General features: G+C 58.0%; 49 protein-coding genes and 1 pseudogene (2 of these 50 only partly in view). 32 read left to right on the top strand and 18 right to left on the bottom strand.

The window, feature by feature from the left end:
• The 4 genes from LJA86_RS12535 to LJA86_RS12520 all read right to left on the bottom strand — a co-directional run.
• Nucleotides 1-67, bottom strand: the 5' end (the start) of a protein-coding gene (locus tag LJA86_RS12535; protein WP_045908551.1) for a MurR/RpiR family transcriptional regulator. The gene continues 704 nt to the left of window position 1, outside the view; 67 of the gene's 771 nt are visible here — the first part of the coding sequence; the start codon lies at nt 65-67; its stop codon lies beyond the left edge, outside the window.
• Nucleotides 67-912, bottom strand: a complete 846-nt coding sequence (gene sseA / locus LJA86_RS12530; RefSeq protein WP_045908552.1) for a 3-mercaptopyruvate sulfurtransferase — start codon at nt 910-912, stop codon at nt 67-69. Before sseA ends, LJA86_RS12535 begins: the two co-directional genes overlap by 1 nt.
• A gap of 90 nt (nt 913-1,002) precedes the next feature.
• Complete coding sequence (locus LJA86_RS12525; protein WP_045908553.1) at nt 1,003-2,370, bottom strand: 6-phospho-alpha-glucosidase; 1,368 nt, start codon at nt 2,368-2,370, stop codon at nt 1,003-1,005.
• Nucleotides 2,371-2,382: 12 nt separating this feature from the next.
• Entirely contained in the window at nt 2,383-3,927 is a 1,545-nt protein-coding gene (locus LJA86_RS12520) for a PTS transporter subunit EIIC (RefSeq protein ID WP_229226237.1), read from the bottom strand.
• 288 nt (nt 3,928-4,215) lie between these two features.
• On the opposite strand from LJA86_RS12520, the gene LJA86_RS12515 reads away from it, so the two are divergent.
• The 13 genes from LJA86_RS12515 (at nt 4,216) to LJA86_RS12455 (ending at nt 23,848) form a co-directional block, all read left to right on the top strand.
• On the top strand, nt 4,216-9,168 hold the full coding sequence (locus LJA86_RS12515; RefSeq protein ID WP_196365176.1) for an alpha-2-macroglobulin family protein: 4,953 nt from the start codon (nt 4,216-4,218) through the stop codon (nt 9,166-9,168).
• Nucleotide 9,169: 1 nt separating this feature from the next.
• Nucleotides 9,170-11,494, top strand: a complete 2,325-nt coding sequence (gene pbpC / locus LJA86_RS12510) for a peptidoglycan glycosyltransferase PbpC (protein ID WP_229226236.1) — start codon at nt 9,170-9,172, stop codon at nt 11,492-11,494.
• Between the two features lie 156 nt (nt 11,495-11,650).
• Complete coding sequence (ndk, locus tag LJA86_RS12505) at nt 11,651-12,082, top strand: nucleoside-diphosphate kinase (RefSeq protein ID WP_003860625.1); 432 nt, start codon at nt 11,651-11,653, stop codon at nt 12,080-12,082.
• 169 nt (nt 12,083-12,251) lie between these two features.
• Nucleotides 12,252-13,418 carry a bifunctional tRNA (adenosine(37)-C2)-methyltransferase TrmG/ribosomal RNA large subunit methyltransferase RlmN gene (locus LJA86_RS12500; RefSeq protein ID WP_014171168.1) on the top strand — a complete coding sequence of 389 codons (1,167 nt, stop codon included), beginning with the start codon at nt 12,252-12,254 and terminating at the stop codon, nt 13,416-13,418.
• 293 nt (nt 13,419-13,711) lie between these two features.
• The gene (rodZ, locus tag LJA86_RS12495) at nt 13,712-14,728 is read left to right on the top strand and encodes a cytoskeleton protein RodZ (protein ID WP_223539389.1); all 1,017 of its coding nucleotides are present in this window, start codon (nt 13,712-13,714) and stop codon (nt 14,726-14,728) included.
• A gap of 26 nt (nt 14,729-14,754) precedes the next feature.
• On the top strand, nt 14,755-15,873 hold the full coding sequence (ispG, locus tag LJA86_RS12490) for a flavodoxin-dependent (E)-4-hydroxy-3-methylbut-2-enyl-diphosphate synthase (RefSeq protein ID WP_008502138.1): 1,119 nt from the start codon (nt 14,755-14,757) through the stop codon (nt 15,871-15,873).
• Between the two features lie 80 nt (nt 15,874-15,953).
• Nucleotides 15,954-17,228 carry a histidine--tRNA ligase gene (gene hisS, locus LJA86_RS12485; RefSeq protein WP_032622984.1) on the top strand — a complete coding sequence of 425 codons (1,275 nt, stop codon included), beginning with the start codon at nt 15,954-15,956 and terminating at the stop codon, nt 17,226-17,228.
• Nucleotides 17,229-17,241: 13 nt separating this feature from the next.
• A complete protein-coding gene (locus LJA86_RS12480) occupies nt 17,242-17,862 on the top strand; it encodes a YfgM family protein (RefSeq protein WP_008502136.1) in 621 nt (206 codons plus the stop codon).
• 10 nt (nt 17,863-17,872) lie between these two features.
• Entirely contained in the window at nt 17,873-19,051 is a 1,179-nt protein-coding gene (gene bamB / locus LJA86_RS12475) for an outer membrane protein assembly factor BamB (protein WP_008502135.1), read from the top strand.
• Between the two features lie 112 nt (nt 19,052-19,163).
• Nucleotides 19,164-20,639 (top strand): ribosome biogenesis GTPase Der, encoded by a 1,476-nt coding sequence (gene der, locus LJA86_RS12470; RefSeq protein WP_024908655.1) that lies wholly within the window; start codon nt 19,164-19,166, stop codon nt 20,637-20,639.
• Nucleotides 20,640-20,939: 300 nt separating this feature from the next.
• Nucleotides 20,940-22,484 (top strand): peptide MFS transporter, encoded by a 1,545-nt coding sequence (locus LJA86_RS12465; RefSeq protein WP_111967887.1) that lies wholly within the window; start codon nt 20,940-20,942, stop codon nt 22,482-22,484.
• Between the two features lie 58 nt (nt 22,485-22,542).
• A complete protein-coding gene (locus LJA86_RS12460; RefSeq protein WP_229226235.1) occupies nt 22,543-23,577 on the top strand; it encodes a Gfo/Idh/MocA family oxidoreductase in 1,035 nt (344 codons plus the stop codon).
• 49 nt (nt 23,578-23,626) lie between these two features.
• Entirely contained in the window at nt 23,627-23,848 is a 222-nt protein-coding gene (locus LJA86_RS12455) for a zinc ribbon domain-containing protein (RefSeq protein WP_023294288.1), read from the top strand.
• Here the strand turns inward: LJA86_RS12455 and LJA86_RS12450 are convergent.
• Genes LJA86_RS12450 through xseA form a run of 3 tightly spaced genes read right to left on the bottom strand, consistent with a single transcriptional unit; the run spans nt 23,845 to nt 26,647 of the window.
• Nucleotides 23,845-24,195, bottom strand: a complete 351-nt coding sequence (locus tag LJA86_RS12450) for a protealysin inhibitor emfourin (RefSeq protein WP_048226224.1) — start codon at nt 24,193-24,195, stop codon at nt 23,845-23,847. The two genes, LJA86_RS12455 and LJA86_RS12450, sit on opposite strands and share 4 nt — an antisense overlap.
• On the bottom strand, nt 24,196-25,215 hold the full coding sequence (locus LJA86_RS12445; RefSeq protein WP_045908560.1) for a M4 family metallopeptidase: 1,020 nt from the start codon (nt 25,213-25,215) through the stop codon (nt 24,196-24,198).
• 58 nt (nt 25,216-25,273) lie between these two features.
• Complete coding sequence (xseA, locus tag LJA86_RS12440) at nt 25,274-26,647, bottom strand: exodeoxyribonuclease VII large subunit (protein ID WP_229226234.1); 1,374 nt, start codon at nt 26,645-26,647, stop codon at nt 25,274-25,276.
• A 158-nt stretch (nt 26,648-26,805) separates the two neighbouring features.
• Between xseA and guaB the strand changes: the two genes are divergently transcribed.
• Nucleotides 26,806-28,272 carry an IMP dehydrogenase gene (gene guaB / locus LJA86_RS12435; protein ID WP_008502128.1) on the top strand — a complete coding sequence of 489 codons (1,467 nt, stop codon included), beginning with the start codon at nt 26,806-26,808 and terminating at the stop codon, nt 28,270-28,272.
• 67 nt (nt 28,273-28,339) lie between these two features.
• Nucleotides 28,340-29,917 (top strand): glutamine-hydrolyzing GMP synthase, encoded by a 1,578-nt coding sequence (guaA, locus tag LJA86_RS12430; RefSeq protein WP_008502126.1) that lies wholly within the window; start codon nt 28,340-28,342, stop codon nt 29,915-29,917.
• 146 nt (nt 29,918-30,063) lie between these two features.
• On the opposite strand, the gene LJA86_RS12425 is transcribed toward guaA, so the two are convergent.
• Nucleotides 30,064-30,282, bottom strand: a complete 219-nt coding sequence (locus LJA86_RS12425; protein WP_032648750.1) for a DUF7661 family protein — start codon at nt 30,280-30,282, stop codon at nt 30,064-30,066.
• A 238-nt stretch (nt 30,283-30,520) separates the two neighbouring features.
• Between LJA86_RS12425 and LJA86_RS12420 the strand changes: the two genes are divergently transcribed.
• On the top strand, nt 30,521-31,174 hold the full coding sequence (locus LJA86_RS12420; protein WP_032675326.1) for a LysE family translocator: 654 nt from the start codon (nt 30,521-30,523) through the stop codon (nt 31,172-31,174).
• A gap of 97 nt (nt 31,175-31,271) precedes the next feature.
• On the opposite strand, the gene LJA86_RS12415 is transcribed toward LJA86_RS12420, so the two are convergent.
• From LJA86_RS12415 to LJA86_RS12405, 3 genes are all read right to left on the bottom strand, one after another.
• Nucleotides 31,272-31,619: a low molecular weight protein tyrosine phosphatase family protein gene (locus LJA86_RS12415; protein ID WP_032651266.1), complete on the bottom strand. Its 348-nt coding sequence runs from the start codon at nt 31,617-31,619 to the stop codon at nt 31,272-31,274.
• Nucleotides 31,591-31,842, bottom strand: coding sequence for a hypothetical protein (locus LJA86_RS12410; protein WP_023292816.1), 252 nt, complete (start codon nt 31,840-31,842; stop codon nt 31,591-31,593). Before LJA86_RS12410 ends, LJA86_RS12415 begins: the two co-directional genes overlap by 29 nt.
• Before the next feature lie 460 nt (nt 31,843-32,302).
• Nucleotides 32,303-32,851 (bottom strand): hypothetical protein, encoded by a 549-nt coding sequence (locus LJA86_RS12405; protein ID WP_223539362.1) that lies wholly within the window; start codon nt 32,849-32,851, stop codon nt 32,303-32,305.
• 358 nt (nt 32,852-33,209) lie between these two features.
• On the opposite strand from LJA86_RS12405, the pseudogene LJA86_RS12400 reads away from it, so the two are divergent.
• Nucleotides 33,210-33,422: pseudogene (locus tag LJA86_RS12400) on the top strand (hypothetical protein).
• Between the two features lie 164 nt (nt 33,423-33,586).
• On the opposite strand, the gene LJA86_RS12395 reads toward LJA86_RS12400, so the two are convergent.
• Nucleotides 33,587-33,883, bottom strand: a complete 297-nt coding sequence (locus LJA86_RS12395; protein WP_223539361.1) for a barstar family protein — start codon at nt 33,881-33,883, stop codon at nt 33,587-33,589.
• Between the two features lie 361 nt (nt 33,884-34,244).
• On the opposite strand from LJA86_RS12395, the gene LJA86_RS12390 reads away from it, so the two are divergent.
• From LJA86_RS12390 to LJA86_RS12380, 3 genes are all read left to right on the top strand, one after another.
• Nucleotides 34,245-34,607: a YcgJ family protein gene (locus LJA86_RS12390; protein ID WP_023344670.1), complete on the top strand. Its 363-nt coding sequence runs from the start codon at nt 34,245-34,247 to the stop codon at nt 34,605-34,607.
• Nucleotides 34,608-34,824: 217 nt separating this feature from the next.
• Complete coding sequence (locus LJA86_RS12385; RefSeq protein ID WP_223539360.1) at nt 34,825-36,021, top strand: NAD(P)/FAD-dependent oxidoreductase; 1,197 nt, start codon at nt 34,825-34,827, stop codon at nt 36,019-36,021.
• Nucleotides 36,021-36,401, top strand: a complete 381-nt coding sequence (locus LJA86_RS12380) for a DUF1641 domain-containing protein (RefSeq protein ID WP_023617688.1) — start codon at nt 36,021-36,023, stop codon at nt 36,399-36,401. Before LJA86_RS12385 ends, LJA86_RS12380 begins: the two co-directional genes overlap by 1 nt.
• 82 nt (nt 36,402-36,483) lie before the next feature.
• Here the strand turns inward: LJA86_RS12380 and LJA86_RS12375 are convergent, their stop codons facing one another.
• Complete coding sequence (locus LJA86_RS12375; protein ID WP_023344667.1) at nt 36,484-37,317, bottom strand: MurR/RpiR family transcriptional regulator; 834 nt, start codon at nt 37,315-37,317, stop codon at nt 36,484-36,486.
• Nucleotides 37,318-37,609: 292 nt separating this feature from the next.
• Between LJA86_RS12375 and LJA86_RS12370 the strand changes: the two genes are divergently transcribed.
• The 10 genes from LJA86_RS12370 to iolB all read left to right on the top strand — a co-directional run bounded on the left by LJA86_RS12370 (nt 37,610) and on the right by iolB (nt 50,738).
• The gene (locus LJA86_RS12370; RefSeq protein WP_229226233.1) at nt 37,610-39,115 is read left to right on the top strand and encodes a CoA-acylating methylmalonate-semialdehyde dehydrogenase; all 1,506 of its coding nucleotides are present in this window, start codon (nt 37,610-37,612) and stop codon (nt 39,113-39,115) included.
• Nucleotides 39,116-39,126: 11 nt separating this feature from the next.
• On the top strand, nt 39,127-41,052 hold the full coding sequence (iolD, locus tag LJA86_RS12365) for a 3D-(3,5/4)-trihydroxycyclohexane-1,2-dione acylhydrolase (decyclizing) (protein ID WP_229226232.1): 1,926 nt from the start codon (nt 39,127-39,129) through the stop codon (nt 41,050-41,052).
• 301 nt (nt 41,053-41,353) lie between these two features.
• On the top strand, nt 41,354-42,340 hold the full coding sequence (iolG, locus tag LJA86_RS12360; protein WP_229226231.1) for an inositol 2-dehydrogenase: 987 nt from the start codon (nt 41,354-41,356) through the stop codon (nt 42,338-42,340).
• Between the two features lie 31 nt (nt 42,341-42,371).
• On the top strand, nt 42,372-43,301 hold the full coding sequence (locus LJA86_RS12355) for a sugar ABC transporter substrate-binding protein (protein ID WP_008502118.1): 930 nt from the start codon (nt 42,372-42,374) through the stop codon (nt 43,299-43,301).
• A gap of 54 nt (nt 43,302-43,355) precedes the next feature.
• Nucleotides 43,356-44,903, top strand: a complete 1,548-nt coding sequence (locus LJA86_RS12350; RefSeq protein ID WP_032675318.1) for a sugar ABC transporter ATP-binding protein — start codon at nt 43,356-43,358, stop codon at nt 44,901-44,903.
• A gap of 11 nt (nt 44,904-44,914) precedes the next feature.
• On the top strand, nt 44,915-45,943 hold the full coding sequence (locus tag LJA86_RS12345; protein WP_008502116.1) for an ABC transporter permease: 1,029 nt from the start codon (nt 44,915-44,917) through the stop codon (nt 45,941-45,943).
• An 8-nt stretch (nt 45,944-45,951) separates the two neighbouring features.
• Nucleotides 45,952-47,085 carry a Gfo/Idh/MocA family protein gene (locus LJA86_RS12340; RefSeq protein WP_111967898.1) on the top strand — a complete coding sequence of 378 codons (1,134 nt, stop codon included), beginning with the start codon at nt 45,952-45,954 and terminating at the stop codon, nt 47,083-47,085.
• Between the two features lie 12 nt (nt 47,086-47,097).
• A complete protein-coding gene (locus LJA86_RS12335) occupies nt 47,098-49,002 on the top strand; it encodes a bifunctional 5-dehydro-2-deoxygluconokinase/5-dehydro-2-deoxyphosphogluconate aldolase (protein ID WP_111967899.1) in 1,905 nt (634 codons plus the stop codon).
• A gap of 11 nt (nt 49,003-49,013) precedes the next feature.
• Entirely contained in the window at nt 49,014-49,904 is an 891-nt protein-coding gene (gene iolE / locus LJA86_RS12330; RefSeq protein WP_229226230.1) for a myo-inosose-2 dehydratase, read from the top strand.
• Nucleotides 49,905-49,913: 9 nt separating this feature from the next.
• On the top strand, nt 49,914-50,738 hold the full coding sequence (gene iolB / locus LJA86_RS12325) for a 5-deoxy-glucuronate isomerase (RefSeq protein ID WP_229226229.1): 825 nt from the start codon (nt 49,914-49,916) through the stop codon (nt 50,736-50,738).
• Between the two features lie 54 nt (nt 50,739-50,792).
• Here iolB and LJA86_RS12320 read toward each other — a convergent pair whose 3' ends face one another.
• Genes LJA86_RS12320 through LJA86_RS12310 form a run of 3 tightly spaced genes read right to left on the bottom strand, consistent with a single transcriptional unit; the run spans nt 50,793 to nt 53,296 of the window.
• On the bottom strand, nt 50,793-51,536 hold the full coding sequence (locus LJA86_RS12320) for an alpha/beta fold hydrolase (protein WP_229226228.1): 744 nt from the start codon (nt 51,534-51,536) through the stop codon (nt 50,793-50,795).
• An 11-nt stretch (nt 51,537-51,547) separates the two neighbouring features.
• Nucleotides 51,548-52,015, bottom strand: a complete 468-nt coding sequence (locus LJA86_RS12315) for a DUF6130 family protein (RefSeq protein WP_229226227.1) — start codon at nt 52,013-52,015, stop codon at nt 51,548-51,550.
• A 51-nt stretch (nt 52,016-52,066) separates the two neighbouring features.
• Nucleotides 52,067-53,296 carry an MFS transporter gene (locus LJA86_RS12310; RefSeq protein ID WP_229226226.1) on the bottom strand — a complete coding sequence of 410 codons (1,230 nt, stop codon included), beginning with the start codon at nt 53,294-53,296 and terminating at the stop codon, nt 52,067-52,069.
• 97 nt (nt 53,297-53,393) lie between these two features.
• Here LJA86_RS12310 and LJA86_RS12305 point away from each other — a divergent pair, with 97 nt between their 5' ends.
• Complete coding sequence (locus LJA86_RS12305) at nt 53,394-54,284, top strand: LysR family transcriptional regulator (RefSeq protein ID WP_229226225.1); 891 nt, start codon at nt 53,394-53,396, stop codon at nt 54,282-54,284.
• Here the strand turns inward: LJA86_RS12305 and LJA86_RS12300 are convergent.
• Nucleotides 54,281-54,469 (bottom strand): YfgG family protein, encoded by a 189-nt coding sequence (locus LJA86_RS12300; protein ID WP_021241815.1) that lies wholly within the window; start codon nt 54,467-54,469, stop codon nt 54,281-54,283. The genes LJA86_RS12305 and LJA86_RS12300 overlap by 4 nt on opposite strands.
• 351 nt (nt 54,470-54,820) lie before the next feature.
• Here LJA86_RS12300 and LJA86_RS12295 point away from each other — a divergent pair, with 351 nt between their 5' ends.
• The gene (locus LJA86_RS12295; protein WP_196365161.1) at nt 54,821-57,061 is read left to right on the top strand and encodes an EAL domain-containing protein; all 2,241 of its coding nucleotides are present in this window, start codon (nt 54,821-54,823) and stop codon (nt 57,059-57,061) included.
• A 4-nt stretch (nt 57,062-57,065) separates the two neighbouring features.
• On the opposite strand, the gene ppx is transcribed toward LJA86_RS12295, so the two are convergent.
• A protein-coding gene (ppx, locus tag LJA86_RS12290; RefSeq protein WP_008501646.1) for an exopolyphosphatase crosses the window boundary here: on the bottom strand, nt 57,066-57,671 show its 3' portion. 933 nt of this gene lie beyond the right edge of the window; only the last 606 of its 1,539 coding nucleotides appear in the window; its start codon lies off the right edge, out of view — the gene reads right to left on this strand; the stop codon is at nt 57,066-57,068.

Genomic DNA, 57,671 nt, shown 5'->3' with positions numbered 1-57,671 from the left:
GGACGCGATACTCCGCGCGGGTCAATGACGCTCCGCGCGTTAACAGCGTGGCCAGGCGGTTATCCATTATTTCGCGGGTTCGACAGGCAGATCGTCTCGCGCACCCCATTCGCTCCAGGCGCCGTCGTAGAGCGTGACGTCGCTTACGCCGAGCGTGGCGAGCGCCAGAATGACCACGCAGGCCGTTACGCCGGAACCGCAGCTGGCAATCACTGGACGATGTAAATCAACCCCTGCCCGGTCAAAAATGGCGCGCAGTTCGTCGGTAGTTTTCAGCTCGCCCTCAAATACCAGATCGCCCCACGGCACGTTCAGCGCGCCCGGAATATGTCCGCGCTTCAGCCCCGGACGCGGTTCATCCGCTTCGGCCTTGAAGCGAGGAGCAGGGCGGGCATCGACGATTTGCGCCGTTTTTTCATGGCTCACGACCAGCACGTCGGTCAGGCGTTTTACCACGTGGGTGTCAAAGGTCGCGTCGAATTCACCTTCCGGCAGCGTGACGTCACCCTGCTGAAGCGGCAGCTCGTCGCGCTTCCAGCCCGCCAGCCCGCCGGCAAGAATCGAGACTTTTTCCACGCCGAAGTTTTTCAGCATCCACCACGCGCGCGGCGCGGAGAAGAGGTTACCTTCATCATAGACAACGAGGTGTTTGTCTTTGCTGATGCCCAGCTCGCGCATCGCCACGGAAAACGCTTCCGGGCGCGGCAGCATGTGCGGCAGGGGAGAGGTGTGATCGGAGAGGGCTTCAATATCAAAAAATACCGCACCCGGCAGATGCCCGGCACGGTATTCACCGGGCACGTCACGATGCTCTTGTCCCGGAGGGGCCATACGCGCGTCGATAATCTGAACTTCCGGATCGTCGCCGTGCTCAATCAGCCAGTCGGCAGCGACAAAATATGAGGTGGACATGGTTTGCCTCCATTCTTTTCCGTAAAAAAGGATTGTCGGTGTTTTTTCTGACACCGACAAGCAAACCACGTTCAACTCGCGAGCAAGCCCCTATTTTTTCACCGGTTCACCGTCCTGCCAGGCTTTTTGCAGCGCTGGCCAGTAGTCGCGGTTGGCCTCAATCATCTCATCCAGAATGGCTTTTGCATGTTCCATGGTCGGCACGGTGCGGTTGAGGGTAAACGCCTGCAAGGCTTTCTCATAGCTGCCTTCGATAGTCGCCTCCACCAGCAGCTGTTCAGATGCGAGCTGCTGTTGCAAAAGCGTCTGATGGAACAGCGGCACCTGACCAATACGGATCGGTTCTGGGCCCTCGGAGGTGATATAAGCGGGAACTTCCACCACCGCATCGTACGGTAGGTTGGTAATCGCCCCGCGGTTTTCCACCATCACCAGATGGCGGCTTCGCAGGTTAAAGGCCAGCGAGCAGGCCACATCGACGATAAACTCGCCGTGGACGCCCACGTGGAAGGCATCCGGTAAAATTCCGGTGCGTTGATATTCTTCGGCGGCGGCGAACAGCTTTTTCTCGCGCCCGTCCATCACTTCATTCGCGCGGGTATAGTCCGGGTTCTGGTGCGCCACAATCTGGTTCGGCATCAGGTAATACTGCAGATACGGGTTCGGCAGATACTCGGGGAAATTGTCCATGATCGGCTTGATGTTGCGCCAGGTTTTCACCCAGGAGGGGTCAGAATGCTGCGGATCGGTTTTAGCCGCATCTTCCGTCAGCAGGCCAAACTTAGCGATATGCTTACGCAGCGCCGGGAGCTTGTCTTCGCCGTCCACCAGCACGCGGGTAAACCAGCCGAAGTGGTTCAGGCCGAAGTAGTCCACTTCCAGCTTGCGGCGATCGACACCCAGAATCGCCCCCATATTGCGCATGGCGGCCACCGGCATATCGCAGATGTTCAGCACCCGCGCATTTGGCCGCAGACGGCGCACGCCCTCCGCGACGATCGCCGCCGGGTTGGAGTAGTTCACGATCCAGGCTTTTTCATGCGCGTAGCGATCCACCAGATCGATAAGCTCCACCATCGGTAGGATCGTGCGCAGTCCGTACGCCAGGCCACCGGGTCCGCACGTTTCCTGACCCACCACGCCGTGACGCAGCGGGATCTTCTCATCCTGCTCGCGCATCTTATACTGACCGACGCGCATCTGGGCAAAGACGAAATGGGCGCCGCTGAAGGCCACTTCCGGGTCGCTGGTGACGGTAAATTTGATATGCTGACTGTGGTCGCGAATGACCTTCTCGACGACCGGCGCAATGGTGTTCTGACGCGCCTCGTCGATATCGTACAGGCGAATTTCGGCCAGCGGGAAATCCTGCAGGCGCACCATCAGGCTTTTCACAATGCCCGGCGTGTAGGTGCTGCCGCCGCCGGCAATCGACAGAATGAATGGGGGTGTAAACATCTTTAGCTCCTTTCAGAGAAACGTCTCAACGGCTTCTCGCATTTTTTTGACATGCAGCCCGTAGACCACCTGAACGTTGTTACCTTGTTTGATAATCCCTTTCGCGCCGGTCGCCTTCAGACGCGGCTCGTCGATAATGGCGACGTCCTTTACCGTGACGCGTAAGCGGGTGTAGCAGTTGTCCACCACTTCAATATTTTCCCGGCCGCCCAGCCCCACCACGATGGACTCGCCCAGACCGTCGTTATTGCCCTTCGCCTGGTACTCCTGCTTGCTGTAGAGGCGCGTCTCCTGGTCCTCATCTTCACGACCCGGCGTTTTCATGTTGAAGCGCAGGATCAGAAAGCGGAACACCACGAAGTAGAGAGCGAACATGATCAGTCCGACCAGGATGTACATCGGCCAGTTGGACTTGGCCGTGCCGAGCGGCAGGTTGTAGAGGATGAAGTCGATAATCCCGTTGGCGCCGATGGCGTGAACGCCCAGCAGGGAGAACAGCATCATGCCGATGCCGGTCAGCACCGCATGCACCACGAACAGCAGCGGGGCGACGAACAGGAAGGAGAATTCAATCGGCTCGGTGACGCCGACCAGCAGCGAGGTCAGCGCCGCCGGGATCAGAATCGCTTTCGCCGCCGCTTTACGCTCTGGCCTGGCGGTCATATACATCGCCAGCGCCGCGGCGGGCAGGCCAAACATCTTGCTGATGCCGCGGGCGTCCCACACCACGGTGCTGCTGAGCTGCTTCACGTCCGGGCAGGCCATCTCAGCGAAGTAGATGTTGCGCGCGCCCTGATACACCGTGCCGCAGACCTCCTGCGTGCCCCCGAGTTCGGTATAGAGGAACGGGGTATAGACCAGATGGTGCAGGCCAGTGGGGACCAGAATGCGTTCCAGGAAGCCGTAGATGGCCACGCCAAACGGTCCGGAGCCTTTGATGGCCAGCGCCAGGGCGCTAATGCCGTGCTGGGCAAACGGCCACAGTTCGCTCATCACCACGCCGAGCAGCATGGAGACTGGAAGCATTACAATGGCGACAAAACAGTGGCCGGAGTAAATCGCCATCGCGCCGTTAAACTGTACGCCGGAGTATTTGTTGTACAGATATCCGGAGAGCGCTCCGGTCAGGATCCCGGCGAAAACGCCCATCTCCAGCACCTGGACGCCCAGCACCATGGTCTGCCCGGCCGCCTTCATTTCGGCTGCAGGCGCCAGCGCGCCCTGCAGCTGCAGCGTGACGTTCATGGCGTTGATGAATACGACAAAGGTGACCAGGCCAATCAACGCGGCATAGCCTTTATCGCGCGTCGCCAGACCAATCGGAATACCAACGGCAAACACCAGTGCCAGGTTCACCAGCACCGACACGGCCGATTTCGCGATAAGCTGACCAAGATGCTGAATCAGCGGATGGCCAAGAAAGGGCAGGTATTCAGCGAGATTACCGTTACCCAGCACGTTACCAAAGGCGATAAACAGACCGACGATCGGTAAGATAAGCACCGGTCCGTACAATGATTTTCCGAAATTTTGTAGGGCATTCACGGCTCGTTTCATGGCTTTCTCTCTTATTGAACCGCGCACTCGGGGTGCGTCATGGCTATAAAATTAGCAGCCTTCATGGACGCTTATCCAGCTATCCTCTTGTTTTAAAAACAAATGACGTGAAAGGTAACATGTGACGTTTGGGGCTGTGATCGCGATTCCATCACGGCGTAGCGGCGTGTTGCCATTCTGCGAGGCGCTTTCCAGATTCTAAAATTGGACTTTTTGAATTAATGAAACTTGCGGATAATACTTATCCGGACGACGACCAACAGGCCCCCTCAGGGCCAGGGACAAAGGATGAAACCGTTTCGCTTAGCCGCGCTCTCCCTTGCGCTGCTTACCACGTTTACGCTTGTCGGCTGTGATAACAGCGACGATAAATCTCAGGCTGCGGCTCCCGCGGCATCCACCGCATCCACACCGAAAGCCGCGGAAAAGCCAAATGCTGAAACGCTGGCTAAGCTCGCCGCCCAGAGTCAGGGAAAAGCGCTGACCCTGCTGGATGCCTCTGAAGTTCAGCTCGACGGTGCCGCCACGCTGGTGCTGACATTCTCGGTTCCGCTGAATCCCGATCAGGATTTCGCGAAAACCGTGCATGTCGTGGACAAAAAAAGCGGCAAAGTTGACGGGGCGTGGGAACTTGCGCCTAACCTGAAAGAGCTTCGCCTGCGCCATCTGGAGCCCAACCGCAACCTGGTCGTCACCGTTGAACGGGGCCTGCAGGCGCTGAACAAGGCGACGTTCGGCATTGATTATGAGAAAGCCCTGACCACCCGGGACGTTGAACCCACCGTTGGTTTTGCCAGCCGCGGCTCGCTGCTGCCGGGGAAGGTGGTGGAAGGGTTGCCGGTAATGGCGCTCAACGTCAACAATGTTGACGTCAACTTCTACCGCGTGAAGCCGGAATCGCTGGCTTCCCTTGTCAGCCAGTGGGAGTACCGTAACTCGCTGACCAACTGGGAATCCGACAACCTGCTGAAGATGGCGGAGCTGGTTTATACCGGTCGATTCGATCTTAATCCGGCGCGCAACACGCGCGAAAAATTACTGTTGCCCCTGAAGGATATTAAACCGCTCCAGCAGTCTGGCGTTTATATCGCGGTCATGAACCAGGCCGGGCACTACAACTACAGCAACGCCGCGACGCTCTTTACCTTAAGCGATATTGGCCTGTCCGCTCACCGTTATCATAATCGCCTGGACATCTTCACCCAGAGTCTGGAGAACGGTGCGGCGCAGTCTGGCGTCACCGTCACCCTGTTGAACGATAAAGGGCAGACGCTTGCCGAAGCGAAAAGCGACGGCGATGGCCACGCAAAGCTTGAGACCGACAAAGAGGCCGCGCTGATCCTGGCCAGTAAAGACGGCCAGACCACGCTGCTTGACCTCAAGCTACCGGCTCTTGATCTGGCGGAGTTTGATATCGCCGGGAGTCCGGGCTACAGCAAGCAGTTCTTTATGTTTGGCCCACGCGATCTCTACCGCCCGGGCGAAACGGTGATCCTCAACGGCCTGCTGCGCGACAGTGACGGTAAGCCACTTCCCGATCAGCCCGTGAAGCTCGACGTGCTGCGACCGGATGGACAGGTCGCGCGTACGATCGTCGTCAAGCCGGAGAACGGACTCTATCGCTTCAACTATCCGCTGGACAGCGGGGCGCAGACCGGCATGTGGCATATCCGCGCCAACACGGGCGATAACCTGCAGCGTCTGTGGGACTTCCACGTTGAAGACTTCATGCCAGAGCGTATGGCGCTCAACCTGAGCGGACAAAAAACGCCGGTTTCACCGCAGGATAACGTCGACTTTAACGTGGTCGGCTATTACCTGTATGGCGCTCCGGCCAACGGTAACTCTCTGCAGGGCCAGCTCTTCCTGCGTCCGCTGCGTGACGCGGTGGCCGCGCTGCCGGGCTTCCAGTTTGGTGATATCGCCGAAGAGAACCTGAGCCGCAGCCTGGATGAAGTGCAGCTTACGCTGGACGAGCAGGGACGTGGGCAGGTTTCTACCGAAAGCCAGTGGAAAGAGGTGCACTCTCCGCTGCAGCTGATTCTGCAGGCCAGCCTGCTGGAGTCGGGCGGTCGTCCGGTGACGCGTCGTGCTGAGCAGGCGATCTGGCCGGCGGCTGAGCTGCCGGGTATTCGCCCTCAGTTCGCCAGTAAAGCCGTTTACGACTACCGCACCGATACGACCGTCAACCAACCGATTGTTGATGAGAACGGCAACGCCAGCTTCGACATCGTGTATGCCGATGCCAGCGGCGCGAAAAAGGCCGTTTCCGGGTTACAGGTTCGTCTGATTCGCGAGCGTCGGGACTACTTCTGGAACTGGTCTGAGAGCGAAGGCTGGCAGTCTCAGTTCGATCAGAAAGATCTGGTCGAAGGTGAGCAGGAGCTGACGCTTAAGGCCGATGAAACGGGTAAAGTCACCTTCCCGGTGGAATGGGGCTCTTATCGTCTGGAGGTGAAAGCGCCTGATGAGATGGTCAGCAGCGTGCGCTTCTGGGCGGGGTACAGCTGGCAGGATAACAGCGACGGCACCGGCGCTGCACGCCCTGACCGCGTGACCTTGAAACTGGATAAGCCAGCCTATCAGCCAGGCGACACCATCAACCTGCACATTGCCGCGCCAGCCGCAGGCAAGGGCTATGCGATGATCGAGTCCAGTGAAGGGCCGCTGTGGTGGAAAGAGATCGACGTACCGGCAAACGGACTGGATCTCGCTATCCCGGTCGACAAGGCCTGGAAGCGTCACGACCTCTACCTGAGTACACTGGTGGTACGTCCCGGAGATAAATCCAAATCCGCCACGCCGAAACGCGCGGTCGGCCTGCTGCATCTGCCGATGGGTGACGAAAATCGCCGCCTGAATATTGCGCTCGATAACCCGCAGAAAATGCGTCCAAACCAGACGCTCTCGGTGAAGGTGAAAGCCAGCGTGAAAGAGGGGGCCGTGCCGCAGAAGGTGAACGTCCTGGTATCGGCGGTGGACAGCGGCGTGCTGAATATTACCGATTACGTCACGCCGGATCCGTGGCAGGCTTTCTTTGGTCAGAAGCGTTACGGCGCGGATATCTACGATATTTACGGCCAGGTCATTGAAGGGCAGGGCCGTCTGGCCGCGCTGCGCTTTGGTGGCGATGGGGATGAACTGAAGCGCGGCGGCAAACCGCCGGTGAACCACGTCACCATCATTGCCCAGCAGGCACAGCCGGTTACGCTGGATGCCAACGGGGAAGGCACAATTACATTGCCGATTGGAGACTTCAACGGTGAGCTGCGTCTGATGGCGCAGGCCTGGACGGAAGAGGATTTCGGCAGCAGCGAAAGCAAGATTATCGTGGCCGCGCCGGTCATTACCGAGCTGAATACCCCGCGCTTCCTGGCAAGCGGAGATACCTCGCGGCTGACGCTGGATATCACTAACCTGACCGACCAGCCGCAAACGCTGAATATCGCCCTGAACGCGACAGGCAAACTGGCGCTGGAAGGCGCGCAGCCTCAGCCGGTTCAGCTGCCACCGGGCGCGCGCAGCACGCTGTTTATTCCGGTACGCGCGCTGGACGGTTATGGTGACGGTGAAGTGACCGCGCAGGTGACCGGCCTGCAGCTTCCGGACGAGACCTTCGCCCCGCAGCAGAAGAGCTGGAAAATCGGCGTGCGTCCGGCGTTCCCGGCGCAGACGGTCAATACCGGTGCCATGCTGAACCCTGGCGAATCCTGGACCGCACCGGCGCAGCACAGCAACGGTTTCTCTCCTGCCACCCTGCAGGGGCAACTGCTGCTGAGCGGCAAACCACCGCTCAACCTGGCGCGCTATATTCGCGAACTGCAGGCCTATCCGTATGGATGTCTGGAGCAGACCACCAGCGGTCTGTTCCCGTCGCTCTACACCAACGCGGCGCAGCTTACGGCGCTTGGCATCAAAGGTGATACGGACGATAAACGCCGTGCCGCCATTGATATCGGCATTTCCCGTCTGCTGCAGATGCAGCGTGAAGACGGTGGGTTCGCGCTGTGGGATAAAAACGGTCCGGAAGAGTACTGGCTGACGGCCTACGTGACCGACTTCCTGGTCCGTGCGGGCGAGCAGGGCTACAGCGTGCCTGCCGATGCGGTGAATAATGCCAATAGCCGGTTGCTGCGCTACCTGCAGGACCCGGGCATGATGTCTGTTCGCTACAGCGACGATACGCAGGCCAGCAAGTTCGCCGTGCAGGCCTATGCCGCGCTGGTGCTGGCACGTCAGCAAAAAGCGCCGCTGGGCGCGCTGCGTGAAATCTGGGATCGTCACGCTCAGGCGGCGTCCGGCCTGCCGCTGATGCAGTTGGGCATGGCGCTCAAGCTGATGGGCGATGCCCCGCGCAGCCAGCAGGCGCTGGATCTGGCGCTCAAAACACCGCGCAACGACAGCAAAACCTGGATGGCCGATTACGGTAGCCAGCTTCGCGATAACGCGCTGATGCTCTCTCTGCTGGAGGAGTACAAACTTCTGCCGGATGCGCAAAATACGCTGCTGAATGCCCTGTCTGAGCAGGCCTTCAGCCAGCGCTGGTTGTCCACTCAGGAGAGCAATGCGCTGTTCCTGGCCGGTCGTTCGCTGCAAACCTTGTCGGGTGCGTGGCAGGCGAAAACCTCCCTGTCAGATTCCGCATCAGGTGGCGATAAAGCGCAGGTACAAAACGTGAGCGGCGACCAGCTTGGCGCGCTGCAGGTGACCAATACCGGCACTTCACCGCTGTGGGTACGCCTTGATAGCACCGGTTATCCTGACTATGCTCCTCAGCCGAGCTCGAACGTGCTGCAGGTTGAACGCCATATTCTGGCAACGGACGGCAGCACGAAATCGCTCTCTTCGCTGAAGAGCGGCGAGCTGGTGCTGGTATGGCTGGAAGTCAAAGCCAGCCAGAACGTGCCGGACGCGCTGGTGGTTGATCTCCTCCCTGCGGGTCTGGAGCTGGAAAACCAGAACCTGGCAAGCAGCAGCGCCAGCCTGCAGGACAGCGGTAGCGAAGTGCAGAACCTGCTCAGCCAGATGCAGCAGGCGGACATTCAGCATATGGAATTCCGTGACGACCGCTTTGTGGCGGCCGTACCGGTAAATGAAGGTCAGCCGGTTACGCTGGTTTATCTGGCGCGCGCCGTGACGCCGGGAACCTACCAGGTGCCGGTTCCGATGGTCGAGTCTATGTATGTGCCGCAGTGGCGGGCAACGGGTGCGGCCAGTGGCCCGCTGATTGTTGTTCCGTAATATGCGAATGGCACGTTTGACACGCTCCCGCTGGCTGTGGCTGGCGGGAGCGCTTCTCGTTTTATGGGGGCTGATTGTCGCCGCCGACCGCCTGTGGCCGTTGCCGCTGAAAGAGGTTAACCCTGCCCGGGTGGTGGTGGATGAGAAGGGCACGCCGCTCTGGCGTTTTGCCGATAGCGACGGGATCTGGCGCTATCCGGTGACGATCGAAGAGGTCTCTCCCCGTTATCTTGAGGCGCTGATCCAGTACGAAGATCGCTGGTTCTGGGATCACCCCGGCGTAAACCCGCTTTCTGTCCTGCGCGCCGCCTGGCAGGATCTCAGTTCCGGGAAAGTCATCTCTGGCGGAAGCACGCTCACCATGCAGGTCGCGCGACTGCTGGACCCGCATCCGCGCACCTTCGGCGGTAAAATTCGCCAGCTCTGGCGTGCCATGCAGCTGGAGTGGCATCTTTCCAAACGCGAAATCCTCACGCTCTATCTCAATCGCGCCCCATTTGGCGGTACGCTGCAGGGCGTGGGAGCGGCAAGCTGGACGTATCTGGGCAAGCCGCCGTCGCAGCTCAGCTATTCCGACGCGGCGCTGCTGGCGGTGCTGCCGCAGGCACCGAGTCGTTTACGCCCGGATCGCTGGCCTGAACGGGCCGAAGCGGCGCGCAATAAAGTGCTCGACCGCATGGCGACGCAGGGCGTCTGGTCCGCAAAGCAGGTCAAAGAGTCCCGTGAAGAATCAGTATGGCTGGCGCCCCGGCAGATGCCGCAGCTGGCGCCGCTCTTTGCACGCATGATGCTCGGCAAAAGTCGCGACACGAAAATTGTCACCACGCTGGATGCCGGACTGCAGCGGCAGCTGGAAGAGCTGGCGATGAACTGGAAATCCCGCCTGCCGGCACGCAGCTCGCTGGCGATGATCGTGGTCGATCATACCGATATGAAAGTGCGCGGCTGGGTGGGATCGGTGGATATTAACGATGACACGCGTTTTAGCCATGTGGATATGGTCAATGCGATCCGATCACCGGGATCGGTGTTAAAACCCTTTATCTACGGCATGGCGCTGGATGATGGCCTGATCCATCCCGCCTCGCTGCTTCAGGACGTTCCCAGAAAAACCGGTGATTATCGGCCCGGGAATTTTGACAGCGGGTTTCATGGACCGGTCAGCATGAGTGAAGCGCTGGTACGCTCCCTCAACCTGCCTGCCGTTCAGGTGCTGGAAGCCTACGGACCAAAACGATTTGCCGGGATGCTGAGCAACGCAGGCTTGCCGCTGATCTTGCCTGCGGGGGCGCAGCCGAATCTGTCTCTGATCCTCGGCGGGGCGGGCGCGCGGCTGGCAGATATCGCTGCGGCCTATAGCGCCTTTGCCCGACACGGTAAGGCGGGAAGGCTGCGGTTACAGCCGGGCGATCCGCTGACTGAACGCCCGCTGTTATCGCCAGGCTCGGCGTGGATTATTCGCCGTATTCTGGCCAATGAAGCGCAGCCGCTGCCGGACAATGCGCTACCGCAGATTGCGCCGCTGGCGTGGAAAACCGGCACCAGCTACGGGTACCGTGATGCCTGGGCCATCGGTCTGAATGCCCGTTATGTGATAGGCATCTGGACCGGACGACCGGACGGCACGCCCGTGGCGGGACAGTTTGGGTTTGCCAGCGCGGTTCCGCTGTTAAACCAGGTCAATAATCTGCTTCAGTCACGTTCAACGGTAGACGAAGCCCGCCTGCCGCGCGATCCGCGTCCGGAGAGCGTCGGGCGGGGCGTGATCTGCTGGCCGGGCGGCCAGTCTCTACCGGAAGGCAGTGAAAACTGTCGACGTCGCCTGTCGACCTGGCTGCTGGAAGGGAGTGAGCCGCCCACGCTGCTTCTCCCTGAACAGGAGGGCATACGCGGCATTCGTTTCCCGGTCTGGCTGGATAAAACGGGCAAACGCGTGGCCGCAGATTGCCCGGATGCTACTGAAAAAGTCCTGGATGTCTGGCCGCTGCCGCTGGAGCCGTGGCTGCCTGCAACCGAGCGTCGTGCGGTACGGATTCCGCCTTCATCAAGAATTTGTCCTCCACTCTTGCAGGACGCACCTGCGCCACTCATTCTGACCGGCGTGCGTGAAGGGGCCGTTATTAAACGTCTGCCGGGGGAATCCCGCGTTTCGCTGCCGCTTCAGGCGACCGGCAACAGCGGTGAGCGCTGGTGGTTTTTGAACGGTGAACCGCTGAATGTGAAAGGAAGCGTTTACACATTACAGCTTGATAAGTCGGGCGATTATCAGTTACTCGTTATGGATGAGACCGGGCAGGTCGCGACGGTGAATTTTACGCTTCAGTGACCTGAAAACAGCTTTCTGATGTGAGCTGTTGCTAAAACTCGTCTTATTTTAAAAAAATGTTACCTGAATCCATAGGCAATGGCGCCATTGCTCATTATAATCCGCGCCACACCATACTCAGGTATGCAAAACAACAGAACATTGACAGAGGTTATCATGGCTATTGAACGTACTTTTTCCATCATCAAACCAAACGCGGTGGCAAAAAACGTTATTGGCAGCATCTTCGCTCGCTTTGAATCTGCAGGGTTCAAAATTGTTGGCACCAAAATGCTGCACCTGACCGTTGAGCAGGCGCGCGGCTTCTACGCTGAGCACGAAGGTCGCCCATTCTTTGACGGCCTGGTTGAGTTCATGACCTCCGGTCCAATCGTGGTATCCGTACTGGAAGGCGAAAACGCCGTACAGCGTCACCGCGATCTGCTGGGTGCAACCAACCCGGACAACGCGCTGGCAGGAACTCTGCGCGCTGACTACGCTGACAGCTTCACCGAGAACGGCACCCACGGTTCTGACTCTGTTGAATCTGCTGCACGCGAAATCGCTTTCTTCTTCGCAGAAGGCGAAGTGTGTCCACGTACCCGTTAATTTAACGGTTTCGTTTACACATTATTTTCGTAAATGCCGCGTCCAGACGTGGCATCCCTGCGCCAGACTTTGTACAATGCAACGCCCCGGACGAGCAGACCGCTTTCCGGGGCGTTTCTATTCAACCCTCCATGGGCCATAACGTGTAACAACGAGGCCGGTAAATATTATGTCTGAATTAGTGAATACCTCCGAAGTCGCCATTCCTGCGGTTCCCAATAAAAATGGAAAAATCAACCTGCTGGATCTGAACCGTCAGCAGATGCGCGAGTTCTTTAAAGAGATGGGCGAAAAGCCGTTTCGTGCCGATCAGGTCATGAAGTGGATGTACCATTACTGCAGCGACAATTTTGATGACATGACTGACATCAACAAGGTCCTGCGCAATAAGCTCAAAGAAGTGGCAGAAATCCGTGCACCGGAAGTGGTGGAAGAGCAGCGCTCCGCGGATGGCACCATCAAATGGGCGATTGCGGTCGGCGATCAGCGTGTTGAAACCGTCTACATCCCGGAAGAAGACCGCGCGACGCTGTGCGTCTCCTCCCAGGTTGGCTGTGCGCTGGAGTGCAAATTCTGCTCAACCGCGCAGCAAGGCTTTAACCGTAACCTGCGTGTTTCAGAAATTATCGGCCAGGTCTGGCGTGCTGCGAAAATCGTGGGCGCGGCAAAAGTCACCGGCACGCGCCCTATCACCAACGTGGTGATGATGGGTATGGGTGAACCACTGCTGAACCTGACCAACGTCGTTCCGGCGATGGAAATCATGCTGGATGACTTTGGCTTTGGCCTGTCCAAGCGTCGCGTCACGCTGTCGACCTCAGGCGTTGTGCCTGCGCTGGACAAACTCGGCGACATGATTGACGTCGCGCTGGCGATCTCCCTGCACGCACCAAACGATGAAATTCGTGACGAAATTGTGCCGATCAACAAAAAGTACAATATCGAAACCTTCCTCGCCGCCGTACGTCGCTACCTGGAGAAATCCAACGCCAACCAGGGCCGCGTGACCATCGAGTACGTGATGCTGGACCACGTCAACGACGGCACCGAGCATGCGCATCAGCTGGCTGAACTGCTGAAAGATACGCCGTGCAAAATCAACCTGATCCCATGGAACCCGTTCCCGGGCGCGCCGTATGGCCGTAGTTCGAACAGCCGTATCGACCGTTTCTCCAAGGTGTTGATGGAGTATGGTTTCACCACCATCGTGCGTAAAACGCGTGGTGATGATATTGATGCCGCATGTGGACAGCTGGCAGGTGATGTCATTGACCGTACCAAGCGCACCCTGCGTAAACGCATGCAGGGCGAGACGATCGCGGTTAAAGCTGTTTGATTATTATGCACTCGCGGCGCATTATCTGCGCCGTGAGACATAACCTTACTGAATAATCAGTCAGATTCGTGAAGACTGATCAATAATTACGGTGCGTTTCATCCGACTTTCGGGCAGTATGTAACGACGTAACAACAGTTTAGCCGTACGGGCAGGGCTGTACTGTCATCTCCGGGCTGACAGTCTTATACTCTCTGTTCAAGGTTAACTGACCAGAAGTTTCGCGGTGCGGGTGGCATTGTGACTCACCGGCGCCTGAACCCTTATTTTTCACGTACCAGTAGTTGTAGCGAATGAATACTGAAGCCACTCACGACCAACATGAAGCACTCTCCACTGGCGTTCGTCTTCGCAACGCCCGTGAACAACTCGGACTCAGCCAGCAAGCCGTTGCGGAACGCTTGTGCCTGAAGGTTTCCACGGTTCGCGATATTGAAGAAGATAAGGCGCCTGCCGATCTGGCTTCAACGTTCTTGCGCGGTTATATCCGCTCTTACGCAAAACTGGTGCACATCCCCGAAAACGAATTACTGCCAATGATGGAGAAGCAGGCGCCGGTCCGTGCAGCAAAAGTTGCGCCGATGCAGACCTTCTCCCTGGGGAAACGTCGTAAAAAACGTGATGGCTGGCTGATGAGCTTTACGTGGCTGGTGCTGTTTGTGGTGGTCGGTCTGACCGGTGCATGGTGGTGGCAAAACCACAAGGCGCAGCAGGAAGAGATCACCACCATGGCCGATCAATCCTCCGCCGAACTCAACCAGGCCGGAAATGATAACGCCCAGAGCGTGCCGCTGAATACCGACGGTGCGGCGTCCTCCAGCGAGCCACAGACCGCAGCGCCAGACGCATCGGCGACTGGTGCAGCACAGGCCCCGGCAGCAACGGCTAACACCGCTGCGCCGCAGGCTCAGGATCAAAACGCGGTGGTTGCCCCTTCTCAGGCAAATGTTGATACGGCGGCGAACGCGCCTGCAGCTACTCAGCCTGCAGACAATACCGCAGCGTCTCTGCCAACCAGCCCGGCGGGTACGGCGACACCCGCAGCCGATCCTAACGCGCTGGTCATGAACTTCAGCGCCGACTGCTGGCTGGAAGTGACTGACGCGACAGGTAAAAAACTGTTCAGCGGCCTGCAGCGCAAAGATGGCACGTTAAACCTAACAGGCCAGGCTCCTTATAAACTTAAAATCGGCGCTCCGGCAGCGGTACAGATCCAGTATCAAGGAAAACCTGTCGACCTGAGCCGCTTTATCAGAACTAACCAGGTTGCACGTCTTACCGTTAATGCCGAACAATCAGCAGCACAGTAACAGACGGGCAACGCGGGAGATTTTTCATGCATAACCAGGCTCCGATTCAACGTAGAAAATCGAAACGGATTTACGTTGGGAATGTGCCAATCGGCGATGGGGCACCTATCGCCGTTCAGTCGATGACCAATACGCGCACCACCGATGTGGAAGCGACGGTCAATCAAATCAAAGCATTAGAACGTGTAGGCGCGGACATTGTTCGCGTCTCCGTCCCGACCATGGATGCCGCTGAGGCGTTCAAACTGATCAAACAGCAGGTCAGCGTTCCGCTGGTGGCGGATATTCACTTCGACTACCGCATCGCACTGAAAGTGGCCGAATACGGCGTCGATTGCCTGCGTATTAACCCGGGCAACATCGGTAACGAAGAGCGTATCCGCATGGTCGTGGACTGCGCCCGCGATAAAAATATTCCTATCCGTATCGGCGTTAACGCCGGTTCGCTGGAAAAAGATCTGCAGGAAAAATACGGTGAGCCTACCCCACAGGCGCTGCTCGAATCCGCGATGCGTCACGTCGATCATCTCGATCGTCTCAACTTCGATCAGTTCAAAGTCAGCGTAAAAGCCTCCGACGTGTTCCTTGCCGTAGAATCTTACCGCCTGCTGGCAAAGCAGATCGACCAGCCTCTGCACCTCGGGATCACCGAAGCGGGCGGCCTGCGCAGCGGCTCGGTAAAATCCGCGATCGGTCTGGGGCTGCTGCTCTCTGAAGGGATCGGTGACACCCTGCGCGTCTCGCTGGCGGCCGATCCGGTCGAAGAGATCAAGGTCGGTTTCGATATCCTGAAGTCGCTGCGTATTCGCGCGCGTGGGATCAACTTCATTGCCTGCCCAACCTGTTCGCGTCAGGAGTTTGATGTGATCGGGACGGTGAATGCCCTGGAGCAACGTCTGGAAGACATTATCACCCCGATGGACGTCTCCATCATCGGCTGCGTGGTGAACGGTCCGGGTGAAGCACTGGTGTCAACCCTGGGCGTGACCGGCGGTAACAAGAAAAGTGGTCTCTATGAAGATGGCGTTCGTAAAGATCGTCTAGATAATAGCGACATGATCGACCAGCTTGAAGCCCGCATCCGTGCGAAAGCCGCCATGATGGACGAGACACAGCGTATTAACGTTCAGCAGGTTGAAAAATAACGTGATGGGAAGCCGCGAGCTTCCCATGTATGATTGAACCCATTCTTTGGGTTTTTTTTGTATATAGAAAGAGAATAAACGTGGCAAAAAACATTCAAGCCATCCGCGGCATGAACGATTATCTGCCTGGCGAAACCGCCATCTGGCAGCGCATTGAAGGCACGCTGAAGCAGGTGCTCGGCAGCTACGGTTACAGCGAAATCCGTTTGCCGATTGTAGAGCAGACCCCGTTATTCAAACGCGCGATTGGTGAAGTTACCGACGTGGTTGAAAAAGAGATGTACACCTTTGAGGACCGCAACGGCGACAGCCTGACCCTGCGTCCGGAAGGTACGGCGGGCTGCGTACGCGCCGGCATCGAACATGGTCTTCTGTACAATCAGGAGCAGCGCCTGTGGTATATCGGCCCGATGTTCCGCCACGAACGTCCTCAGAAAGGGCGTTATCGCCAGTTCAATCAGCTGGGTGTGGAAGTCTTCGGCCTGCAGGGCCCGGACATCGACGCTGAACTGATTATGCTGACCGCCCGCTGGTGGCGTGCGCTCGGTATTGCCGATCACGTTTCCCTCGAGCTGAACTCTATCGGTTCTCTGGAAGCGCGCGCTAACTACCGCGATGCGCTGGTGGCGTTCCTGGAACAGCATAAAGAGAAGCTGGACGAAGACTGCAAACGTCGCATGTACAGCAACCCGCTGCGCGTTCTGGATTCCAAAAACGCAGATGTTCAGGCACTGCTGAACGATGCGCCTGCGCTGGGTGATTATCTGGATGAAGAATCTCGCGAACACTTCGCGGGCCTGTGTAAGCTGCTTGAAGCGGCTGGCATCGCCTACACCGTAAACCAGCGCCTGGTACGCGGTCTGGACTACTACAACCGTACCGTGTTTGAGTGGGTGACCACGAGCCTCGGCTCTCAGGGCACCGTGTGCGCGGGCGGTCGTTATGACGGTCTGGTTGAGCAACTTGGCGGTCGCGCAGCACCTGCTGTAGGCTTCGCGATGGGTCTTGAGCGACTTGTTTTGCTGGTTCAGGCAGTTAATCCGGAATTTAAAGCAGATTCCGTTGTCGATATATACCTGGTGGCCTCAGGCGCGGAAACGCAGTCTGCGGCAATGCAGCTTGCCGAACGCGTGCGCGATGCGCTGCCGGGCGTTAAGCTGATGACCAACCATGGCGGCGGCAACTTCAAAAAACAGTTTGCTCGTGCCGATAAGTGGGGCGCAAGTATCGCACTGGTGCTGGGTGAGTCCGAAGTGGCCAACGGCGAAGTGGTGGTGAAAGACCTGCGCTCTGGTGAGCAGACAACGGTAACGCAGGACGGCGTTGCGGCGCACTTGCGCACTCTATTGGGCTAAGGAGAAGGACTGCGTGGAAATTTACGAGAACGAACACGATCAGGTCGACGCGATTAAACGCTTCTTTGCTGAAAACGGCAAAGCGCTGGTTGTTGGGGTTATTTTAGGTGTCGGTGCGCTGGTAGGCTGGCGTTACTGGAACAATCATCAGGCGGATTCCGCGCGCGGCGCGTCCCTGTCCTATGAAAATACCGTGAGCGCAATTCGTGCCGATCAGCCGCAAACGCTGACGGCGGCAGAAAAATTTGCGGCTGACAACAAAAACACCTACGGTGCACTGGCTGCGCTGGAAGTGGCTCAGCAGTACGTTGATAAGAACGAACTGGATAAAGCCGTAGCACAGCTGTCTCAGGGCCTTGCTGCCGCCAGTGATGAAAACCTGAAAGCGGTGATCAATCTGCGCCTGGCACGTATTCAGGTTCAGCAGAAGAAAGCTGACGATGCGCTGAAAACGCTCGATACCATCAAAGGCGAAGGCTTTGCTGCCATCGTTGCCGATCTGCGCGGTGAAGCACTGCTGAGCAAAGGTGACAAAGCGGGCGCGCGTAAAGCGTGGCAAGCTGGCGTAGAGAGCAATGCTTCACCTGCGCTGAGCGAAATGATGCAGATGAAAATAAATAATTTGTCCGTCTGAGAGGGACCCGATGCAATTGCGTAAATTACTTCTGCCAGGACTGCTTTCTGTTACGTTATTGAGTGGTTGTTCACTGTTCAGTGGCGAAGAAGACGTTGTGAAAATGTCCCCACTGCCGACGGTTGAAAACCAGTTTACCCCATCCACCGCGTGGGATGTCTCCGTGGGCAATGGGATTGGTGATTTCTATTCCAACCTTCATCCAGCGTATGCAGACAGCGTTGTCTATGCGGCTGACCGCAAAGGTACCGTGAAAGCGGTGAACGCGGATGACGGAAAAGAAGTGTGGTCCGTTAACCTGGCGGAAAAAGACGGCTGGTTCTCCCGTAAGCCGGCACTGCTGTCTGGCGGCCTGACCGTTGCCGGTGGCCACGTCTACGTGGGCAGCGAAAAAGCGCAGGTTTATGCCCTGAACAGCAGCGACGGCTCCATTGCCTGGCAAACAACCGTGGCGGGTGAATCCCTGTCGCGTCCGGTAGTGAGCGACGGCCTGGTGCTGATTCATACCAGCAACGGCCAGCTGCAGGCGCTGAACGAAGCGGACGGTCTGGTGAAATGGACCGTTAACCTGGATATGCCTGCGCTCTCTCTGCGCGGCGAATCTGCCCCGGCTACCGCATTTGGTGCTGCCATTGTCGGCGGTGACAACGGTCGCGTGAGCGCCGTGCTGATGCAGCAGGGCCAGATGATCTGGCAGCAGCGTATCTCTCAGGCCACAGGCTCAACGGAAATTGACCGTCTGAGCGACGTGGACACAACGCCGGTCATCGTTAACGGTGTGGTTTACGCGCTGGCCTACAACGGCAACCTGACCGCGCTGGATCTGCGCAGCGGCCAGATCATGTGGAAACGTGAGCTGGGCTCGGTAAATGATTTCATCGTTGAGGGTAACCGCATCTATATGGTTGACCAGAACGACCGTCTGCTGGCCCTGAGTACCGAAGGCGGCGTGACGCTGTGGACGCAAAGCGACCTGCTGCACCGTCTGCTGACTGCGCCAGCGCTGTACAACGGTAGCCTGGTTGTGGGCGACAGCGAAGGGTATATGCACTGGATCGATCCGGATAACGGCCGCTTTGTTGCGCAGCAAAAAGTCGACAGCTCCGGTTTCCTGACCGACCCGGTTGTGGCCGACGGCAAACTGCTGATTCAGGCAAAAGACGGCACGCTGTACGCGATCACGCGTTAATTACCCGGCGGTTGTAGTATACTAAACGGCTCCTGTTCACTCAGGAGCCGTTTTGACATTTTTAAAAACGCCGCGAAAGCGACGTTATTTTGAATTTTATGAGGCTTCAAACATGGTACCTGTGGTCGCGCTTGTCGGGCGCCCTAACGTTGGAAAATCCACTCTTTTTAACCGTTTAACACGCACCCGTGATGCGCTGGTTGCGGATTTCCCGGGGCTGACGCGTGACCGTAAGTACGGTCGTGCAGAGGTGGAAGGACGCGAGTTCATCTGTATTGATACCGGTGGTATTGACGGCACAGAAGACGGCGTGGAAACCCGCATGGCGGAACAGTCGCTGCTGGCGATTGAAGAAGCGGACGTGGTGCTGTTTATGGTGGATGCACGCGCTGGCCTGATGCCGGCGGACTCCGCTATCGCTAAACACCTGCGTTCACGCGAAAAACCAACCTTCCTGGTGGCGAACAAAACCGACGGCATCGATGCCGATCAGGCCATCGCGGATTTCTGGTCTCTGGGCCTGGGTGAAATCTACCCTATCGCGGCATCGCATGGCCGTGGCGTTACCAGCCTGCTGGAAACCGTTCTGCTGCCGTGGGTTGACGAAGTGAACCCGCCGGAAGAGGTGGACGAAGACGCTGAATACTGGGCGCAGTTTGAAGACGGAGAAGAGGGCGAAGAAGAAGAGCCTGAGGACGACTTCAACCCGCAGGATCTGCCGATCAAGCTGGCTATCGTGGGCCGTCCAAACGTAGGTAAGTCTACACTTACTAACCGTATTCTGGGTGAAGAGCGCGTGGTCGTTTACGACATGCCAGGCACCACCCGCGACAGTATCTACATCCCGATGCAGCGCGATGAGCGTGAGTATGTCCTCATCGACACTGCCGGGGTGCGTAAGCGCGGGAAAATCACCGATGTGGTGGAAAAATTCTCCGTTATCAAAACCCTGCAGGCGATCGAAGATGCCAACGTCGTGCTGCTCGTCATCGACGCACGCGAAGGGATCTCCGATCAGGACCTCTCTCTGCTCGGCTTTATCCTCAATAGTGGGCGCTCACTGGTTATCGTGGTCAACAAATGGGATGGCCTGAGCAACGAGGTTCGTGAGCAGGTGAAAGAGACCCTCGACTTCCGTCTGGGCTTTATCGACTTTGCTCGCGTACACTTCATCTCTGCGCTACACGGCAGCGGCGTGGGTAACCTGTTCGAATCCGTGCGCGAAGCTTACGACAGCTCCACCCGTCGTCAGAGCACCGCCATGCTGACCCGTATCATGAATATGGCTGCGGAAGACCATCAGCCGCCGCTGGTGCGCGGTCGTCGCGTGAAGCTGAAATACGCCCACGCCGGTGGTTATAACCCGCCAATCGTGGTGATTCACGGCAACCAGGTGAAAGACCTGCCGGATTCCTACAAGCGCTACCTGATGAACTACTTCCGTAAATCGCTGGACGTGATGGGCACGCCTATCCGTATCCAGTTCAAGGAAGGGGAAAACCCGTTTGCCAACAAGCGCAACACCCTGACGCCAAACCAGATGCGTAAGCGTAAGCGCCTGATTAAGCACATTAAGAAAAGCAAATAAGCTTTGCTGCTCTCACGAAAGCCCGCGATGATCGCGGGCTTTTTTTTGCCCAATCATACCGCCGGTTTTCCCTGTGTGAAGTCAATCACTATTCACTTTTAACCATGTTTAAATCTAAGAAAGTAGACAATCGTCGAATTTTCATCTTAAAGTCCAGGGTCCGGTACTAGACAAAACTAGCGCCTGGTTATCAAATGGTTAACTAACTTTTCGCCGCATGTAAAAAATCGGCCAGATACGTAACTGGCCGGCGTACCTGCTGGTGTTTACAAGCACGACGACATACCTTTCGGGAGAATTATGCAATCCTCTGTTAATCAAAAAGAAAGCCGAACGTTCTTCGGCCATCCTTATCCGCTCGGTTCCCTGTTCTTCACCGAGATGTGGGAGCGTTTCTCGTTTTACGGCATTCGTCCGTTACTGATCCTGTTTATGGCCGCCACCGTCTATGACGGCGGGATGGGTCTGGCGCGTGAAAACGCCTCGGCGATTGTCGGTATCTTTGCCGGTACCATGTACCTGGCTGCGCTGCCGGGCGGCTGGCTGGCGGATAACTGGCTCGGTCAGCAGAGAGCCGTCTGGTACGGTTCGATCCTGATTGCGCTCGGTCACCTGTCGATTGCGCTCTCGGCGGTGATGGGCAACAACCTGTTCTTTATCGGCCTGATGTTCATCGTGCTCGGCTCCGGGCTGTTCAAGACCTGTATTTCAGTCATGGTCGGTACCCTGTATAAAAAAGGCGACGCGCGTCGCGACGGCGGTTTCTCGCTGTTCTATATGGGTATCAACATGGGCTCGTTCATCGCGCCGCTGATTTCCGGCTGGCTGATTAAAACCCACGGCTGGCACTGGGGCTTTGGCATTGGCGGTATCGGGATGCTGGTGGCGCTGATTATCTTCCGCGTGTTTGCCGTTCCGGCCATGAAACGCTATGACGGCGAAGTCGGCCTCGACTCCACCTGGAACAGCCCGGTGGTGAAGCGTAACGGCGTGGGCGTTTGGCTGCTGGCGCTGGCGGCAGGCGTGGCAACGCTCGTGACGCTGATTGCGCAGGGCGTGATTGTGATTAACCCGGTCGCGGTAGCCAGCGTGCTGGTCTACGTGATTGCGGCGTCCGTGGCCCTCTACTTTATCTATCTGTTTGTCTTTGCGGGCCTGAACCGTAAAGAGCGCGCCAGACTGCTGGTCTGCTTTATTCTGCTGATCTCCGCGGCGTTCTTCTGGTCCGCGTTTGAACAGAAGCCAACCTCGTTCAACCTGTTTGCCAACGACTACACTAACCGCATGATCGGCGATTTCGAAATCCCGGCGGTGTGGTTCCAGTCAATCAACGCCCTGTTCATCATCCTGCTGGCACCGGTATTCAGCTGGGCGTGGCCGAAGCTGGCGAGCATGAACATTCGCCCGAGCAGCATCACCAAGTTTGTTATCGGTATTCTGTGTGCCGCAGCGGGCTTTGGCCTGATGATGCTGGCGGCACAGAACGTGCTGAGCAGCGGTGGGGCGGGCGTATCGCCGTTCTGGCTGGTGGGCAGCATCCTGATGCTGACGCTCGGCGAACTGTGTCTCAGCCCGATTGGCCTGGCGACCATGACGCTGCTGGCGCCGGAGAGAATGCGCGGTCAGATGATGGGGCTGTGGTTCTGTGCCAGCGCGCTGGGTAACCTGGCGGCGGGTCTGATTGGCGGCCACGTGAAGGCCGACCAGCTGGATATGCTACCGGATCTCTTTGCGCGCTGCTCCGTCGCGCTGCTGATTTGTGCCGCGGTACTGATCGTCCTCATTGTTCCGGTACGCCGCATGCTGGAAAATGCGCAGACTAAACCGGCAGCTAACGCCTCATAAACCTCGGGCTTGCCGGGGCGGCGTTATGCCCCGGCAATTTACTCAACGAGGTAAGAACATGCTTTTAGGGTTTGTTGGTCTTGGCGCAGTCGTTGAAACAGCTTACCTGCCCGCAATACGAAAATGCTTTGATAATCTCCCGCACTGTTTAGGCTTTGATATCCAGCCCGTAAAACAGCCGGAGGGGGTAACGCGCTGTGCCACACTGGCTGAACTCCTCTCCCGGCCGCTTGATACCCTGTTTATTACCACGGCGTCGCTCCACCATCTTGAGGTGCTTGAACACGCTCTCGCCTCATCGGTTTCCCGCATCGTGGTTGAAAAACCGATCGTTGCCACGCTTGCCCAAATCGCAAAGCTCAACGCGCTGCTGGCAAACCCCGACGTTGCACCCCGCGTGCTGGCGCTCGATCACTGGATGGCGCGCCTCGAAACGGTGAAGCGGTCGCTGGTGGGTACTGTCTCTGAGATCGTCAAAATCGACGGCTTTTTGCAGGAGCCGAGCGGAGTTAACGCCGCAGGGGAGCCCATCGCGCTTAACTTTGCTACCGGCGAACCGGACACCCGTAAGCTTCGCCACCCGGATGGCGTGATTCTGGATATCGGCACGCACGTGCTGGCGATGCTGCGCGAAACGCTGCGTTATCTGGACGGGAATGATGAGATGACGTTGCAGGTGGTGACGGCTAAAGACCGCCTGGGCCGCGCTATTGCCAAAGGCGACCTGACCACGGCGGAGGGCGAGGCGCATCTGCAGGGCCGCATCAGCGGCGTGCCGGTGGATCTCTGGCTTAATAAATATGCGGGACCCGCTGGCGGGCAAAAAGGCTTACGGCTCTGGTTACGCGACGGGCGGACCATCAGTTACGACCGGCACGGCGCTGAAGATGTGCTGGAGATGATCGATGGCGACACGCGCCAATGCTGGACAATTCCCGGCTCGATCTACGAGCACTGTCTTACCGGACACATTCTGGGCACCAACAGCCTGTTTGAACGGGATCCGCACGAGGTGAGCCGCACGACGCGTCGCCGAATCGAGGAAGTTGAGCTGCTGCTGACCTTGCAGCAACAGCTGCGTGGCCCGCACTGAACGCAACGTGGTAAAATTATTGCAGACCAGAATGCTTTAAGGAGTCACCATGACGATTACCTGCCCGGATTGCCAGGCACCGCTTGAGCCCCTGAACGGGGTGGCACACTGCGAGAGCTGTAATAAGGATATTGCGCTTGAAGCCCGCTGCCCGGAGTGCCATCAGCCACTCCAGGTCTTAAAAGCCTGCGGGGCGGTGGACTACTTCTGCCAGAACGGCCACGGTCTTATCTCTAAAAAACGCGTGGAGTTTGTTCGGGCCGAAGGTTAATCGCACACGCAGCCTTCGCCTTTCTTCCACAGCTCGACCAGCGACTCGGGCGCTTCCTGCTCCGGTACCAGCACGATGATATCGGCGTAGTGCGCCTGATTTTGCCCGGTCCAGATAATCTGGATGCGGAAATAGCGCTGGTCGCCGCTGCCGGGTGACGAGGCCTGTCCCGGCGGCTGACCGCGCGGAAAGGCCTGCTCCAGGATGCTTATCAGACGCTGGCGCTGGGCCTCATTGAGCGAGGAGAGCGCGATGGTGCGCTGGCCGCTCAGCTTGGGAATATAGGCGACGCCGCCTTCCCGGGCCAGCTCAACCACGGCGTCATCCGTCAGTTCCGGAACCTGCATTTACAACACTCCCACCTGTTCCCAGGCTTGTTTAATGGCCGCCCCAACGTCGCCGCCGGAGCGTTTCTCTCCGTGCGCGATCGTCAGTTTTGCGAAGGCCTCAAAATCTGCATCCTGCGCCAGATTGCGATCGCAAACCGTGTCGTACCAGGCATAACCCGCTTTTTCCCAGGCGTAGCCGCCGATCGCCGTCGCGGCCAGATAAAATGCCCGGTTGGGGATGCCGGAGTTCAGATGTACGCCGCCGTTATCCTCACGCGTTTTGATGAAATCCTTCATATGTGCAGGCTGCGGGTCTTTGCCGAGCAGCGGATCGTTGTAGGCGGTGCCCGGTTCAGACATCGAGCGCAGCCCTTTGCCGTTGATGCCTTTTGCCAGTAATCCCTCACCAATCAGCCAGTCCGCTTTATCAGCGGTTTGCTTCAGATGGTACTGCTTCACCAGTGAGCCAAACACGTCCGACAGCGACTCGTTCAGCGCGCCGGACTGCTCAAAGTAGATAAGCCCGGCTTCGGTCTCGGTCACGCCGTGGCTCAGCTCATGCGCCACGACATCTATGGCGATGGTGAAGCGGTTAAATATTTCCCCGTCGCCGTCGCCAAAAACCATCTGCTGACCGTTCCAGAAGGCGTTCTGATATTCCCGGCCATAGTGAACGGTACCGGTTAAAATAAGCCCTTTGTTATCGAGCGAATCGCGCTGATATTCCTTCCAGAAGAAATCATGGGTAATACCCAAATACTCGTAGGCTTCGTCTACTGCCACATCGCCGTTCGACGGCTGACCTTCATAACGCACCTGCGTACCCGGTAGCTCCTGAGTTTGCTTCGCGTCGTAGATATCCCGCTCCAGCTGCCCGGCTTTATTCACGTGCGGCGCGGCGGGTTTGCCCGGCATATGGGCCATCAGCGTCTGGACGTGGGTTAAGGTCTGGCGGGCACAGCGCTGCTGCGGTTCGGAACCGCTTTCGATAATACGACGAAGAATATACGGGGGGATCACGCTATAAAGATGGAACATGCTGCTCTCCTTATTAAAAAAGGGAATAGCAGCAGTATAGTAAGTAACCGGCGAAGAATTATCCGGTTTTACGCTGACGGGTCTTTTTCACCGGTTTAATTGATTTCACTTCGCTTTCTACCCAGCCGTCTGACAGACGCGTCGTCAGCACATCGCCGGTATTCACCTGTTTGGTTTGCTTCAGCACCTTGCCGTCTGTTGCCGTCGTCACGCTATAGCCGCGCGCCAGCGTGGAGAGGGGGCTGACCGCTTCAAGGTGGGTCACCGCATTGCCAAAGCGTTCGCGGGTGGTGCTCAGTCGCGCGCGGAGAGTTTCCGCCAGACGGTACTCCAGCTGCTGAATCCGCGTTTGCGCGCGATAAATTTTCGGCTGCGGGTTCTGCTGGTTCAGACGCTGCGTCACGCGCTGCTGGCGCGACACCGCGCGCTTGATCTGCGTGTCCATCGCCACGTTCATGCGCTGGCGCAGACGCTCCAGCACGGTTTGCTGACGCGCCAGACGCAGCTGCGGATGTTGCTGCTGGAGACGGTGATTAAGCTGGGTAAAGCGCCGGGTCCGATTGGCGAGGTAGTAGTCCATCGCCATCTCAAGACGCTGCTGGCCGCTCTGGATCTGACGCAGCAGTTCCAGCTGGTTGCGGCTGACCACCTCTGCCGCCGCGGACGGCGTCGGCGCGCGGAGATCCGCGACAAAATCGGCGATCGTCACGTCCGTTTCGTGGCCGACGGCGCTCACCACGGGGATCTGACTTGCAAAGATTGCCCGCGCCACGCGCTCGTCGTTAAAGCTCCACAGATCTTCCAGCGAGCCGCCGCCGCGTCCGACGATTAAGACGTCGCACTCCTGACGCGCGTTCGCCAGCGCTATGGCGCGCACAATTTGGCCCGGCGCATCGTCACCCTGAACAGCGGTCGGGTAGATGATGACGGGCAGGGAAGGGTCGCGACGCTTCAGAACGTGTAAAATATCGTGCAGTGCTGCACCGGTTTTCGAGGTGATGACACCCACGCAGTGGGCAGGCGAGGGTAGCGGCTTTTTGAACTGCTGGTCGAAAAGTCCCTCTTCCGAGAGCTTCGCCTTTAACTGTTCGTACTTTTGCTGCAGCAGGCCTTCGCCCGCAGGCTGCATGCTCTCGACGATAATCTGATAATCACCGCGCGGCTCATACAGGGTGATATTGGCGCGCACCAGAACCTGCTGGCCGTGCTGAGGACGGAACGTCACGCGGCGGTTGCTATTGCGGAACATCGCGCAGCGCACCTGGGCGGTATCGTCTTTTAGCGTAAAGTACCAGTGGCCGGAGGAGGGCTGCGTGAAGTTAGAGATTTCACCGCTGATCCAGACCTGCCCCATTTCCTGCTCAAGCAGCATACGCACCGTCTGATTCAGGCGGCTGACGGTATAAATTGAGGGGGATTGAGAGGATAACATGTGAGCGGGATCAAATTCTAAATCAGCAAGTTATTCAGTCGATAGTAACCTGCTGAGAGGCAATCGCAAGCTTTTTTATAAAAAAGTGTAGATGCAATCGGTTACGCTCTGTATAATGCCACGGCAATATTTAACCACCCAGGTCAGAGATATTGCCCATGCTACGTATCGCTAAAGAAGCACTGACGTTTGACGACGTCCTCCTCGTTCCCGCTCACTCCACTGTTCTGCCGAATACTGCCGATCTCAGCACGCAGTTGACGAAAACCATTCGCCTGAACATTCCTATGCTCTCTGCGGCAATGGACACCGTGACTGAAGCGCGCCTGGCTATCGCCCTGGCACAGGAAGGTGGCATTGGCTTTATTCACAAAAACATGTCTATCGAACGTCAGGCGGAAGAAGTTCGCCGCGTGAAGAAACATGAATCCGGCATCGTGTCCGACCCACAGACCGTTCTGCCAACCACCACCCTGCACGAAGTGAAAGCCCTGACCGAGCGTAACGGCTTCGCCGGTTACCCGGTGGTGACTGAAGAGAACGAGCTGGTTGGTATTATTACCGGTCGTGACGTGCGTTTCGTGACTGACCTGAACCAGCCTGTCAGCGTGTACATGACGCCAAAAGAGCGTCTGGTCACCGTTCGCGAAGGTGAAACCCGCGACGTGGTGCTGGCAAAAATGCACGAAAAACGCGTTGAAAAAGCGCTGGTTGTTGACAGCAACTTCCACCTGCGCGGCATGATCACCGTTAAAGATTTCCAGAAAGCAGAACGTAAGCCTAACGCCTGTAAAGACGAGCATGGCCGTCTGCGCGTTGGCGCTGCGGTAGGCGCAGGTGCCGGTAACGAAGAGCGCGTTGACGCGCTGGTTGCTGCGGGCGTTGACGTCCTGCTGATTGACTCCTCTCACGGCCACTCCGAAGGCGTGCTGCAGCGTATTCGCGACACCCGTGCCAAATACCCTGACCTGCAGATCATCGGCGGTAACGTGGCCACTGGCGCAGGCGCTCGCGCACTGGCTGACGCTGGCTGCAGCGCGGTCAAAGTGGGTATCGGTCCTGGCTCTATCTGTACCACACGCATCGTGACCGGCGTGGGCGTTCCGCAGATCACTGCGGTGTCTGACGCGGTTGAAGCCCTGGAAGGGACCGGTATTCCGGTTATCGCTGACGGCGGTATCCGCTTCTCTGGCGACATCGCGAAAGCGATCGCTGCGGGTGCAGCGGCGGTGATGGTGGGCTCCATGCTGGCCGGTACCGAAGAATCCCCGGGTGAAATCGAACTCTACCAGGGCCGTTCTTACAAATCCTACCGCGGCATGGGCTCCCTGGGCGCGATGTCCAAAGGTTCCTCTGACCGTTACTTCCAGACCGATAACGCTGCTGACAAACTGGTGCCGGAAGGTATCGAAGGTCGCGTTGCCTATAAAGGCCGCCTGAAAGAGATCATCCACCAGCAGATGGGCGGCCTGCGCTCCTGTATGGGTCTGACCGGCTGTGGTACCATTGACCTGCTGCGTACTAAAGCGGAATTCGTACGCATCAGCGGTGCGGGTATCCAGGAGAGCCACGTTCACGACGTGACGATCACCAAAGAGTCCCCGAACTACCGTCTGGGCTCCTGATAAGTTTCCGCGCCCGGCTTCTGCCGGGCGCTCTGTTTTTGTTTCACTTGCCTCGGAATTAGCGTCAATGACGGAAAACATTCATAAACATCGCATTCTCATCCTGGACTTTGGTTCTCAGTACACTCAGCTGGTGGCGCGTCGCGTGCGTGAACTGGGCGTTTACTGTGAACTGTGGGCGTGGGATGTCACGGAAGCACAGATTCGCGAATTCAATCCAAGCGGCATCATCCTGTCCGGCGGCCCGGAAAGCACCACCGAAGAGAACAGCCCGCGCGCGCCGCAGTACGTGTTCGAAGCTGGCGTGCCGGTATTCGGCGTTTGCTACGGTATGCAGACCATGGCAATGCAGCTGGGCGGCCACGTAGAAGGCTCCAGCGAGCGCGAGTTCGGCTATGCGCAGGTTGAAGTGGTAAACGACAGCGCGCTGGTGCGCGGTATCGAAGACTCCCTGACCGCAGATGGCAAACCGCTGCTGGACGTGTGGATGAGCCACGGCGATAAAGTCACCGCCATCCCGTCTGACTTCGTGACCGTTGCCAGCACAGAGAGCTGCCCGTTTGCCATCATGGCGAACGAAGAAAAACGCTTCTACGGCGTGCAGTTCCACCCGGAAGTAACCCACACCCGTCAGGGTATGCGTATGCTGGAGCGCTTCGTGCGCGACATCTGCCAGTGTGAAGCCCTGTGGACCCCGGCAAAAATCATCGACGACGCCGTTGAGCGTATCCGCCAGCAGGTTGGCGATGACAAAGTGATCCTCGGCCTCTCCGGCGGCGTGGACTCCTCCGTGACCGCGATGCTGCTGCACCGCGCCATCGGTAAAAACCTGACCTGCGTCTTCGTGGACAACGGCCTGCTGCGCCTGAACGAAGCCCAGCAGGTTATGGACATGTTCGGCGACCACTTCGGTCTGAACATCGTTCACGTGGAAGGCGAGCAGCGCTTCCTGGACGCGCTGAAAGGCGAGAACGATCCGGAAGCGAAGCGTAAGATCATCGGCCGCGTGTTCGTGGAAGTGTTCGACGAAGAAGCGCTGAAGCTGGACGACGTCAAATGGCTGGCGCAGGGCACCATCTATCCTGATGTGATCGAGTCTGCGGCCTCCGCCACCGGCAAAGCGCACGTTATCAAATCTCACCACAACGTGGGCGGCCTGCCGAAAGAGATGAAGATGGGTCTGGTTGAGCCGCTGCGCGAGCTGTTCAAAGACGAAGTGCGTAAGATCGGTCTGGAACTGGGTCTGCCGTACGACATGCTCTACCGTCACCCGTTCCCGGGCCCGGGTCTTGGCGTGCGCGTGCTGGGCGAAGTGAAGAAAGAGTACTGCGATCTGCTGCGTCGCGCGGACGCGATCTTCATTGAAGAGCTGCACAAAGCTGACCTGTATAACAAAGTGAGCCAGGCGTTCACCGTGTTCCTGCCGGTTCGCTCCGTTGGCGTAATGGGCGACGGCCGCAAGTACGACTGGGTTGTTTCCCTGCGTGCGGTGGAAACCATCGACTTCATGACCGCGCACTGGGCGCACCTGCCGTATGACTTCCTGGGCCGTGTGTCTAACCGCATCATCAACGAAGTGAACGGCATTTCCCGCGTGGTGTATGACATCAGCGGTAAGCCACCGGCTACCATTGAGTGGGAATGATTTCCCAACCGGATACGTCTGGTACTAACAGGTTCTAAATTATCTCTAAGCCCGCGGATTGCGGGCTTTTTTTTGGGCCATGGCTGGCAACATCATGTCAGGTGAGTGCCAGGAGCGGGCGCAACGTAATACTATCCATTAAATCCTTATTCGATGCGTTCCACATTTGGATGACGATCGGTTGCGGCTTCATGGAAAATGTCACCCAGCCAACCGGCAATCTCACCTTCAGTCATATCGTCAGGAATAGCGATGTCATAGAGTCGAGAAAACTTTCTCTCCGTCAGGTCAGCACGAAATACCAGCCACCGATCATGCTTACGTTGAACGCCAATATGCCGTCCAAAAACGTTATATATCAGCATATGCAATCTCCGATCATGCTAGTGAGTTCCTGTATCTATGATACATGTCAGATCAGGCCAGAGTGTAAATTGTACAAAGATGAAAGGTCAGCGTTCGCATCTCGCTCACAGTGGACATCATGCTTCTGTATCTGCTCTGTCTGCTCTGTGCCTGCAGCAGACGCTGCAGTATATTCCACTTTCGGCTCGAATCGGACTGAGGTAACGTAGCAGAAATATTTATCCGGACTCAACCAAGATGCCTTCCATCGAAACGTTTATCACTTTTCTTCTCGCGCTGACGCTTCTGGAGATTTCTCCGGGGCCAGACATGATGCTAACTATCGCCAGAGGCGTCGGTCAGGGAAGACGTATTGCACTGTTTACGGTACTGGGTAATGTATTTGTAGCGGGTTTTGTGCAAGTTTCTTTTCTTGTCCTGGGGCTGGTAGCCGTTGTTCATGCCTGGCCGGTTGCACTAGATCTGTTAAGGTGGGCTGGAGCGGCTTATCTGATGTGGCTGGGCATAAAAATGATTGCGACTTCAGGCACAGATACGCGGCTGCGAAAAACGGCCAAAATTTCTGACTGGAGTGCCGTTAAGGAAGGCGCCCTGAACAGCCTGACTAACCCAAAATCCCTGCTGTTCATGTTTGCTTTTCTTCCTCAGTTTGTCGATCCTGCCGCGGGTCCTGTCTGGCTGCAATTGCTTGTTCTGGGTAGTATCCAGAAGCTGGCAGGAATTATTTCCCTGGGGTCAGTCGCGATGGCATCAGGGACATTTGGAAACTGGCTAAGTAAACACCCTGGCTTTATCAAATGGCAGGAACGATTTACAGGTGTTGTCATGATAGGCCTCGGTATCCGCATGTTGTTTAGCGGGTCTGGTGTCGTATCGAAATCTTCCAGTTAAGTTTTACCGAAAGGGTAAACCCAGTGTCCGCTCCGTGCCAGAAGCGGACACTGTCGAAGAAGGATGTGTAGAAATAAATAACAGAAAGATAAAACGCTTATTGGCTCTCTGTTTCTTGATCGGTTAGTCCCAATTTTTCCGGTACGATATCTTTGAATATTGCTATCAACTCAGGATCCATAAAAAGATAATCGTCAGAGATATCGAGCACATGCAGAGGCTTGAATGCGATGATCCTGCCATATTGGGCCACTAAGCGATTTTTGTGCTTCTGCTCCATCACACAGACAACATCAGCCCATTGAAGCAATTCGGCAGAAACTCTTTTTTTTGCATTCCGGCTAGTCCCAGCGGAAAGTACGGCAAGGGATGGATAACGGCGGAACACCTGTTCCGCCGTGGGGCTTCGCCATTGATTACGACTGCATATAAAAAGTACGTTCATCCGAATAGAGGTATTCTTCCAGACCTCTCAAGGCAAGCTGTTGGTTAGTAATACGTGGATACTCAAGCCCCAGTTGTGCGGCACGCAACAATTTATCCGACCGCGTGTAAAGCATCTTCCAGTTTTTTTCGCCACGGAATTTTAATAAGGTCTTGCGGATATCACGAGACTTGTTACGTCGCTTCTGTGCATTGCGCCAATCTCGAGTACGTTTTGTTTCCATTGTTTTACTCTCTCAGATTAATCGGGTCAGCAGCCGCGATAATACGGGGAGAACAAACTGTAGAAGCTTAGCATCTTACGGGGGCAGTTAATACTCCCGTTTATGGTGAGTCATAGTCAAGTTTCTGGCTTCGGTGATAGGTATACTCCGCTCAAACGAAGGGTGAATACCCCATCAAAACAGAACATTCGTTTTTAGAAAATTGTCCGAAAATGGTCGAGTTAATCATAAAGCTCACTTCCACTCCTGGCTCATATAGGACAACCATAATCACATCTACTAACCCAATGGAGATTGAACATGACAATAGCTCCATGGAACAAAAGCCGCATTATGGGTCAGAAGGGTTGTAAAATGCGTGAGGCACCCTTCCTGGCTGGATAAAAACCAGTCCAAATCATATTCTACAAACTCATCGTCAATTTCCTTCATTTTTAACACCACGTAGCAGTCATATTAATCAGCCCTGTCTTTTCCAGACAGTGATGTCACTGCTTGTTGCCGATATAATTAACTCACCATCCCATGAGAAACCAACACAGTGAAAGTAATCATTCGCAAGTCTGAGACACCCTTCTTTATGGGATGTGATTAATGCACTCTTGCCCGGCGGGCACCAGATTAACATTTCCAGAGGCCACTCTGGCGATACTCGCTCGAGTGCTTCTCCATACCGGTTATACATTGGTAAACCACCGCCACACAGACCGGCGATGGAAAGAGTTTCACCGCTCAGCGGTCCTATACCTGTACATGCAAGGCCAATTGAGTCGTACCAGTTACCATATTCTTCATAATCTCTGGCAATAATCTCTCCACTCAGGCAATCAAGCACCCCTCTTCCGGAAGAGGAAATGATCAGGAGCAAGTGGTTATAATTGCGTGAAAAAGCGACTTCGGTTAAACCACCTACAGCCCTCTTGACACAAGGCACCCAATTACAATCAGGAATATCTCTGAGTAGCAATTTAAGGCTATTTTCGCGGCTCTTTGGCTGCCAGATAGACATCTGAACTCCTTATCAGTGTTAGGCGGCACATAGCATCTCATAATGAGTAGAAATGTTATTTTAACAGCAGTTAGGATGAAGTGTCATAAACTGTCATCTATACGCGCGCCCCTTCGTTCAGGTTCAGACAGACAAGCATTGACCTGCACCCTGTTGATTCGCTCAGAATGCTGTTAGCAATGTCCGCTGGTCAGATAGCAGGGGAGCAAACTGCCATGGACAGAATCACTGCAAAATCCACCAGAACGAAAACGAATATCACCCCTACATTTAGTGGTGAGTGGTGGCTACGTGAAGTTGGTTCATCTATTCTGCTTGTATCAGCGGGCAGGGCGGAGTCACTCTTTGTGGATAATCCATCCTTCAGAAAACCATCATTACCTTTATTCTCATCCTGTGGGTAATCGATGAATTCAGGGCCAGGAAAAGAAAATGTTCTGACCCCGCTATTGAAGCAGCTGATGCCAGATAACGCCATGAATGGCGCTATCTCAGATGGGGGTTCCGGACTATACAAGTGGCAGCGACAGTGTATATCTTTGTTCAGCTGATTCAGGTATTACTGAGATAAATGCCACAGGCAGGTACAACTGGACAAAAACATCTTACTGTCCAGTTGAGCCTCATGATCGCCGTTGTGTAGGTCACCTGAGTGCCAAGAACGGACATTTCACACTTCTGTCTATGTTGCCAAAATCGGAATGCCACTACGCCGGACTATCCTGCGGGTACGGGTTATTTCAATATATACTCGAACTTTTCTTCCCAATTTGAATTCAGGTCTTGCAGTTTTGCCCTCTCAAAAACCTTGATAATTTCGTCGAAATAACTGCCAAGATATATTCTGGATAAGTCAGAGTTTAACCATATTATTTTTACCGGCCTTTCAATATCGGTGCTAAGGCGATCCCACAATGCATCGAGATTTCTACCATAGTAAGGCCCAAAGTCTAATGATGCAGACATAATGGAATGAAACTCTTTTTCAGATAGGACGTGCGCTCCATCCAAATACAATTCACCTACACTCATTCCTGTTCACTCACTTTGACTTTCTACCCGTTAATTAATACACGACAATGCACGTAATGTCCGCCTTGATGGTTTCAACAATTACCATCTTCCGCTCTTCGCTCAGAGCGGACCTAACCCGCCCCACAAACCCACTCCGTATACAGCATATTAGTTCAGCTCTTTAAAATCGCATGACTCACCGGGATAGGGCCCTTACAATTGCCTACGAGCTGAACTTTCGACGACGTTTCGGTCGACAAAAAGCCATTCGGGGCGTTCCCTGCTGAAGCTTAAAACCCTCCAGGGTTTTTCACCCTCATGATGGTTCCACCGCGCCCGGCGTAAAGCCGACATTCATTAACCAACGGAGATTATCATCTTGAACAAATCAATACTCGCATGCTCTGTGGCCGCGCTGCTGGCCGTGTCCGCCATGTCCGCCCAGGCCAGGACCCCCGCCAGGCTCAAGTCGCCAGTATCGGGCGTGCTCTGCGACCGATATGTATGCGCCAATGACAAGGGATTATCCCGCGCGTTGACAGAGACCTATCTCGGTAAGAAGGCTGCTGCAAACGAGGTGTTCACGTCGAGCAATGTCGATCTGACTGAATTCACCTTTGCCAACGGTATTTTCTGCGATGTGAAGGAGCGACTGTGCCGTGAAGATCGCTATTATGGCGCGAACGGACAGCGCTCCGGGGCGGTATCTAAAAAGTACACAACGCTGCTGTTTGGCGAATAATGGCGATGAAAAGAGACCACAGTGAAAGGCTACGTTATAGAGATATAAATTATATTTTGTAGTGTATATTATAAATTATGATCGGGTTGTCAAAATTAAATTTCTTGTTAGTGGTTATGTTGCGGAATATTACTCTGTCACTACGCTTTAGCTGAGCGTAACAGTGAAGCGGTCTGGTTACGTGAATTCCCATTCACTACCATGAGCGAATAAAGGAATGAAAAACCGCATAATGATTGTCGGCGGCGGCACGGGAGGAACCATTGTTGCCAACCTGCTGGCCAGGAAATTACGACGTGAAATTGCTGCCGGTCAGGTAGAGCTGGTACTGATTTCCGAATCACCAGTGCACTACTACAAACCCGCCTTTATGTACGTCGCCTTTAACCTCTTCCATCACCATGAACTGGCCCGGCCTGAACGGCAATTACTGAGTCCGGAAATTCAATTTATTACCGACAGGATTGAATCTTTCGATTTTAAGCAGCGTCGACTGTACGGGGCCAGTAAGCGACATTACGACTGGGACCTGCTGGTTATCGCCACCGGCTGCACACCTTTTACACAAAAAATCCCTGGCCTTGCCGACGCGGGTGATCATTTTTATCAATATGCGGCGGCAAGACAGCTAGCGCATAAGCTCGCCACCATTGAAAAGGGGCGAATTTTTATTACCGTCTCTTTCCCGGAAACGCCGAATGTGCCCCACCAGTGCGGCATCGCCCCCATTGAAACCACGCTGATGGTTGATGACTATTTGCGTCAGCGCGGCGTACGTAATCAGGTTGAGATTGTTTATACCTATCCGACCGTCGCGCAGTTGCTGCGAAACTGCCTGTTCCTGCAACGTCCGGTGGGGGAGGCGCTTGGCGATATTTTTGCCGCCAAAGGAATACAGCATCAGCGTGGTTTTACCTTAAGCCATGTCGATCCTGACAGCAAAATTGCCTATTCCGCCGAGGGCGATTCACAGAATTTCGACATCCTGATGGCAACGCCGCCCATCCGGGCAGTCGACGCGGTGCGTGATACCGGGCTTAGCGAGGTTCAGAACGGGGAAGGCTGGCTACCGACGGATCACCAGACGCTGGGCGTCTACGGTTTAGAAGGCGTATATGTGATCGGCGATACCGTCGATCTGCCGATCAGTAAAGCGGGAGGGTCGTGCCACAACCAGGCGCCCGTCATTGCTGACAACATTGTGGCGGAGCTCTACGGCAGACTGCCCGGAAGTGGTAACCATTATGATGGACGGGTTCAGGCCGTCGCGCAGATGGGGCTCTGGGCCGGCATGCCGTTGGTATATGACTATCGCAATGACGTGACCCCCATGCCGGCGACAAAACTCGGCGGCATGCTGCGAAACGGTTTTAACCGTGGACTGTATTGGGGCGTCGTGAGGGGGATGTTCTGATGAGTGACCAGGAACAGTTACTAAAAAGCCTTGCCCCGCTTATGGCGGGCAATCGCCTGAATAATCTGGTTGATCTGCTTGCCGTCGTCGCAGACCTGCTGGAAATGGCCGATAACGCGATGGTCGAAAAACTGGCTGGCGTTTTTGACGATGTCGTGACCGTCGGCTGGGAAGGGGGAACCGCGCTACGCATGGCGTGGGGGGAGCAGGTTAACCGGGAAGGGGATATCTCGCTTCGTCAGGTGTTCACTATGCTCAACGACCCTGATACCCGACGCGGCATCATGCTTCTGCTGCGCGTGTTACAGATTACGGGGCAGCGTCTAAATGCCCTCGCTTCGGTCAGCTATCCTGAGTGTCCTGAGATCGAAAACCGCTAAGATCGGGCGGATGTACACCGGAAACGGCGATTATGCCGGGTAGCGGGTTTATGTTACCCGGCCTGTTGAGCGGTACCGTGGGCTATTTATCCCCGCCACCCAACCGATACGCCAGCGCCACCACCAGCGACTGCACCAGGCACAGCGTCGCCGACTGAGACCGAAACGCGTCCACCTGCGCCTCTTTCACCACAAAGCAGAGATCGCTGAACGTCGCCAGCGGGCTGATCTGGCTGTCCGTAATCACAATCTGCCGCGCGCCAACGCTGGCGGCGGTTTCGCTGACCATCACCGTCTCTTCCGCGTACGGCGAGAAGCTTATCGACACCACAATGTCGCGTGCCTTAATGCGGCTGATCTGCTCGCGCAGCATCCCGCCCATACCGTCGAGCAGGATAGGGCGGCACTCCAGATGGCTCAGGGCATAGGTAAGGTACGCGGCGACGCTAAAGGAGCGGCGCAGCCCGGCGATGTAGATGGTGTCGGCGTCGGCCAGCAGCTGTACCGCGCGCTCCAGCATCTCCGGCTCGGCGCGGGCGGCCAGCTGCTGCAGCGCCTGCGCGTTTGAACGGGCAAACTCCTGCAGGATATCGAGCGGCGTTTCCGGCACGGCCTCGCTCTCCATCTCGCGGAACAGACGGGCGCGGTCGCTGTAGCTGGCGGTCTCCTCCACCAGGTTCATGCGAAACAGCTGTTTCATTTCGTTGAAGCCGGTGAAGTCAAAGGCATTAGCAAAGCGGATCAGCGTCGAGGGCGGCACGTCGGCGCGCTCGGCAATGACGGCAACCGTATCGAAGGCCACGCTGTTGGTATTGTCCAGTACGTAGCGGGAGACCTGCTGCAGCCTCTTGCTCAGGCTATCGTAGCGATCGCGGATTTGCTGCTGCAGTTCGTTCAGGCTGGTTGCTGTCGTCATCTTATCCCCCAAATACAGTCATATGATTCTAAACGCAAAACCGCGTCTTTTAAATGTCGGCCATCCATCTGGCAGCAAAAATGAAACAGAAGCTTCAGTCATTTCCTCGCCCGAAATCCCTTAATAGCGCACGCGGCGTCAGTGGTGCTGGCTGTTAACATAAAAATCCATCCTTGATCACAATAATCATCATTTATTTTATTTCAACTTAAAATGGAATATTTGTTTCATATATAGTGGTCAGTACACAGTGTTCAGGTCACAGTCACGTATCAACAGCGAGAGGTTAAGGATGGAGACGGTAGCGAATTTTATTCACGGCGAATGTGTCACCGGTTCAGGCCAGCGCGTTCAGGCGATCTTCAACCCGGCCACCGGCGAGCAGATCCGCCAGGTGGTGATGAGTACGGCACAGGAAACGGAGCAGGCGATTGCCGCCGCGCAGCAGGCGTTTCCGGCGTGGGCGCGTCATGCTCCGCTTAAGCGCGCGCGCGTGATGTTCCGCTTCAAAGCGCTGCTGGAAGAGAACATGGATCGCCTGGCCCGCCTCATCAGCGAAGAGCACGGCAAGGTCTTCTCCGACGCGGTGGGCGAACTGACCCGCGGCCTGGAAGTGGTGGAGTTTGCCTGTGGTATTCCGCATCTGCAAAAGGGCGAACACTCGGCGAACGTCGGGACCGGCGTCGACAGCCACTCGCTGATGCAGCCGCTCGGCGTCTGCGCCGGGATCACGCCGTTTAACTTCCCGGCGATGGTGCCGATGTGGATGTTCCCGATTGCGCTGGCGACCGGGAATACCTTCGTGCTGAAACCGTCGGAAAAAGACCCTTCTCTGGCGCTCGCGCTGGCGCAGCTGCTGAAAGAAGCCGGCCTGCCGGACGGCGTCTTCAACGTGGTGCAGGGCGATAAAGAGTCCGTTGACGTGCTCCTGACCGACCCGCGCGTGCAGGCGGTGAGCTTTGTCGGCTCCACGCCGATTGCGGAATACATTTACCAGACCGCGTCCGCCCACGGTAAGCGCTGCCAGGCGCTGGGCGGTGCGAAAAACCACTGCATTTTAATGCCGGATGCCGACATGGAGATGGCGACCAACGCCATCATGGGCGCGGCCTACGGCGCGGCGGGCGAGCGCTGCATGGCGCTCTCGGTGGTGCTGGCGGTGGGGGATAGCACCGCCGATGACCTCTGCGCCCGGCTCGAAAAACAGATTGCCGCGCTGCGCGTCGGACCGGGGCTCGACCAGACGCCGGAAAACGAAATGGGGCCGCTCATCTCCTCCGCGCACCGTAGCAAGGTGCTGGGCTACATCGACAGCGGGGAAGCACAGGGGGCGACGCTTCGCGCGGACGGCCGCGGCTTTAGCGTGAAGGGCCACGAGCAGGGCTATTTCGTCGGGCCGACGCTGTTCGATAACGTCACTCCGGAGATGACCATCTATAAAGAAGAGATTTTTGGTCCGGTGCTTTCTGTGGTGCGCGTAGCAGATTACGCCAGCGCGGTGGGCCTGATTAACCGCCATGAATATGGTAATGGCTCGGCAATCTTCACCCGCGACGGTGGCTGCGCGCGTCGCTTCTGCGAAGAGGTGCAGGCGGGCATGGTGGGGGTCAACGTGCCAATCCCGGTGCCGATGGCATTCCACAGTTTCGGCGGCTGGAAGCGCTCCATCTTCGGGGCGCTCAACGTCCACGGCAACGACGGCGTGCGTTTCTACACCCGAATGAAAACCATCACCGCTCGCTGGCCGGAAATGCAGCAGGAGACAGGCGCTGCGTTCTCCATGCCGACGCTGGGCTGACAGGAGGCGTTATGCAAACCGAACGTATGACCATGGCCCAGGCGCTGGTCCGGTTCCTTAATCAACAGTACGTTAGCGTGGATGGCCACGAGACGCCCTTCGTGGAGGGCGTCGCCACCATCTTTGGACACGGCAACGTGCTGGGTATCGGCCAGGCGCTGGAGCAGGAGCCCGGCCATCTGCAGGTGATGCAGGGCTGCAACGAGCAGGGCATCGCCCATATGGCGACGGGATTTGCCAAACAGCACCGTCGTCAGCGCATCTTTGCCGTCACCTCCTCCGTCGGGCCGGGCGCCGCCAATATGGTCACGGCCGCGGCAACCGCCACGGCGAACCGTATTCCGCTGCTGCTGCTCCCGGGCGATATCTATGCCAGCCGCCAGCCGGACCCGGTGCTGCAGCAGATTGAGCAGTATCACGACCTCAGCATCAGCACCAACGACTGTTTCCGTCCGGTCTCCCGTTACTGGGACCGCATTAACCGCCCCGAGCAGCTGATGAGCGCGATGCTCAGCGCGATGCGAACGCTTACTGACCCGGCAGATACCGGTGCGGTGACGATTTGCCTGCCGCAGGACGTGCAGGGGGAAGCGTGGGATTACCCGCTGAGCTTCTTCGCGCGTCGCGTGCACCACATCGAGCGTCGTCCGCCCGATCCGCAGCGTCTGGCGCAGGCGCGGGCGCTGATCGCCCGCAAGCGTCGTCCGCTGGTGGTGTGCGGCGGCGGGGTGCGCTATTCCGGCGCACATGAGGCGTTTCGCGACTTTGTCGAGACGCTGCAGCTGCCATTTGCCGAAACCCAGGCCGGAAAGGGGGCGCTGGTAAGTGACCACCCACTTAACCTCGGTGGCGTAGGGGTGACGGGCGGAATGGCGGCCAACCAGCTCGCGCCGCAGGCTGATCTGGTGATTGGCATCGGCACGCGCCTGACCGACTTTACCACCGGCTCCAAGGCGCTCTTTTCCCATCCGGATGTCGAATTTCTGCTGCTGAACGTGGCCGAGTTTGACGCCCTGAAGCTGGACGCCACGGCGCTCATTGCCGACGCTCAAACCGGGCTCGAGGCATTGACCCACGCGCTCGGTGATTACCGCAGCGGCTGGGGAGAGGCGATCGCTGAGGCGAAATCCGCCTGGCGCGACGAGTGCCGTCGCCTGTGGGATCGCCAGTGGCGTCCGGACGACGCGCCCGAAGTGGCGGGGCACCTGGACGCGCAGCTGGCGGAGTACGGCGAGACGCTCAACACCCGCCTGACCCAGACGCGGGTGCTGGGGCTGATCAACCAGCATATTGAAGATAACGCCATCGTGGTGGGCGCGGCCGGTTCGCTGCCGGGGGATTTACAGCGCCTCTGGCAGGTCAAAACGCCGGACAGCTATCACCTGGAGTACGGCTACTCCTGCATGGGCTATGAGATTGCGGCAGCCCTCGGCGCGAAGCTTGCCCGACCCGGGCAGCCGGTATACGCCATGGTGGGGGATGGCTCCTACATGATGCTGCACTCCGAGCTGCAAACCGCCGTTCAGGAGGGCATTAAGGTCACCGTTCTGCTGTTTGATAACGCCAGCTTCGGCTGCATTAACAACCTGCAGATGGGGCACGGCATGGGCAGCTTTGGCACGGAAAACCGCCATCGCAACCCGGAAACCGGACGGCTTGACGGTCCGCTGGTGAAGGTCGACTTCGCGCAAAATGCGCAGAGCTACGGCTGCCGCGCGTGGCGGGTGCACGACGAGCAAACCCTGCTGGCGGCGCTGGAGGCGTCCCGCGCGCATCCTGGCCCCACGCTGCTGGACATCAAGGTGCTGCCGAAGACCATGACCCACGACTACGCCTCCTGGTGGCGAACCGGTGATGCGCAGGTGGCGGAATCGTCTGCCGTGCGTAAAGCCGCGGAGCAAACGCAGGCGCAGGTGAAAAAAGCCCGTCAGTATTAAGTTTTTCCGTCGTAACGAAATTTTCATTTCATTTTCCCCTCACCCTAACCCTCTCCCCAAAGGGGAGAGGGGACGGTGTGGTGCACTCTTTTCTCCCTTGCCCCTTTGGGGAGAGGGCCGGGGTGAGGGGAGCTGCTGTATGTCCTCCCATGTTGTGAGATTGATAACAAAATTTATCTCATTCATCTCAAAAGTGTTAACCCGCACTCAAAAACATAATTTTCACTATTTATAAAAATGAAATAAATGTTTTATTTATAGGGTCGTTAGTTCACAGCATTCACCAACACCGGGAGCCGTTATGTTTAACATTGCTTTACTGGGCGCTGGCCGAATTGGCCAGGTACATGCAGCTAACATCGCCAGCCACGGCGCGACCACGCTCTGGTCCGTGGTTGACCCGAATCAGGAATTTGCCACCCGCCTCGCCACGCAGTATCAGGCCCGCCAGCAGAGCCTGGATGAAACGATGACCGACCCTAACGTTCACGCCGTGCTGATCGCCTCCGCCACCGATACCCACGCGGACCTGATTGAAATGGCCGCCCGCCACGGTAAGGCCATCTTCTGCGAAAAGCCGGTCCACCTCGACCTTGCCCGCGTGCGCGACTGCCTGAAGGTGGTCAAAGAGTACGACGTGCCGCTGTTTATCGGCTTTAACCGCCGCTTTGACCCGCAGTTCCGCCGCGTGAAAACCGACGTGCAGGCCGGGCGCATCGGCAAGCCGGAATCGCTGCTGATCATCTCCCGCGACCCGTCTCCACCCCCTGCGGAGTACGTGCGCGTCTCCGGCGGCATGTTCCGCGATATGACCATTCACGATTTTGACATGGCCCGCTTCATCATTGGCGAAGAGCCGGTGTCGGTGTATGCCCAGGGCAGCAACCTGGTGGATCCGGCGATTGGCGAGGCAGGCGACATCGATACCGCGTTTATCGTTCTGAAATACGCTTCCGGCGCGATGGCGACCATCGTCAACAGCCGCCGCTCATCTTACGGCTACGACCAGCGCCTGGAATTGCACGGCTCCGAAGGGCTGCTGTGCGCGGGCAACATTCTGGAAAACCAGGTGCAGCACTACGGCAAACAGGGCTGCACGAGTGCGCTGCCGGAACACTTCTTCCTGCAGCGCTACAAATCCGCTTACGCCGCGGAATGGGAACACTTTGTCGCGGTCCTGCGCGGTGAAGCGGTGCCTGACTGCAGCGGCGATGATGGTGAACGTGCGCTGTACCTTGCGGATAAAGCGCTGGAGTCACTGCGCAGCCAGCGCGAGATCATCCTCTAAACACCACAACCCTACACAGAGAGACATAATAATGAAAAAACTGATCGTAGCCGCCCTCATCGCCATGACGTCCGGGGCCGCCCTCGCCGAAAACGAGCAAATTGTTTTCAGTACGCCAAACCTGGCCATGCCGTTTGAAGTTCACATGCAGCGCACGGCGGTAAAAGCCGCAAAAGAGATGGGCGTGAAGCTTCAGGTACTGGACGGGCAGGGCAGTTCACCGAAGCAGGTGGCTGACCTGGAAAACGCCATCACCCGCGGCGCGCAGGGCTTTATCGTCTCCCCGAACGACGTGAACGCGGTCTCCAGCGCGGTGGATGAAATTCAGGATGCGAAGCTGCCGGTGGTCACCCTTGACCGCTCCGTCGACAGCCAGAAGAAGGTGCCGCACTTTGGCGCCAACAACTACAAAGGCGGCCAGGCGATTGGCGACTTCGTCAAAACCAAATTCCCCGACGGGGCGGAGATCATTCTGCTGACCGGCCAGCCGGGCTCCTCCTCCAACATCGAACGCACCAAAGGGATCCGCGACAGCCTGAAGGCGGGTGGCGATAAGTACAAGATCGTCGCCGATCAGACCGGCAACTGGATGCGTTCTGAAGGGATGCGCATCGTGGAAAGCGTGCTGCCCTCGCTGCCGAAACGTCCTCAGGTGATCCTCTCCGCCAACGACGACATGGCGCTGGGGGCGATTGAAGCCCTGCAGAGCCAGGGCGTGAAGCCGGGCGAAATTCTGGTCACCGGCTTTGATGCGGTACCGGAAGCGCTGGCCCGCGTGCGCGACGGCTGGCTGGCGGTGACGGCGGATCAGCGTCCGGGCTTTGCGGTGCAGACGGCGATGAGCCAGCTGGTGGCCAACGTGCGCGAGAAAAAAGCCATCACCGGGGCCGACTACCCGCCGACGCTGATCACCAAAGAGAACCTGCAGCAGGCTGAGCGTATCGGTGAGGCCGGTAACTGATTTATCCGCAGCCGCCGCTGGCGCGGCGGCTCACTCTAAAGGAGGAGCAGACCGATGTCGCAACCCTTACTGAAAGTGACCGACCTGGCAAAAAGCTTTTCCGGCGTCTGGGCGTTAAGCAGCGCCCAGTTGACCGTCGGCGCGGGCGAGATCCACGCCCTGCTGGGGGAAAACGGGGCGGGTAAATCCACGCTGCTGAAGGCGCTCGCAGGGGCGCAGCCGCAAACCCGCGGGGAGATCTGGTTCAACGGCGAAACGCTGCCGGTGGACGACTCCCCGGTGGAACGGCAGAACAAGGGCATTATCACCATCTATCAGGAATTCAACCTGCTGCCCAACATGACCGTCGCGGAAAACATGTTTCTCGGGCGAGAGCCGCGTAAACGTAACCTGATCGTCGACGAAAAGGCGGTCAATCAGGAGGCGCAGGTCATTCTCGACTATCTGCAGCTGAACGTTGCACCGACCACCCCGGTCGCCCGCCTGAGCGTTGCCCAGCAGCAGATGGTGGAGATCGCCCGGGCGCTGACCCTCAACGCCCGCTTAATCATTATGGACGAACCTTCCGCCGCGCTGAGCGACAGCGAGGTGGAAAGCCTGCACCGCGTGGTGCGCGAGCTTAAAAACCGTGGCGTGAGCATTATCTATGTCACCCACCGCCTGCACGAAGTTTTCCAGCTCTGCGACCGCTTCACCGTTTTCCAGGACGGCCGTTTTACCGGCACCGGTGCGGTGGCGGAGACCAACGTCGAACAGCTGATCCGCCTGATGGTCGGGCGCGACGTGGCCTTTAATCGCCGTCCCGCCAGCGAAACCCATCATGAGGACAAACCCGTCCGCCTGGCGGTGAAGGGGCTGAGCCGCGAAAAGCCGCCGCTGGATCCGCACGGCATCGCCCTGCACGACATCAGCTTCCACGTCCACGCCGGGGAGGTCTTAGGCATTGCCGGACTGGTGGGCGCTGGGCGCACCGAAGTGGCCCGCTGCCTGTTTGGCGCAGACGCGTTTACCGCCGGGAGCTTTGAGCTGGACGGCGTACCGTACCAGCCGCGCGACCCGCTCTATGCCCTCGACCAGGGCGTGGCGCTGGTACCGGAAGACCGCAAAAAAGAGGGGGCGGTGCTGGGACTGTCGATTCGCGACAACCTGTCGCTCTCCTGCCTCTCCTCGCTGCTGCAGTGGCGCTGGTTCGTGAACACCCGCAAAGAGGACGATCTGATCGAGTCCTACCGCAAGGCGCTGCAGATCAAAATGGTCAACAGCGCGCAGGAGGTGCGCAAGCTCTCCGGCGGTAACCAGCAAAAGGTGATCCTCGCGCGCTGCATGGCGCTCAACCCGCGGGTGCTGATCGTCGATGAGCCGACGCGCGGCATCGACGTGGGGACCAAATCGGAAGTGCACCAGGTGCTGTTTGACATGGCGAAAAAGGGCGTGGCGGTGATCGTGATCTCCTCCGATCTGCCTGAAGTGATGGCGGTGTCAGACCGGATCATCACCCTCAGCGAAGGCCGGGTGACCGGCGAGATCCACGGTGACGACGCTAACGAAGAACGGCTGATGACGATGATGGCCATCAACCACAACGCCCTGAACGCGGCATAACGGAGTTTCTCATGACGCAGATGATTTCTAAAACGCAGGCCCCGGTCAAACGCGCCGGACGCATCGATCCCATCGCCTTCTTCGAGCGCTTCGGGGTTCTGATTTTCATGATCCTGCTGCTGATCTTCTTCCAGTCGCAGAACAGTAATTTTTTCTCTGAACGCAATATTTTCAACATCCTGACCGAAGTCTCCATCTACGGGATCATGGCCGTGGGGATGACCTTCGTCATCCTGACTGCCGGGATTGACCTCTCCGTGGGATCCATTCTGGCGGTCTGCGCCATGACCGCGGCGTACGTGATTAAGGGCGACAACTTCACCACCGTCGACCCGAACGCCTGGGGCGGCATGAGCTGGCTGATTGGGCTGGGGATTTGCCTGGCGATGGGCACGGCGATTGGCTTCCTGCACGGTCTGGGCGTGACCCGCCTGCGTCTGCCGCCGTTCATCGTGACCCTCGGTGGGATGACCATCTGGCGCGGCCTGACGCTGGTGATCAACGACGGCGCGCCGATTGCCGGTTTCGATCAGGGCTACCGCTGGTGGGGGCGTGGGGAGCTGCTCGGCATCTCCATTCCGATCTGGATCTTCGCCATTGTCGCCCTCGGCGGCTATCTGGCGCTGCATAAAACCCGCTGGGGCCGCTTCGTCTACGCCATCGGCGGTAACCCGGAGGCAGCGCGCCTGGCGGGGGTGAACGTCAAGCGCGTACTGGTCAGCGTCTACGTGCTGATTGGCTGCCTGGCGGGGCTGGCGGGCTTCATTCTGAGCGCGCGTCTGGGGAGCGCCGAGGCGGTGGCCGGGATCTCCTTTGAGCTGCGCGTCATCGCCTCGGTGGTGATTGGCGGCACCTCGCTGATGGGCGGCTACGGGCGCATCGGCGGCACCATTATCGGCTCCATCATCATGGGGATTCTGATTAACGGCCTGGTGCTGATGAACGTCTCGGCCTACTACCAGCAGATTATCACCGGATTAATTATCGTTCTGGCGGTGGCGTTTGATACCTACGCCAAGAGCCGTCGCGGCGCACTGTGAGGATCACGATGAAAGAGGTTCGTATTGGATTAATTGGCACCGGATATATCGGCAAGGCGCACGCTATCGCCTATGCCCAGGCCCCGACGGTGTTCAACCTGCGCGGCAGGCTGGTGCGCGAGATGGTGGCGGAAGTCACGCCGGAGCTGGCGGCAGCGCGCGCGCAGGCGTTTGGCTTCAACCGCTCCACCGGCGACTGGCGGGCGCTGGTGGCCGACCCGGCGATTGACGTGGTGGATATTTGCTCACCCAACCATCTGCATAAAGAGATGGCGCTGGAGGCGATCCGCCACGGCAAGCACGTCTACTCGGAGAAGCCGCTGGCGCTGAACGCCCACGACGCACGGGAGATGGTCGACGCCGCGAAGCGGGCCGGGGTGAAAACGCTGGTGGGGTTCAACTACATGAAAAACCCGACGGCGCAGCTGGCGAAGGAGATTATTGCCCGCGGCGAGATTGGCGAGGTGATCCACTTCTACGGCACCCACAACGAAGACTATATGGCCGACCCGCGCTCGCCCATTCACTGGCACTGCTTCAAAGAGACCGCCGGGCTGGGAGCGCTGGGCGACCTCGCGGCGCATATCGTCAACATGGCCCAGTACCTGGTCGGGGAGATTGAGCAGGTTTGCGGCGACCTGAAGATCGTGGTCCCGGAACGCCCGGCGAAGGCCGGATCGTCGGACATGATTGCCGTCGAAAACGAGGATCAGGCCCACGCGATGGTGCGCTTCGCGGGCGGGGCGCAGGGCGTGATTGAAACCTCCCGCGTCGCCTGCGGCCGCAAGATGGGGTTGTCGTACGTCATTACCGGGACGAAAGGCGCCATCAGCTTCACCCAGGAGCGCATGGCGGAGCTGAAGCTCTATCTGCATGACGATCCGGTTAACCGTCAGGGATTCCGCACCTTACTCGTCGGCCCTGCACACCCCGACTACGCCGCGTTCTGCATGGGCGCAGGCCACGGGATAGGCTTTAACGATCAAAAAACGGTGGAGGTGCGCGATCTGGTGGACGGGATTGCCGCCGACGTGCCGATGTGGCCGGACTTCGAAGAGGGCTGGAAGGTGTCGCGCGTGCTGGACGCGATCGCGCTCTCGCACCGGGAAGGCCGCTGGCTGAACGTGAACGACATTGTCTGATGAGGTATCAACGTGGAAAAGCAGTTTGATGTGATATGCATGGGCCGCGTGGCGGTAGACCTCTACAGTCAGCAGATTGGTGCCCGTCTGGAGGATGTGTCGAGCTTTGCCAAATACCTCGGCGGCTCGTCCGGCAACGTGGCGTACGGCACCGCACGCCAGGGCCTGCGCTCGTCGATGCTGGCGCGCGTCGGCGATGAACATATGGGCCGCTTTCTGCGGGAAGAGCTTAACCAGGTGGGCTGCGATACCAGCCATCTGATTACCGATAAAGACCGCCTCACGGCGCTGGTGCTACTCGGCATTAAAGACCGGGACACCTTTCCTCTGATTTTTTATCGCGATAACTGCGCGGATATGGCCATTACGGCCAGCGATGTGGACGAAAGCTACATTGCCTCCGCACGTTGTCTTGCCATCACCGGGACTCACCTTTCTCATCCCCAGACCCGCGAGGCGGTGCTGACGGCGCTGGGCTATGCCCGCCGTCACGGCGTGCGCACGGTGCTGGACATCGACTACCGTCCGGTGCTGTGGGGGCTGACCTCCTTAGGCGACGGTGAAACGCGCTTTATCGCCGCCGATAAGGTCACCCGCGAGCTGCAGGAGGTGCTGCACCTCTTCGACGTCATTGTCGGCACCGAGGAGGAGTTTCACATTGCGGGCGGTAGCACGGAGACCCTGCAGGCGCTGGGGCAGGTGCGTGCCGTGAGTCAGGCCACGCTGGTCTGCAAGCGCGGCGCCCTCGGCTGCTCGGTCTATACCGATGCCATTCCGCCCCGGCTGGACGACGGCCTGACGGTGACCGGCGTGCGCGTGGAGGTGCTGAACGTCCTCGGCGCGGGGGACGCGTTTATGTCCGGCCTGCTGCGCGGCTACCTGAACGACGAGGGCTGGGAGCAGGCGTGCCGCTATGCCAACGCCTGCGGCGCGCTGGTGGTCTCGCGCCACGGCTGCGCCCCGGCGATGCCGAGCAAAATCGAGCTGGATGACTATCTCTCCCGCGCTGCGGATGTGCCGCGCCCGGATCTCGACCCGCGTCTGAACCACCTCCACCGGGTGACCACCCGCCGCCGCGAGTGGCCGGAGCTGTGCGTGATGGCCTTCGATCACCGCAGCCAGCTTGAGGACATGGCGCTGCAGTGCGGCGCGTCGATCGGGCGCATTCCGGCGCTGAAGCAGCTGATCCTGCAGGCCAGCCGCGAGGCGGCGAGCCGGGCCGGGCTGGAGGGCAAAGCCGGCCTGCTGTGCGACGGCACCTTTGGTCAGGACGCGCTGAACGCCATCACCGGCGAGGGGTGGTGGATTGGTCGCCCCATTGAGCTGCCGGGCTCGCGTCCGCTGGAGATGGAGCATGGCAACATCGGCACCCAGCTCATCAGCTGGCCGCAGGAGCACGTAGTGAAGTGTCTGGTCTTTTTCCATCCGGAAGACGCTCACGGCCTGCGCCTGGAGCAGGAGCAGAAAATTGCCGAGGTGTATCACGCCTGCTGTCAGTCCGGGCACGAGCTGCTGCTGGAGGTGATCCTGCCTGCCAGCATGCCGCGTAGCGACGAGCTCTACCTGCGCGCCATTTCCCGCTTCTACAACCTCGGCATTTACCCCGACTGGTGGAAACTGCCGCCGCTTTCCGCCGAGGGCTGGACGGCGCTGAGCGAGATTATCGAACGCCGGGACCCGCACTGCCGCGGGGTGGTGATCCTCGGCCTGGACGCTCCGGCGGAACAGCTGCGCGCCGACTTCAGGGCCGCAGCGGGGCAGACGGTAGTAAAAGGCTTCGCCGTAGGGCGCACGCTGTTTGGCGATGCCTCCCGCGCGTGGCTGAAGCACGATATTGACGATGCGCAGCTGGTGGCGCGCATCCGGGACAACTACCTGCAGCTTATCGCCTGGTGGCGCGAGCGCGGACACGCATAATGGAGACGACAATGAGTGTACAACTGGGCATTAACCCGCTGACGTGGACAAACGACGATCTGCCTTCACTCGGCGCGGAGACGTCGCTGGAGACCTGCCTGAGCGAAGGTAAAGAGGCCGGTTTCGCCGGTTTCGAGCTGGGCAATAAGTTCCCGCGCGAAGCGCGCCTGCTCGGCCCCATCCTGCAGCGCCACGACCTGCAGCTGGTCTCCGGCTGGTATTCCGGCCGCCTGCTGGAGCGCAGCGTGGAGGAAGAGATCGCCGCCGTGCAGTCCCACCTGACGCTCCTGCGCGAGCTGGGGGCGAAGGTGCTGGTCTTTGCGGAAGTGAGCGGCTGCATTCACGGCGAGCAGCAGACCCCGGTGCACCTGCGCCCGCGCTTCCCGCAGTCGCGCTGGAAGGAGTACGGCGAGAAGCTTACCGAATTTGCCCGCTACACCCAGCAGCAGGGCGTGCAGATTGCCTACCATCACCATATGGGCACGGTGATTGAGTCCGCCGACGACGTGGACAATCTGATGACCCACACCGGCGACGCGGTGGGGCTACTGCTGGATACCGGTCATCTGACCTTTGCCGGGGCCGATCCGCTGGCGGTGGCGCAGCGCTGGGCGTCGCGTATCAACCACGTTCACTGCAAAGACGTGCGTGCCGACGTGCTGGCGGACGTGAAAAACCGCAAAACCAGCTTCCTTGATGCGGTACTGAGCGGCGTGTTTACGGTGCCGGGCGACGGCTGCGTGGATTATCCGCCGATTATGCAGCTGCTGAAGGCGCAGGACTATCACGGCTGGCTGGTGGTGGAGGCGGAGCAGGATCCGGCCATTGCCCATCCGCTGACCTACGCCCGTCTGGGGTATAACAATCTGAGCCGTCTGGCGCGCGACGCCGGACTGATTTGAGGAGGTGACATGTCACGTCTGTTATCACGCTGGCAACAGCCGAACGCGGAGGGACGCACCCAGTCCGTCACGCCGGAAAGCGCAGGGTGGGGGTACGTCGGCTTTGAGGCGTATGAGCTACAGGAGGGGCAGACGCTGACGCTGCCCGCCGTCCGCGAAGAGCGCTGCCTGGTGCTGGTGGCAGGACGCGCCTCCCTCAGTACGCCTTCCGCGCAGTTTAACGACATCGGCGAGCGGATGAGCCCGTTCGAGCGCATCAAGCCGTGGGCGGTGTACATCACTCCGCAGGAGACGGTGCAGGTGAAGGCGCTGACGACGCTGGAGCTGGCGGTCTGCGCTGCGCCGGGCAAGGGCACCTGTCCGACCCGGCTGATTGCGCCGCAGGATATCGACGCTGAGGCGCGCGGCAAGGGCCACAACCAGCGCTACGTGCACAACATTCTGCCGGAAGACAAGCCCGCCGACAGCCTGCTGGTGGTGGAGGTGTGGACCAACGAGGGCTGCACCAGCTCGTACCCGAGCCACAAGCACGACACGGATAACCCGCCCCAGGAGACGTATCTGGAGGAGACCTACTACCATCGCCTCAACCCGGAGCAGGGGTTCTGCATGCAGCGGGTTTACACCGACGACAGAGCGCTGGATGAGTGCATGGCGGTCTACAACCGTGATGTGGTCATGGTGCCGAAGGGCTACCACCCGGTGGCGACGATGGCCGGGTATGACAGCTATTATCTCAACGTGATGGCGGGGCCGGTGCGCAAGTGGATGTTCACCTGGGAAGAGGACCACGCGTGGATTAATCGGGATTATCCCGCGGATGGCGGGCGCTGAGGCTGTTTTTTGCCGGGTGGCGCTGCGCTTACCCGGCCTACAATTCGCAAAAAATTACTCTGCGTCAATCGCCTGCTCAATCGTCCGGGCAACGATCTGCGGCTGGCTCACCATCGACACGTGGCTCGCCGCCACCTCGGTGGTTTTCGCGTGGATCGTCTTCGCCATCGCACGTTCAAGATCGGGGTTGATCATTCGGTCATTTTTGCTGACCACAAACCAGCTCGGTTTGTCATGCCACGCCGCGTGGGCGACCTTTTCACCAAACGCCTCGGCCTTAATTGGCCCCTGCGTGGCTGCAATGGTCTGTTGTTCACCCGGTTTCACATCCGGCGCGAAATCCTTCCTGACGGCGTCCGTTGGCAGATATAAATAGCCGTCCGCCGTTTTGGCAATGCCCGCGCTGCCCGGCGGTGCAGGGTAGCTTCCTGCCAGGTCCGCCGTCGACTGGCCAGAGTCCGGCGCGAAAGCCGCCACATACACCAGCGATTTTACCCGCGCATCGTTACCCGCCTCGCTAATGACGGTGCCGCCCCAGGAGTGACCCACCAGCACTACGTCACCCTGCGCGCGGGCGATGGCCCGCTTTGTGGCGGCAACGTCATCTTTTAGCGACGTGAGCGGCAGCTGGACGGCAATGACCTCTGCGTGCTGTTTCTGCAACAGGGTAATGACCTTATTCCAGCTGCTGCCGTCGGCAAACGCGCCGTGGACCAGCACGACGCTGGTTTTACTCTGCGCAAAGGCGCTGGCGGAAAGCGCCAGCAGGCCTGCCGTGACTACAGACAGTGCTTTCATCTTCAGACTCCTTAAAAATGGTGGACCGCCGCGTGGGGCGGGACGGTGAATTCAACGGTTTTGTGGTCGAGCGGCTTGTGCGTCGGGTCGGCCAGAATTATTGTCACCTTGTGTTTACCGGCGGGCAGCCCCACCAGGATCACCGGCTCTCCGCTGGTGTCAGCCCAGTGCCACGGCGCGTCATCCACCACCACGTGAATGTGCCCGATTCGCGGGGTGACCTTGAGCGCGTCGGGCCCGAATACTGGCTCGATGCGAAGGTTTTCGGCGCGGTACTGGATAAACACCGCGCCTTTGCTCAGCGGCCCGGCAAGCGGCGGATCGACGATCAGTTTTGCAGGCGGCTGCGGCTGCGCCAGCGGGGCAACGGCGGCGGGGCCGTTAACGTCCGCGGCGCTCAGATTGTACAGAGGTGTGGCCTGGGCACCTGCGACGGATGTTAGGACAAGCAGGGGGAAAAGTACGTAGCGACGAATCATTGCTCTCTCTCCTCATCAGTTCTCAATGGCGACAGGGAAAGAAAACCATTTTTATGTATCGGAGATATTTGCCGGAGGGGGCGTTTTGTACCCGTTTGTCACCGTGGCCCGCGGGATACAGTGCGATACAGTTTGCCTCCCGGGACGGCGCACAATGGCTATCGCCAGCCCGGCAATCAGCAGCGTCAGGCCCGTCGATACCCCCATTGCACCCGCGATCCCCAGCGTTTTATTTAGCCACGCATAGGCATACGGTGAGGCTGCAGTCATAAGCTGACCGGGGATAAGCAGCATGCCCGTGCGGCGGGCATAGCTTTCCGCGCTAAACAGTTCCAGCGGCAGGGTGGCTTTGACTAGGGTAACCAGCCCGTTGATGGCGCCATAGCCCAGCACAAAACCGGCCGCACACCAGACATACAGGGGGCTGCTCAACCCAACAAGAAAACAGAGCGGCATGGCGAGAGCGGTAAAAAGCGTTAACGTGAAGGGCGTTAAGCGAGCCCCCGCCAGCACCTCCAGCGAGCGCGCGCCCGTCTGGCCGATTCCCCACAGCATGCCGATAGCGACCGGCAGACCGTAGTGGGCAATAAACTCCGGCAGATGGGTGGAGGTGCCGTTAGAGACAAAGGTGATGAGGGCAATGAAGGCGGCATAAAGCCAGCCGTTTCGGCGCTCGTTGTTTAGCGGCGGTGCGGCGATTTTCGTCGTCACCGTCAGCCGCTGCCGGGGAAGCCTGCGGATCAGCAGCGCGCTCAGCAGGCCAAGCAGGGCATAAATGCGTAATGCGTCCTGCCAGCGCATCACGTGAAGCAGCGCATCGCCCAGCGGCCAGAAGACGACGGAGGCCAGCCCGCCCGCCAGCGTGACGCGCGAGATTGTTCTTCGCGCCTGCTGTCCGTAGATGTTGACCAGCGCGGCGAAGAGCGCATCGTACAGCGACAGGCGCATTCCCACGCCCGTGATCAGCCAGGCGCCGTACCAGCCATAAAGCGTCCGGGTATACGCCATACAGGCGCAGCTTGCGGCGATCAGCAGCGTTCCGCCCATCACCACCTTTTGACCGCCTAAGCGTGCCAGCAGGCGGGCGACAAAAGGGGAAACCGCCGCCATCACCAGCATCGCCAGCGTCAGGCCGAGGTAAATCTGCGGTGATGACCATCCCCGGTCGGCTGAAATGGCCAGCGCAAAGGTGCCGGGCATATAAAACGAGATCCCCCAGTTGATGAGCTGATTGCACCCGGCCGTGAGGGCGAGGCGGTGTGGCAGGGCAGGTGTTTCCATGAGTTTTCATTCCGCTATGCAGTTGTCCTGAGCATAACGGGCGCGGTATTGTGCTGGCAGGGCCGCAACCTTATGCGCGGTATAAGAGAAACTTTGAATGACGACGCTTAATCTGGGCTATCTCGCCACCTTCCGTCTGGTGATCCAGCGCGGCAGTTTTTCAGCGGCAGCGGACGTGCTGGGCCTCTCCCAGCCCGCCGTCAGCCTGCAAATACGCCAGCTGGAGCAGTTTCTGCAAACGCGGCTGGTGGAGCGTACCGGGCGAGGGATTAAGGCGACGGCTGCCGGAGAAACCTTGCTGGCGCACGGGGAGCGTATTCAGCAGGTGGTGGATGACGCCATCCGGGCCGTGAATGCGTTTAGCCACGACGTAAGCGGCACCATTACGCTTGGCACGGGCGCAACGGCCTGCATCCATCTTCTGCCGCCGCTGCTGGAGGAGCTACGCCGCGACTATCCGCTCCTGAGCGTGGGGGTGACGACGGGCAACACCCTCGACATCGTCAGAGCTATCGAAGAGAACCGTCTCGATATGGGGCTGGTCACGCTGCCGGTGAGTGGCAGAGCGCTGGACGTGATGCCGGTGATGGACGAAGAGTTTGTCTTTATCGCCTCAAGGGAACAGCTGGCTGCATTCAGGGACTTCACCCCAGCCGCGCTGCACACTCATCCGCTGATAGCCTTTGAATCAGGCAGTGGGACCCGGGCGCTGATCGACGGCTGGTTTGCCGCCCAGGGTTTAGCTATCGCGCCGGTGATGCAGCTTGGCAGCATCGAGGCGATCAAACGGATGGTTCGCGCAGGGCTGGGCTACAGCATCGTGCCGCGCATGGCGGTGGAACAGGAGGTCGATCGCGAAGGGCTATGGGTGATGTCGCTGATGCCCATGCTGCAGCGGCAGCTGGCGGTAGTCATGCGGCAGGATAAAATCCTCAGCAAAGGGATCGCGGCCCTTATTCGGCTCGTGCAACAGCCTTCGGCGGGTTAGCGGTCAGCGGTGTCGACGGTCAGGCTGGATTGCTGCGACTGGGTTTTATCCTGATGGTGGTACCAGGCGCCAATCGAAGAGTAAACGAAGCGGCCAAAGAAAAACAGGAAGCTGATGAGCAGTATGATGCGGGTCATTCGGGTGTTAAATCGATGTCGTTTGCGCATACGCGTGACCTGACTCACTCTGTTTTTCCTGGATAAGCCCTTCCGGGCGATAAGGATATTAAGGCACAGCGGGAAGATGGGGTCAATTCTGTGATGTGTAAATAACCGTCAATGTTTACATTAATTAATGTTATTGAAATTAATCAACGCATTTACCATATTGATAATATGAAGAAAAAGATGTCGAAAAAACGCCACAAAATGTTATTTGCGTAAAGTAGTTTGATTTATGTCAACGGATTCCCGGCCCTGATATTTAAAATCCTTCCTCCACACTGTTCGCCCGACATGCTGCCGGGCGGCGCGTACGTCAGGTTGGATGCCTGTCTTTATTTCCCTCTGGAGCGATAGGGGTTTAACCGGGCATCTATGACTATTCTCGCTTTCCTGAAAAACAATGCAAACCGCTGGTGGGCATTGCCGCTTATTTTACCTGTGGTTTTACTTCCCGCGCTGAGCGTTGCGAATACGTTTACGCAGCTGGGCGACGGCATTGTGGCACTCTATTATTTACCGCTCTCATTTTTGCTTTCGCTGATGATGTTCTTTGGCCTGGAAGCGCTGCCCGGGATCGTATTATCCCTGTTTATCCGCTATTACCCGTCGGTCGGGATGTTTGAAACGGTTGCCGGTGTGCTCCATTTTATCGTCCCTTTAGTGCTCAGCTGGGGCGGCTACCGGGTGTTTGCGCCCAGACGCAATATGACGGCGTACGGCGACATCCGCTTGATGGCGCAGCGCATCTTCTGGCAGGCCTTCTGCCCCGCGACGCTGTTTCTGGTGCTGTTTCAGTTTGCCGTGTATCTGGGCGTGTATGAGAGCCGCCAGAGCCTTGCGGGATTAAACCCTCTTAACATTCGTACGCTCATCAACTACCAGGCGCTGCTGGTCAGCGGGCTGACGGGCGTGCCGCTGAGCTATCTGCTGATCCGCCTGATTCGCCATCCGCGCTATATCAAAAGTCTTTTCTCGCAGATCCGTGCCCAGATAGACAAAAAGGTGACGGTCGCTGAGTTTGTGCTGTGGGCGATTACGCTAGGTGGGCTGCTTACGCTGCTGCTGCTCCCGATGAATGAAAACAGCTCCATATTCACCACAAACTATACCCTGTCGCTGCTGATGCCGGTGATGCTCTGGGGCGCGATGCGTTTCGGCTATAAGCTGATATCGCTGATCTGGACGCCGGTGCTGCTGGTGTCTATTCACTACTATTATCACTATATCCCGCTGAACCAGGGGTATGACATTCAGCTGGCGATCACCTCGTCCAGTTACCTGGTCTTCTCGTTTGTGGTGATTTATATGTCGATGCTGGCGACTCGCCAGCGCGCCGTGAATAAACGCTCCCGCAGACTGGCGCTGCTCGACCCGGTCGTCCATATGCCTAACCTGCGGGCGCTGTCGCGCGATCTGGCGAAGAATCCGTGGTCGGCGCTCTGCCTGCTGCGCATTCCGGAGCTGGAAATTCTGGGCCGAAATTACGGCGTGCTGCTGCGTATTTTGTACAAACAGCAGCTGGCGCAGTGGGTAAACGGTACCCTCCAGCCCAACGAGCAGGTGTATCACCTCACCGGGTATGACATGGCGGTGCGGCTCAACGCGGAATCGCACCAGCAGCGAATTGAAACCCTGGACGAGCATATCAAGCAGTTCCGCTTTGTCTGGGACGGCATGCCGCTGCAGCCGCAGGTGGGCGTAAGCTACTGCTATGTCCGGTCCCCAGTTAACCATCTTTATCTGGTGCTGGGTGAGCTGGGGGTGGTGGCCGATCTGTCACTCTCCTCAAACCATCCGGAAAATCTTCAGCAGCGTGGTGCCGTCCATTTGCAGCGCAGCCTGAAGGATAAAGTCGCGATGATGAGCCGCCTGCAAAAGGCGCTCGATAACGACGAATTCACCCTGCTGGTTCAACCCGTTCGCGGCCTGCGTGGCGATCGCTATCACGAAGTCCTGCTGCGGATGCCGGATACAAACGGGCTATTGATCTCTCCCGACCAGTTCCTGCCTGTCGCGCAGGAGTTTGGTTTGTCCTCCCGGGTGGACCTGTGGGTGCTTGAGCATACGCTGCGCTTCCTGGCCGCGCATCGCGAGAGCCTGCCCGGCCAGCGTTTTGCCATTAATCTGGCCCCCTCAACCGTATGCCGGGTGCCGTTCCCGCTTGAGGTGAGTCGCCTGCTGGCGAAATACGCCATTGAGCCGTGGCAGCTGATTTTTGAGGTGACGGAGTGCAGCACTTTCGGCAGCGGGGAGCAGGCGCTACACATCCTCCAGCAGCTGCAGAAAATGGGGGTACGCATTGCGATTGATGATTTCGGGACCGGCTATGCAAGCTATGCGCGGCTGAAAAGCGTGGATGCCGACATTCTCAAGATCGACGGCAGCTTTATCCGCAATATCGTCAACAACAGCCTGGATTATCAGATCGTGGCGTCTATCTGCCATCTGGCGCGCATGAAGAAGATGCTGGTGGTGGCAGAGTATGTCGAGACCGAGGAGATACGTAGCGCGGTTCACGCGCTAGGCATCGATTATGTGCAGGGCTATCTGATTGGCAGGCCAGCGCCGCTTGAGTCACTGCTGGAAACAGAGGCGTCCTGCGCGGACGCCTGAACCGTTACGCGGCGACGTCAGCGCTCTCTTCTTCAATTTTGAGCAGCCAGCCGGTGACCGCTTCCCAGTACTGTTGCTCTTTTTCCAGGTCCAGCAGGACCAGCGCATTCTGGCTGAACCAGTCGTGCGGGAAGCTCAGCGTCCAGTGATGGTCGTCGGTTTTAAGCTTCAGCGTGGGCGGCGTGGTGGTCGCCTGACGCTGGTTATTAAGTAGCACGCCAAGACGCAGCAGCTGAATGAGCGGCAGGAACTGCTTTTTCTTGAACAGCGTGAAGCGCGGCAGGTCGTCGAGCTTGATGGCTTTGCGGTGATACCGCACCAGGGTCGCCATCATGGTTTGCTGCTCCTGGTTGAAGCCAGGCAGATCGCTGTTTTGCAGAATATAGGCCGAATGGCGGTGCATCCCGCTATGGTTGATGTTCAGCCCCACCTCATGGAGCATCGCGGCCCATTTTAACAGCGCGGCAAGCTGCGGGTGCGCGAGCTTCGGATTCTGCTCTTCCCACTGCTCGTACATCTGCACCGTGGTGTCCAGCACGCGCTTCGCCTGCTCGCGGTCGATGTTGTACTGGTTAGCCAGGCTTTGTGCGGTGCGGCTGCGAATATCCTG

The sequence above is a fragment of the Enterobacter sp. TCD1-1 genome (genome assembly GCF_020567405.1).
Taxonomy (GTDB): domain Bacteria; phylum Pseudomonadota; class Gammaproteobacteria; order Enterobacterales; family Enterobacteriaceae; genus Enterobacter; species Enterobacter quasiroggenkampii.
Note: the sequence above shows the minus strand (reverse complement) of the source record. Positions and strands in the feature narration are given on the sequence as shown.

What these genes read in the sequence shown, in the direction of transcription:
- LJA86_RS12395 (WP_223539361.1), bottom strand. Translation starts at nt 33,883, where the DNA reads ATGAGTGTAGGTGAATTGTATTTGGATGGAGCGCACGTCCTATCTGAA.
- LJA86_RS12340 (WP_111967898.1), top strand. Translation starts at nt 45,952, where the DNA reads ATGAAAGAGGTTCGTATTGGATTAATTGGCACCGGATATATCGGCAAG.
- LJA86_RS12375 (WP_023344667.1), bottom strand. Translation starts at nt 37,317, where the DNA reads ATGACGACAGCAACCAGCCTGAACGAACTGCAGCAGCAAATCCGCGAT.
- LJA86_RS12305 (WP_229226225.1), top strand. Translation starts at nt 53,394, where the DNA reads ATGACGACGCTTAATCTGGGCTATCTCGCCACCTTCCGTCTGGTGATC.
- LJA86_RS12310 (WP_229226226.1), bottom strand. Translation starts at nt 53,296, where the DNA reads ATGGAAACACCTGCCCTGCCACACCGCCTCGCCCTCACGGCCGGGTGC.
- LJA86_RS12410 (WP_023292816.1), bottom strand. Translation starts at nt 31,842, where the DNA reads ATGGAAACAAAACGTACTCGAGATTGGCGCAATGCACAGAAGCGACGT.
- guaB (WP_008502128.1), top strand. Translation starts at nt 26,806, where the DNA reads ATGCTACGTATCGCTAAAGAAGCACTGACGTTTGACGACGTCCTCCTC.
- bamB (WP_008502135.1), top strand. Translation starts at nt 17,873, where the DNA reads ATGCAATTGCGTAAATTACTTCTGCCAGGACTGCTTTCTGTTACGTTA.
- sseA (WP_045908552.1), bottom strand. Translation starts at nt 912, where the DNA reads ATGTCCACCTCATATTTTGTCGCTGCCGACTGGCTGATTGAGCACGGC.
- LJA86_RS12295 (WP_196365161.1), top strand. Translation starts at nt 54,821, where the DNA reads ATGACTATTCTCGCTTTCCTGAAAAACAATGCAAACCGCTGGTGGGCA.
- iolD (WP_229226232.1), top strand. Translation starts at nt 39,127, where the DNA reads ATGCAAACCGAACGTATGACCATGGCCCAGGCGCTGGTCCGGTTCCTT.
- LJA86_RS12500 (WP_014171168.1), top strand. Translation starts at nt 12,252, where the DNA reads ATGTCTGAATTAGTGAATACCTCCGAAGTCGCCATTCCTGCGGTTCCC.
- guaA (WP_008502126.1), top strand. Translation starts at nt 28,340, where the DNA reads ATGACGGAAAACATTCATAAACATCGCATTCTCATCCTGGACTTTGGT.
- LJA86_RS12415 (WP_032651266.1), bottom strand. Translation starts at nt 31,619, where the DNA reads ATGAACGTACTTTTTATATGCAGTCGTAATCAATGGCGAAGCCCCACG.
- LJA86_RS12455 (WP_023294288.1), top strand. Translation starts at nt 23,627, where the DNA reads ATGACGATTACCTGCCCGGATTGCCAGGCACCGCTTGAGCCCCTGAAC.
- LJA86_RS12320 (WP_229226228.1), bottom strand. Translation starts at nt 51,536, where the DNA reads ATGAAAGCACTGTCTGTAGTCACGGCAGGCCTGCTGGCGCTTTCCGCC.
- ispG (WP_008502138.1), top strand. Translation starts at nt 14,755, where the DNA reads ATGCATAACCAGGCTCCGATTCAACGTAGAAAATCGAAACGGATTTAC.
- LJA86_RS12445 (WP_045908560.1), bottom strand. Translation starts at nt 25,215, where the DNA reads ATGTTCCATCTTTATAGCGTGATCCCCCCGTATATTCTTCGTCGTATT.
- LJA86_RS12405 (WP_223539362.1), bottom strand. Translation starts at nt 32,851, where the DNA reads ATGTCTATCTGGCAGCCAAAGAGCCGCGAAAATAGCCTTAAATTGCTA.
- rodZ (WP_223539389.1), top strand. Translation starts at nt 13,712, where the DNA reads ATGAATACTGAAGCCACTCACGACCAACATGAAGCACTCTCCACTGGC.
- LJA86_RS12520 (WP_229226237.1), bottom strand. Translation starts at nt 3,927, where the DNA reads ATGAAACGAGCCGTGAATGCCCTACAAAATTTCGGAAAATCATTGTAC.
- LJA86_RS12515 (WP_196365176.1), top strand. Translation starts at nt 4,216, where the DNA reads ATGAAACCGTTTCGCTTAGCCGCGCTCTCCCTTGCGCTGCTTACCACG.
- LJA86_RS12315 (WP_229226227.1), bottom strand. Translation starts at nt 52,015, where the DNA reads ATGATTCGTCGCTACGTACTTTTCCCCCTGCTTGTCCTAACATCCGTC.
- iolE (WP_229226230.1), top strand. Translation starts at nt 49,014, where the DNA reads ATGAGTGTACAACTGGGCATTAACCCGCTGACGTGGACAAACGACGAT.
- iolG (WP_229226231.1), top strand. Translation starts at nt 41,354, where the DNA reads ATGTTTAACATTGCTTTACTGGGCGCTGGCCGAATTGGCCAGGTACAT.
- LJA86_RS12370 (WP_229226233.1), top strand. Translation starts at nt 37,610, where the DNA reads ATGGAGACGGTAGCGAATTTTATTCACGGCGAATGTGTCACCGGTTCA.
- ndk (WP_003860625.1), top strand. Translation starts at nt 11,651, where the DNA reads ATGGCTATTGAACGTACTTTTTCCATCATCAAACCAAACGCGGTGGCA.
- xseA (WP_229226234.1), bottom strand. Translation starts at nt 26,647, where the DNA reads ATGTTATCCTCTCAATCCCCCTCAATTTATACCGTCAGCCGCCTGAAT.
- der (WP_024908655.1), top strand. Translation starts at nt 19,164, where the DNA reads ATGGTACCTGTGGTCGCGCTTGTCGGGCGCCCTAACGTTGGAAAATCC.
- LJA86_RS12420 (WP_032675326.1), top strand. Translation starts at nt 30,521, where the DNA reads ATGCCTTCCATCGAAACGTTTATCACTTTTCTTCTCGCGCTGACGCTT.
- LJA86_RS12350 (WP_032675318.1), top strand. Translation starts at nt 43,356, where the DNA reads ATGTCGCAACCCTTACTGAAAGTGACCGACCTGGCAAAAAGCTTTTCC.
- LJA86_RS12465 (WP_111967887.1), top strand. Translation starts at nt 20,940, where the DNA reads ATGCAATCCTCTGTTAATCAAAAAGAAAGCCGAACGTTCTTCGGCCAT.
- LJA86_RS12525 (WP_045908553.1), bottom strand. Translation starts at nt 2,370, where the DNA reads ATGTTTACACCCCCATTCATTCTGTCGATTGCCGGCGGCGGCAGCACC.
- LJA86_RS12425 (WP_032648750.1), bottom strand. Translation starts at nt 30,282, where the DNA reads ATGCTGATATATAACGTTTTTGGACGGCATATTGGCGTTCAACGTAAG.
- LJA86_RS12355 (WP_008502118.1), top strand. Translation starts at nt 42,372, where the DNA reads ATGAAAAAACTGATCGTAGCCGCCCTCATCGCCATGACGTCCGGGGCC.
- LJA86_RS12345 (WP_008502116.1), top strand. Translation starts at nt 44,915, where the DNA reads ATGACGCAGATGATTTCTAAAACGCAGGCCCCGGTCAAACGCGCCGGA.
- LJA86_RS12380 (WP_023617688.1), top strand. Translation starts at nt 36,021, where the DNA reads ATGAGTGACCAGGAACAGTTACTAAAAAGCCTTGCCCCGCTTATGGCG.
- iolB (WP_229226229.1), top strand. Translation starts at nt 49,914, where the DNA reads ATGTCACGTCTGTTATCACGCTGGCAACAGCCGAACGCGGAGGGACGC.
- LJA86_RS12385 (WP_223539360.1), top strand. Translation starts at nt 34,825, where the DNA reads ATGAAAAACCGCATAATGATTGTCGGCGGCGGCACGGGAGGAACCATT.
- pbpC (WP_229226236.1), top strand. Translation starts at nt 9,170, where the DNA reads ATGCGAATGGCACGTTTGACACGCTCCCGCTGGCTGTGGCTGGCGGGA.
- LJA86_RS12460 (WP_229226235.1), top strand. Translation starts at nt 22,543, where the DNA reads ATGCTTTTAGGGTTTGTTGGTCTTGGCGCAGTCGTTGAAACAGCTTAC.
- LJA86_RS12450 (WP_048226224.1), bottom strand. Translation starts at nt 24,195, where the DNA reads ATGCAGGTTCCGGAACTGACGGATGACGCCGTGGTTGAGCTGGCCCGG.